This is a genomic window from Bdellovibrio bacteriovorus, assembly GCF_001592755.1.
Taxonomy (GTDB): Bacteria; Bdellovibrionota; Bdellovibrionia; order Bdellovibrionales; family Bdellovibrionaceae; genus Bdellovibrio; species Bdellovibrio bacteriovorus_E.
Genome location: NZ_LUKF01000019.1, coordinates 286,149 through 343,819 on the forward strand (window position 1 = coordinate 286,149; position 57,671 = coordinate 343,819).

Consider the following 57,671-nt stretch of genomic DNA (forward strand, 5'->3'; position numbering starts at 1 on the left):
AGAATGGTCTTTAGCGAAATTGAATTGGCACCTCGACATCACCGTACCCAAACAAAATGTTTTAGTCGGTGTTCAGGCGTTTGTTCTTATTGACGATGTTCAGACTCGTGGTGGCGCGACACTCGCGATTGCAGGCTCTCATCAGCTTCACTACTTACCGCAAGCTCAGGGAGGGAATGCCCACAAATTGCTGAGGGACGATCCGCTATTTACTCAGCTTTACAGTGGTGATTCCGTTGATGCAGAAAAGTTAGCGAAGCCACACAATATTCATGGAGTCGATGTCTTGGTCATTGAAATGGCGGGAAAAGCCGGCGACGTCTTTTTTATGGATATGAGAGTACTCCATGCTCCGTCGGTCAACGCGACAAAGAAGATCCGCATGATGGCTACGAATAGATTTATTTAAGGTGCTGAAAATAAAAAAACCAAGCCTTGTGGACTTGGTTTTCTTAATCACATTTATTGAAAAATAAATGGCTCAGAAGGAGGGACTCGAACCCCCGACCCAGCGGTTAACAGCCGCTTGCTCTACCGACTGAGCTACTTCTGAACTCGGTGAAGAACTATAATTAGGGCTTTGGGCGTTTCTTGTCAAACAGAAATCGCGGTTACGGAGCCTCCAGCCGCTCCAAAGCCTTGGTCAGCATCGGCGAACTAAAAGGCATCCCTTGGGCTCTAAAAACCGGTATTTTTTCGTTCTGTTCCAGGGTTTTCGACTCTCCAGATGAAGTTAAAGCCACTAGGCGCTTTTTATAAGCCGCTTCTTCGATACCTTCGCTAGTGAAACCGCCCAGCATAATTTCGCAAACGCTGCTGATTTCTGAAGAACTTGTAAGAGTCTTTTTTAGCTCCCCCGACAACGAATAAATCTCAACTTTAGAGGTTTCGGGCGGGCACCAGTTCATCGGGCGATAGTCGCTCCCGATCAACATACCCAAAGCACTTTGTGGGTCAGAAAGTTTTTGTTTGAACTCGCGGGTTTGCAAAGCGCGGATCGCATAAAGGACAACGCCCAAAGAAACGATCATCATGGCGATTTTAAAATAGAAAGAAATCTTCATGACGCTACGTTAACTCGGCGAGTTGAAAACGGTCTAGTTATAACGTGAAGTTTAATAAGGAAAAAAATGGTGCACTCGAGAGGATTCGAACCTCTGACCACATGATTCGTAGTCATGTACTCTATCCAGCTGAGCTACGAGTGCACTGTGAAAGAGAAGTATAGATAGACTGCGGCCAGGGAAAAATCAAGCATTCTTGCTAAATTTACAAAAAGAATAAGGCCAAATCCTTGATTAAAGGGGCTCGCTATGGCAGTTTGGTTTCTCAGTCGAATTAAAACCGACCGCGGAAAGGTGGGTGAGTGGCTGAAACCAAGCGTTTGCTAAACGCTCGTACACTCAAAAGGTGTACCGCGGGTTCAAATCCCGCCCTTTCCGCCATTTTTTATCTTTTTCGTAAATCGTACCGCACCAATATAATCGTTTCCTGGCGACTGAATCCAATCGTGTTTTTGATAAAACCGAATAGCTCTTTCGTTGCTTTCGGTAACATTCAGAGTCGCCATTTCAAGGTTATTATCTATAAAAAACTTTAAGGCTGATCTTTCCAAAATTTCAGCCCCACCCTTGCCACGATGTCCGGGAGAGAGAAAAATCGAACTTATCATGCCGAGGCCACTATCCTTAATGGTAGCTTCACAGATTCCGACAAGATCGGATCCGAACCTTAAATGGACAAGATGCATTTTTTTACCCAACCAGTTCTTCAATCTTTCATAATACTTTATCCCCCATGGGCCTACAAACGCTTCAAAATCTGCAGTGGACCGATTGCTCTCTAGAAAAATAGCTCTCATGCATTCAAGATAGAACTCGAAGTTAGAATTCAAATCGTAAGGTTCGCTGCTTAATATGGAATCAAGAGAAGAACCAGCGAGAAAATTAATAGCCTGATTTGCACTTTTAAAACGATAAAGTGCAGAGGGTTCTGTCGCGACTGAAATGAATTTTAAAAGATGAGGATCGTATCTTTTAGATTCAGGTATTTTCTCAAAGTCCCGACCTGCCATTTGATACTTTTTTAAAAAATCTATTCCAAACAGAAGCTGAAATGCTAGTACGCCTATAGAATAAATATCTAACTGAGGACTTATGGTCATATCAGGGGGAGTATGTTGTGACAGACTACTTATTCTGTGAGGAGCAAAAGTTCCCATCCGCACAGATTTTCCAAAATCTGCAAGGAATACATGCAGACCATCCTCTTCATAAACTCGCACATTTTCTAATTTTACGTCGCCGTGAATATAACCAGCATTGTGTATTGAACTTAGAGACTTCAGAAGCGGAAGTAGAATCTCTGACACTAACTTCGCTTGGGTTATCTTGCCGATATAATCAAAAAGATCCTCTTTGATAAACGGAAATACGAGAAAATTTTGTCCTAAAATATCTTTCGTGCCTAGTAGGGGCATCACATTTTTAATACCACTAAGGGCCTGGTATGCAGTTGCTTCTCGATTTATGTGCTCATTGGAAATCGGATCCGGTCGAGATGATTTCAAAAAAAACTTCCCATCAAGATTTTCTGCTATATGACCTATAGATAAGCGGTAAACATTTACCGGCGAAATCTCGGTGAACTCAAAATTCTTTTTAAGCATAAACAACTCCGGTAAAGTCGAAGATAAGATCCGAAAGAGAAGCCGTTTTTAGTTTCAAAATCAATGTTCTCGCAGCTTCAGGAGACATGGCACATGGAATATCTCGAGAGTTGTTTAAGACATTTTCTTGCGCAAAAGATCGATGCTTAATAAGGGTGTCACTTGATATTAGATCGTAGACTTCCGCATACTCTTTTTCAGCCAAAAAAACTGAGCGAAATTTATCGGCAAAACTGTTAATTGAGCCGATACTGAGGCAATACTTAATAAAGATATTAGCGTCACTCTTCTTGCTCGGAACCCGACAAAGCTCTTCAAAGCAATAGGTCATTCCAGTGCGAATTAAATCGTAAGCCAAAATTAAATCCATTGATATACAAAACCATTCAATCAAAATAATTAATTCGTGCATTTCCCTGTCTTCGATTTGAATATTTGAATACGCATCTTTGAAATAAAGGTGCGTATTCTCATGATTAAAAGTGTAAAAAGGAATTCGAATTTGCCCATCTAAGGATGAATAAAACTTCCTTCCCAATGTAACTGTACTATTCCAAGGGCAAAATTCACCAAAATCATCTTGAACAAAATGATACAACGTTTTGCCTGCGGAAGCCTCGTTGTTAATCGCTCTATAGTAAGGGGAGTTGTACATAAGACTCGCGTGCCCCGAGACCCAAAAATTTTTCTGAATTAATGTGTTTCGGCTAGCCTCCCGCAAAAAATTTAGAGCATCACATTCCTGCGTTGTCAGGGTATCTGTAGGTCTAAAAAAAGTTTCCACCGAAAGATTTTTAATTTTTTCAAGACCGTCTAGCCAAATGGAGGTGCCTATGGGATGCTTTAAAGCATTCTTGGAATCAGACATCAAATTCAGCCAATCATTAAAGATTTGAGCGTCCATAGGCACTTCCTTTCCTTAAGTATTTCCGTATGGAACAAATCGCGTAGTTAATGCATCTACGAGATTCTTGTGCTCAATACTTACTTCATCGTCTGTCTGTCCGTATGGTACGAAACGCGTTGCCGTTTTTTGAGCCTCTTTAGCAAGTGACTGTGCTTGAAAAGGATCTCTGAGCATTGAATCAAGTTTTCGAATATTTAATACCGCTTTATTGTCATGGATTCGGACGGCGCCTTGACTAACCAAAATTGAAAGTTCAGACGCAGAAATACTCTGCAAACGTCTTTCTGATACAATAACCTCATGCGCTGAGGCCATATGGCCATAAAGATTGGCTGTTAGTAAAAGTGCTAAAATTGTCTTTTTATTCATAAAGCTTCTCCTTGTATAAGCTGTTTGATGCTTGTACGAAGCACGGACCGTGCCCGTCTTCAAATCAAAGGAAATGGGTTTCTGCGGCAATGTCAGCGATTTTGTCCAACTTTAAGTACCCGGCGTCCGAAGATTAGGAATATTAGATTCGGCAGTTCATAAGTCGCTAGCTCAATGGGATAGTGGCCTTTCGTTCGCAGGACTATTGAATTCAAAGATCGTTAACTAGTTAGATTCCTAAAGAATTTTCAAAATTACCAATCCACTTCATAATAGACGGCATTCAGATTATAAATGACTCATGGACGAAACACGCTTAATCGATATCGAAACAAAATTGGCTCACCAAGAAATGATCGTGGAAGAACTGAACCAGGTTCTTTACCAACAACAAAAGACCATCGACCAACTTGAAAAGATGGTTCAGGGATTAACGGCGAAATTGAAAGAGCTGATGACGGATGAAAGCGGCCTTGAGATTCGTGGTCACGAAAAGCCGCCTCACTACTAGATTCTAATAAAGCTTTGAAAGCTCCATGGAGTACTTGCCTGGAGCGTATTCGCTCAAGCGCTTCTTATACAAATCTTGGAAGAACTTATCTTTGACGGCATAACTTGCGTAAGGATAAATGGCGATGCCTCCGCGCGGAGTGAACTCCCCAACGACTTCGATATATTTCGGCTTCATGAGCGCTACAAGATCATCACAAATTGTTTGCACACAGTCTTCGTGGAAATCACCGTGATTGCGGAAGCTGAAAAGATAAAGTTTTAACGACTTTGATTCGACCATCTTTTTGTCAGCGATATAGTTAACAAAAATTTTAGCGAAATCAGGTTGGCGAGTCTTCGGACACAAAGAAGTGAACTCGGTACAAACAAATGTTGTCCAAGCAATCTTGCCTGGATTCTTATTGTCGAAAGCTTCTAAAATCTCCGGCGCATAGGTCTCGGGATATTGAGTTTGGTTTTCGCCTAATGCGAAGTTAGCTAATTCTTTTGCGTCTCTGCCGTTTTTCTTTTTCATGGGCGCTCTTTTATTTCAATGAGTGATGAATAGCAATGCCTTACTTCTTTTTAGGCTTCTTCGAGGAGGATTTTTCAGCCTTCCGATCGCAGCTTTCCGCTTTTACGAGCTTCATTCCTGAATCCATATCCGGATGAAGAGGATCTGGGACTCTTTCTTTTATATCGTCCCTCATAAAACGGGCCGTATAAGGTTTGTCTTCTGAAGTAAGCTCTTTGATTTCTTCAGCCGTTTTTGTTGATTCAATTTTTCCACGATAATTTTTTGCAGGCTCGAACAGTTTCCCTTTAAGCGTGACGGCAGAGTCTTTGTACACACTTGCCACTTCTGCTAGGTCCGGAGCCAACGAAAATACCGTCTCACTCATGGAACCTTCATACAGCTTGAGGACGGAATTTCCATCCACTTGTTTGATGACGCCTTTGAATTCGTACTCGCCGCATTTGAATTTTTCGTCTGCGTTAGATATGCAAGACGTACTCAGAATCCACATCATCAACAGACTTTTCCACAGGTGTTTTTTCATAATTTAAAGTCCCTACAGGGATTAGGTTTTTTGTTTTCACTCGAATAAACTTTATAAAGTTCGTCGTAAACTTCACGCTCGGCCCTAGCGACGTTCATTGCCTTGTCATGCAATGTCTTGTCATTTCGAAAGTTTGAACGAAGCGACTGCCATGTTTTGAAAGCGTCGGTATTCACGTACTTTTGATACATAGAAAGTTCTGTTTGTTCTCTTACGGTCAACCCTTTCAGCTTTTTTTTCTCTGTCAGTGCGGTGACGCCCGCAATAAATTGCTCTTTCGTTCCACACATTTTCGTATCAGCAACATTGATGCATTCACTCTTATTAAGCTTTTCGGCTTGTTCGTGTGCCTTTACTATCTTGTCCCTAGCAGAATTGTAATCGTCTAAAGCTGCTTTCAGTTTATCGATGACAGGCTGATTTTTACTTTTATCAAGACCCATTTGAACGCGCGCGTACTTATAATAGCTTTGAAAGCCTGCCGCTTTATCAACCTCTTTAAGATCACTGACAAGGCGAAGATACGGAATTGAATTAGTACCGTAGCAAGACATTTTGCTTAACGGAATTTCTGCAAGTTGATCAGCAGCCATCAGCGAGTTCGTTAAGAACTTTGTGGCGCTAAAGGCTTTTTTGCCAGCGTCCGTAGAAATTTGCGGAGCCCCTAGCACCAATGCTTTCGGGTCCTTTCTACTAGCCAAGAATGCGCTTTCTAACGAGTTTCCTTTTGTAAGTAACTGACCAAATTTATCTCCGGATACATTCCAGGCGACTCCTTCGCCACCCATCGAAACGACACATGTTTTGTCAGAGCCTAGCGAAGTCACAGGGCCTGAATGGCAAGACATATCGACGATTCCAAGCTGCACACCTTTGGCTTCGGCAAGATCACGAAGCTGTTTAAGTTCATCCATGTTGAATTTGTTGTCGGTCGTGGCAACACTGTGAGTGCGTTGACCGTCTTTTTGTTTTGCTCCATGCGTGGCGACGGTAATAAGTAATTGATCTCCGGATTTAAGATCCCCGCTTTGAATGCGTTTCTTAAGAGATGCAACCTCTGCCTTCATGTTTTCGGCAGTCATCGGTTTATTTGCGCCTTTAAACATATCTTCCGCAAGGGCTTCGGAAATATGATGTCCTCCATCGAAGTACGAGCGGGCTTTCCAACCGCTGCCTTCTCTGAAAGGCGCAAAGTTTCCATAGGTGGCATCAAAGATCGTCGTTTGGCCGTCGGGCTCGCCGCCACCGCCAAAAAAGACAATTTCTTTTTTTGCCCAAGCTAAAAATGAAACCGCCGTAACAAAAATTCCCAGGGCGATTTTTTTACTGAACATCCCTCACTCCAGAGTATCGTGCTAACCAATATGCATAAAGATAATCGACACCTGCTTGTTCAACACCCCGATTGTGGGATTCTGTATAAGCAAAAGCCGAATCTTTCCAAAGAAATCCGCTGGAGAAAGCACTCAGTTCAAACACCGGATAGCTGTAAAGACCTTGATAGAAATAAGAAACAGGAGGTTCTGGTTTTTTCAAAGATTTCCAGAAGAGTCTTGGAATCGGTGACATACACCACTCGGGACGAAGTGAATGATCGATATTCACATCTAAGTTTGGACGAGGATAAGGAATTTCTCTTAAACCCCAAATTGACTCTCTGAGCGCTTCGCTGAAGCGAACCTCACTGCTTTCTTTGCGGAAGTCACCACCACGCGTTCCATGTCGGTATGCAAAGCCGTAAGCTGCAATCGTCAGCAGATGTCTGCGTGCCGGCTGATACGTGACCCAGGCATCCATCAGGCGTTCGCGCATTTTATCGCGAAGCTCTGTTTCTTTAAGCATATCTGCGACCATAATGTCAGTAACGTCGCCCACCATGCTTAAGTTAATTCCGCTCCAATCAGCAGAGCCATGCCAATAGAAAGTTGTATCGAAGTTCAAACCCACTTTGACTTTCAGTTTATTGAAAGACTTTAGATAACGCTCTTTGTACGACGCATCTCCCGTGAATAACGTCGCAAGCCCTAAGGCCGCTGGCATATTCTGCGGTTTTTCTGACATGATTCTTAAGTCGGGAAGACGACGAGATTTTTCGCGAAGTTCGTTCCAGATTTCTGTGTCTGAAGTTGGAATGACAAGACTTGCCCAAAGAAATCCATGAGTGATTCCCTTGACCATGTCGTTATTCCCGCCCTCTAACCAAATAAGATTTGCGAATTTGCCCGTCCCACGGTGCCATTTTTGAGGAACCGGATTTTGCGGATTGTATATCGCAAGAGTGCGGGCGAATTCTTTGTTATCGCCCGTAATCTCCATCAAAGTCATAAGTCCCTTAAGAGATTTACGAACATTTTGCAGGGCTTCTGATTCTTTCGTGTTCAAATAGCGCATGGCTTGGGAGGCGACATACATACCAGTCCATAATGCAGAGTCGCCATCAGGACTATAGGAAACAAATCTTCCTTGCTCATCCAAAACCGCGTGCGAAACCATACCGGCTTCGTTGATATGGAAATCTTTCGCATTCTTATCATACCCTTGAGCTTTGTCAGGCAAAGTGGGTGAGTAAGCATTACGTTTCACCACAGCCTCTGTGATGCTAATATCGTCGGTAATTTTATTTGTTACGCGAATGATGTCCTTGTTATTTCGATAAAACTCAAAGTCCGTAGGATCAAAAACGACATAAGGATGTTCGTCTTTAAACTCGAGCCGGTTTTTATACGATTTTACCAATGGATCCTTGTCGTAACCGATATCCATCTTAAATAACTTGATGACTCCACGAACAGCGACAGGAATGGACTTGCCTTTCGCATCTAGATTTTTTCGTTCATTCACCCACAATGGACGAGCTTCCAGATTTCGGCGCGTGGTAATCCACTCCGAGTATTCAGATTCTTTTTTGTCGCTAAACTTCGTCGATAGTCCCGCAGGCGATGTCACGAATCTTGATAGCACAGTGACGGGCGCACGAAACTCTGAGGGATCTCTTTTGAGAGTTCCAAGTTTTGTGATGAAATCGGCTTGCTTGATGTCATAAGAAATTGTGAGCGTATTTGCGGAAGCCACGGCTTTACCAGTCCACACTTCCTGCACTCTGAGCCCATCAAAGAAATAATTAATATAGGTGACAACACGGACGACGTTGAATGTGCCATCGTTTGATTTGCGGAGTTCTAATTCACCGTTGTAAGGCCCACGCGTGGAAGATGTTCCTTGAAGAAACCAAATGCCCTCCATACCGCCCGAGGCTTGCAAAGAAGCGATATCACGCGGAATCTGCTTTTCTTTGTGAGTGCACGATCCTAAAACAACAACGCTCAAAAATAAAAAGAGGAATGAACTCAATAATTTCATTCCTCTATTGTCTCTAAACTCATCTGTGGGCAGGAGTCCTGAAAGTCCTATTCCCCGTCTTTAGTAGGGTACTTTGTCTGCTTTTGTTTGCCACTCTTTGAATACCGCTAGGGCTTCTTGGTGAGCGCATTGTTCCATCGGGACTTTGCGGTCTGAAATGGCTTTAGGGATTTCTTCATAGATGAAGTCATCATCGAAATTGATTTCTGCCGCATCTTTTCTGGTATTGGCGTAATAAATTTTACCGATGCGCGCCCAGTAAATTGCTGAAAGGCACATAGGGCAAGGTTCACAGCTTGTGTATATTTCTGCGCCATCCAGGCTGAAGTTTTTTGCGCTTTCGCAAGCGTTACGGATGGCCACAACTTCCGCATGGGCCGTAGGGTCGTTCGAAGAGGTTACTTTATTCCAACCTTCTCCGATAACTTTACCATCTTTGACGATGACAGCTCCAAAGGGGCCCCCAGCGCCAGCCTGCATGTTTTTTCTAGAGAGCTCAATGGCTCTAAGCATGAATTCCTTTTTCATAGGGGACCCATACTGGCGGGACTCGGGGGATTAGTCAACCCTCGAGCCTGGGTTGAGTCGTCCTCAGGTTTCTGCTGTCCCCAGTTAAATTAAATTGCCTTAAATGAATGTATCTCCGTCCCGAAGTCCCTTGGGTTCCTTAAATGACCACCGCCTTGTCAGTATTGAATTAAGTACCTGTACAAAAAACTGACAGTAGAAACAAACACATAATTTGATTTATAACTCTGCTGCTAGGGGATTTCATGACATTGCGACTTCTATCATTAATTATTTCAGCGTTATTGATTCAAGCGTGTTCTTTTAAGAAGGACGATGGCGAAGCATCGCCTGCAGTTCCTGCGAATAGCGATGTTATTGAAACCATCCAGAAGGAACAGGAAAAGCAAGCCTTTGAGGGTAAGCTTACGGAGCAGAATGTTTCTGTGAAGTTCGAAGAAACTCCAGACCCTCTCGGATATAAAATGGTCATTTCATGGCCTGAGGAAGCTAAGCGAGTGCAAATTTCCATAAACGGAAAAGTTAAAAAGATCTATAACTCAACCGATCTTCAGAGTAGCCATAGTGAAGTAGTCAGTTCGGGAGAAAATTTCGAGATTACTTTGATTGCTTTCGACAGTCTTGGCATGGCTCCATATTCCGCTTTAACACTGGTTAAAACAGCCCCTACAGATTTTGTTGTAAGTAAGCCTCTAGAGCTTACCGAAAGTCGTACCATTGAAATCAATGGACGTTTTTACTTTCTGAAGAACGGTAAAATAAAAACAAATGGCCACAATCTATCGATCAAAGCTAAAAAGTTAATTATTGAAAGTGATGATAGGCCAAGCGCTCTATTCTCGTCGCACATAGTGACTCGTTTTCCTGGTGAGTCTATGGAAGAACCGCATGAAGTTTCTGGATCCACCGTCTTAATCCGAGCCTCCTTGGGAAAAGGTCATCTTCAAGTATCTATGGTCGGCGGAGCAGGCAAAGACGGTCTTCACGGCAATGACCTAGAAGCGGTTATGGGAGTTGAGTCAGCTAAAAATGGATTGGATGGATTAGCAGGTACTACGACAAAGGTTTCTAAGCCATGCCCTCGACGATTGGGCATCGACGCACCTCCATGTGAGGGTGAAACTACTTTATGCGTAAAGCCTCCAGAAAACGGACAACCTGGCAAAGATGGTACGCCTGGGCGCGATGGACAAAACGGACAAGATGGCGGTAGCACTGGCAACCTCACCATCTTCATCGAAGACCAAACAGAATTCTCTGCGTATGTATTCCAGCGCAAAGGCCTACCTGGTAAAGGCGGAAAAGGTGCTCCTGGTCATCCAGGAGGTATCGGCGGTTCGCCGGGAGCAAATCCAGCCCCATGCCCTCCTGCCGCAAAAGGTGCCGACGGCAAGCGCGGGCCAGATGGTAAAGATGGTTTAGACGGAGCACCTGGCTTGCTCGGGGAGATCTTTCACAATATTAAAAATATCTACGTTGAAAAGCAGTAGGACCTATTGGCTTTGTTCTAACCAAGAGAGACTGTTCTTTTCAAAGAACGTTCTACTCAGCAGCTCCTTTGCGTCAACCCATCCATCATTGGTGCTATCTTGCCAGCTCTGTCCCCAGGAATTGTGCACTTGAAGTGCATCGTAACATTGATTCTTGCTGTTACATACCTTGCGATAACCCTTTATGACTACAGCATGTCCTTCGCCCTCAAGTTTACCATCTTTCATCGTGCCACAGTTCTTTTGAGATTTAGCTTTTAAAGGAGTTTGTGTGCAAAATCCCAAAGCAATCGGTCGCTTTTTCGTGCCTAATACCTCTTTGATTTTACCTAAAGTTGCATCGTAGTTCGACTTACTATCAGGGAAAGTTTGTACTTTCCAAGATCCCTTCAAACTAACTTGATTGTTTAAGTCCCAACAGTTGTCAGGGATAAGAAGTTTGTCTAAGAATTTTGAATAAGTTTTTTCAGCGAAAGCTTGGAGTATCTCTTGATTGGATGGCTTTAAGTTAAATTCTTCACGCAAACTATTTGCGGTCGCTGTCGCGTACTCCAACGCACAATCAGCGCATTTTGCCTGCTTTCGTTTATACTCATTGAATACATCTTGAAAACGTTGCCACATGGCCAACTCCGTTTTTTGTGCTTGAGCTGGGTCAGAAATTCTGGCGACAACTTGGTCAAACGGCGCACATGACTCTTTAGCGACTTGATTTGATTGAATAGCATTGTGGAGCGTAAATGCCTCTGCTCCTCCTGCCGTATTAAGACCTTCATAATTAAATCTGTCGCTTATGTCCGCTTCTTGCGGCAATTCAGAAGCAAATCTAGTCATATCTAAAGGAGATGCTTTTTGATCTGGGCTCACCGACGAACAATCAGTAATTTTTTTAGCAACACAGTTCGCTTCATCATAAAGGGTACTAGCAACAAACGAATAGCAAATACCAATGCTATCTTGCGAACGAATGGATGGCATATTTTTGATAATAAGTTCAGAGCTTTTATCTGGCGAAAACTCTGAACCAAAAGGATTTAATCCTTGAGCACCATAGCTGATATTCGTCAGGAAGATTCCTATTAGTAAAACCAATCTATTCATGGTCAACCTCATTTATGATGCCCATTATAAAGAGTCCAAGCATCGATCATGGAACCATCAGGAAAAACGCAATAGTCATACTCCCTGGCCTTTTCGTCCTTCAAAATTCTGTTGTTAGCGTCAAAAACGCTGCAATACTTCGCTGCGGGATTTCCTATCAACGGACCCACTTGAGGAGTTTTCAAACTTCCCTTAGCCGCCTTCCAAGCCAAACAATCTAGCTTTCCACTTTTGAGACAGTTAGAAGAAATCTTAAATCCGTCTTTTGTTACGATTTTAATTATTTCATATTTATTAGTTTTCGGAGAAAACAGTTTTAGGGCGTCGTCTTTGCACAAGGCTGCCAAGGAAAAGAACAAACTGCTCAAAAATATCAATAACTTCATATTTATAATAATAGTGAAATTTAACGCAATCTGGGAGTGGCCCTGACGGGCTGAAAAAAAACTAGTCTTAGATACAGCAGGACTTTCGCCTTATTTAAATTATATAAATTATTCCGAGAAGTTGTCTGTGAGAATTATACTCGCTTTTGTTTTTATCTTTAATTCCTCGGCTCCGGGAAGTGCCAGCACTTCTCGGTTCACACCTATATATAATCCAGGCGGAAACATTCCTGGTAGATTTATAGTTGCCAATGAAGATTATGAAGATATTCGAATTGATTCTGATTTAGATGGCTTCGTAGACATCTGGCATCTTGAAAAAGGATCACTCACAATAAATATCAGGTATGAGCTGGGTAGAGTAAGTAGCTACGTGATTAGAAAAATCGAAAACAATACCGCTACCGAGATCCTTTATGTTGAGGACTCAAAAGCACTGACTTTACGAGAGGCCAAACTCCGACCACTTTTAGAAATGGGATTCACGGATAAAGACCTTTGCACAGAGAACGTTAAGTCTGCACAAGAAGAATTAAAAAAATTTTCAGAAAATATAAATGAAGCAGTGGCATTTGAAGCCGCAGGCAAAATGATTGATGCTAGCTGCTCATCGCTCATGGATCGCAAATCGCTAAAGCTTTTAAAAAATAATCTTGCAAAAGTTTTACTTGATGGGAATCCGTACGATAAATGCTTCAATAGTGCAGAATTCAAAAAGGCATTTCAAAAAACAAAGAATAATGAAGTTTTCTTAGAGCTTTTAAAATCTCGAGACGCCCTTCAAAGAAAAAAATTGGTGTCCTCCCCCCCAGAATCTCTAATTAGATGTGAGAATGAAAAAGAAAGTAAGTCGGTAGCTAAAACAAACGAAAAAGGCCAAATTACACTTTTCGTTCCCGAATCAAAATCCTTAGAAATTCAGCCTGTGCATTTACAGCATGAATTTCTACATAGAATAGGCGTGGTAGAGGACAAAGACGTCAATAACATTCTCAATTCATGCAAAAAAGGTGCAATTCAAAATGGTGTTCCGAAGTTTGTGGGGGCTTTGCTTCCAAACTCTACAACGGCATTTAGCCAGGTCAACGCCAAGGAATCAGCGAACGTAAAAACCGACAAGGTTGAAACGGTGAAGCGTCCTGTGGCGACTTCGACTGCGAAAGAATCGAATGTGCCGACAGCTAAGGCGGCCGCTCGAAGTGTTGCATCAGAAAACACTGCGAATGTTCCAAAATCTTTGGTGGATTCACAAACCGGCTCACCACCTCCAGCACAATTAGCGCAAGTTATTTCCAATCCGCCGCCGCAAACCGAAGCTGGTGCTCAGCAAGCATACGAGACATCCACTTCACAAAGTGGCGGTGTTTTTAGAGCGGCAAATAATTTAATGGGCTCGATGAACACTCCTGCTGAAGCGAGTACTCGCTTGGCGAAACAGGGAAGTGATTCCGAGATCGGCGAAACTACATCTTCAAGTCTAAAGAAATCATCTGTAACTTCATCAAGTGTTCCAGCCACAGCTGCGCTGCGCTCGCGTAACACAATAGGGTCCGATGAAAGAATAGTTGAAAGCATTACACTAGACGGCTCAGGCTCCACTGTCGTAACACCTACGCCCGTACAACAACGAAACCAACAGGTTTCGAGCACAAATCCAACAAACACTAGGCAAACCGTCTCAAACGAATCTAAGCAGCAGCAACGTATGCCTTCGAGCGAGCTTGGCTCTGCACCCAGTGTCTCTTCGGGAGGAAGCACGGGTGGTGCATCTAGTGCCTCCCTTGGCAACAGCTCACCAAACATCAGTGGAACACAGCAGATCCCAAGCAGGGCAAGTAACAAGTCTTCGGGTGGTTCAGCTAATAATCAAAATAGCGCATCAAAAGAAGAGGTTATTACCTTCATCAGTCGTAGTGAATATGCCTCAGCGAAAAGAAAGTTGAAAGACCCTGATTTCAGCAAGCAGCTCGAAGCACAAAGCATCTCGATCTACGATCTTTATGGAAATACGTATGGAGCGAAAAAGGGCGAAGTCATTTTCCTAGATCAAGGAGACAAGTTTGTTCGTCAAAAATAAAAAGAACAAATCTATTGTCTTCTTAATCGTTTTCACCTTCTGGGTTGGTTACATTTCGGTAGGTCTTACTGAATTCTACGCGAACATCAGTAAACTCACCGACGCACAAATGAACGAGCGAAAAAATGAACTCGTATATCTTCAGGAAAGCTTCATTCCTTTAGTGATAGAAGAAAATTACAGCCTATTAACGGATCGATTAAACAGCGCACGGCAATTGCAATTTTTAGACTTCTTCATTGTCCAAAGAAACGGAGAGGTTCTTACTTGGTATAACAACTTTGACAACCTTGATGGAATTAACGTTGATTATAAAAAGTTTAACGCTGTTGTCGAAAATGATCATCTTGCACTTCGAACCGTGAAAATCGGCGACACAAAGTTCACGGTTGGTATTTTTCAAGATAAAGCGAAATACATCCGTGCAATGGCCTGGATGATGAAAGGCCCTATCCTTCGGGAGATTTTGCTAGTTACGATACTATTGAGCGTCGTAGTTTACATCTACCTCAAAGACATCATCGACCTTTCTAAAATTCTCGCAAGTCGGTCGCGCGAAAAAATTGCTGAGATTAAAACAAACTCCAAAGAAGCCGAAACTATTCTTCAGGCCTCTATGGGTCTTGAGGGAGAGCGTGTTCGTCTAGAAAAACTAAGTGAGGTCTATAGCGAGACTGTAGGCCCCGCGATTCTTCACGAACTGAAAAGTGGCAAGGAAGCGCCATACAATTTCGAAGCAACAATGTGCCGGGTGGATCTGAACGGATACACTCAGATGTTCCTTGAAAAGGACAACACTTATTTAATTACTATACTGAACCAGTACTTCGCTCGCGCAAGGGAAGTCATTCAACGTTATGATGGTTTGATTTATCAATTCGTCGGTGACGAGATCGTATTTCATTTTAAAGACGACATGACTCCGGGGCTTTCCACTGAATCTTTGGCGGCCGCCTGCATTCGCGATTTGTTTTATGAAGCAACCGTGATTGAAAACGGCCTTCCTGAAGAAGCCAATTATTACTTCAAATTGAAGGGCTCCTTCGCGCACGGAGTAATGCGTTTCATCAAATTAGATGAAGGTCACGCTATGAGTGGCCTTCCGCTTATCGAGTCTGTAAGACTGCTTTCATTAGTAGATGACAAAAGTCATCAAGTTCTAACATTCTTTCAAGATGCCTCTCAGAATACCGAAGGCTTGCTTTTTGTTTTTGATCGCAAGGTGAATCAACTCAAAGGATTCAAAGAAGAATCTATGATCTGTCGCGCGCGCGATTTCAACTCGATTGAATGGATTTTTGAATCTGCGATGTGGGATCGTCTTTCCTATTTCCGCGCCGATGCTCACATGCTCTTCACATTAAAAAAGTTAAGATTGATGGCGATCACTCGCAGAGACGATGATTTAGTTAAGATTCTTCACGCTCTTCGCTTCCATAAGTTTGAAACGACACTTGAAGAGATCTCAAAAGAGGCTGAAACAACATTTCATTCCTTTTTTACTGCTGAACAAGAAAAGCTTCTTAGCACAAAAGTCCTTTCTGCTTACGTGAGCCTTATAGGCAGAATCATACCTAAAGAACATTGGACGAAGACCTTAGAGGACCAATTAGCTAAACTTCTTGATCACGATGACTACCGCGTTCAGGCAAACACGATCGTTGTTTTAGGAAAATACGGATATCCAGCAAGAAAGATCTGGGAAAACATGTTTTCTAAGAACAACCGCGTGGCCGCTGACACCATCGTGGAGGTCGCAAAACAACAGCTGAATGCCGATGTTTGGGACGCATTACACAGATTGCTATCAAGCACTCAGGCAAGCCACCGCAGTTCAGGAGATTTCGCGTTAGAAAGTATTCTGAAATATTATGGGGAATTGGATCCGGTCTATTTGAAAACGAATCCGTTCCTTATCAAAATGCAGGGATTAAGAAAACCGAAGGCGGCCTAGTGATTGGCGCCTTTTAGTTTTTTCAAGTAGCCATTAACCATCGGCCACACTACCGGAATCAAAGAGACGCCAATAACTCCGAAGATCACGATGTGGAAATTTCTTTTTACAACGGGAAGATTTCCAAAGAAGTGACCCGCCAGAATAAAGATAAAGACCCAAGCGATCGCACCAATAATGTTGTATGAAACGAACTTACGATAATTCATTGAACCGATGCCCGCTACAAACGGTGCAAATGTTCTTACAATCGGTGCAAAACGAGCGGCCACAATAGTGAATGCTCCCCACTTCGCGTAAAACTCTTGAGTTTGCAGTAGATATTGTTTTTTAAAGAAGCGGCTGTCTGATTCAAAAACCTTCGGTCCTAAATATTTGCCGATATGATAATTCACGGTATCGCCAAGAATTCCCGCAATAGTTAAACTCCCCAGCAAAATCCAAAGATTCAAGCCGCCCTCTACCGTCGTCAGTGCGCCAAGCGCGAACAACAAAGAGTCCCCAGGCAAGAAAGGAGTTACAACCAATCCCGTCTCACAGAAGATAATCAGGAACATGATCACATAGATCCAAGGACCAAACAAAGCCATCCATTCCACAAGATGCTGATCTAAGTGCAAAATAATATCGATGAGTGTTCCCATGTATCGCCCTTCCGTTGAGTCGCCAGTTTGTCGAACTTAGTGGCGAAACTCAATGTTTTCGCACAGCAAGAATGTAATTACTCACAAATTAGGCGCCTTAATGGCATGTAGGCGTAACTCGCATAACAATTATTTCCATCGAAAAACAGAGGAGCTCACATGGAATTCTTTAAGGCAAAAGATCAAGCCCGCATTTTTTTCCGCGACATGGGCGAAGGTGCGCCCGTGATTTTGATTCACGGATGGCCGCTGAACGCCGACATGTTCGAATATCAAACTCTAGATCTCTTAAAGAAAGGATTTAGAGTTATTACCTATGACCGCCGTGGGTTCGGTCGATCCGAACAAACCGCAAGCGGAAATGACTACAACACTTATGCGGATGATCTGGATTCTTTAATCAACCACTTAAAACTCGAAAAAGTATCCCTTGTCGGTTTTTCAATGGGCGGAGGAGAAATCGCGAGATATTTAGGTCGTTACGGCTCTTCCAAAATCTCTAGTGCCATTCTTTTAGGAGCGGTGACTCCTTATCTTTTGCAAGACGATAGCAATCCCGACGGAGTGGAGCCGAAAGTCTTCGCACAAATGATTTCGCAAATTGAAGAGGATCGCCCCGCATTCTTTGCCCAGTTTACGAAAATGTTCTTCGGCGTGAACGTGGTAAAACATCCTGTCTCGGATGAAACTCAACAATGGTGTTTTAACATGGCGACGATGGCTTCGCTGAAAGCGACTTTAGATTGCGTCACGGCATTCGGCCACACTGACTTTCGTAAAGACATGAAGGCGTTTGATATTCCAACACTTATTATTCACGGTACTGACGATAAGATCGTTCCTTTGAAAACCTCAGGTGAGGCGGCCGCTAAGCTAGTACCCCAAGCGATTTTCAAAAAGTATGATGGAGCTCCCCACGGACTATTCATCACTCACAAACAACAACTGAATTCAGAAATTTCGAAGTTTCTTGATCAGAACAAAGGATCCGTAATTTCAAAACGCATACGAACTGACGAAACGATTGATAAAACCGGTTCTGCGATCAGTAGAGGTCATTAATTTTTTGGGATTTTAAATCGGACTGGAAGCCCTAAATGGCGGAGAGTGAGGGATTCGAACCCTCGAGCCCCGCGAAGGGCTGCCAGTTTTCAAGACTGGTGTATTCAACCACTCTACCAACTCTCCGTCGACCGTTTTATGGGTTTTGACGTGAGACTTCAAGCAGTTGTTGCGCTTAACGCATTACAGTACAAAAAAGAAGCAGGCACCTTTTTAGCGGATTTCTTTGCGACCGCCCATGTAGGGCTGAAGTGCTTTCGGAATCGCGACGGAGCCATCTTCACGTTGGTTGTTTTCAAGGATTGCAACCAGTGTTCTGCCTACGGCCAAGGCAGATCCGTTCAATGTGTGAACGAATTGAGGTTTTCCACCTGCAGAACGGAAGCGGATGTTGGCGCGACGAGCTTGGAAGTCTTCGAAGTTAGAACATGAGCTGATCTCGCGGTACGTGTTTTGACCAGGCAACCAAACTTCAAGGTCGTGAGTCTTCGCGGATCCAAAACCCATGTCGCCGGTACAAAGAAGCATACGGCGGAATGGAAGCTCAAGATCCATCAACACTTGTTCCGCGTGAGACGTTAAAGCCTCGTGCACTTCGTAAGACTTATCAGGATGACAGAACGTCATCAGTTCCACTTTGTCGAACTGATGCTGACGAATCAAACCCTTCGTATCACGGCCAGCACTGCCTGCCTCGGAACGGAAGCAAGGAGAGTAAGCACAGAAGCTAGAAGGAAGATCTTTTTCATCCAGAATTTCGTTATTAAAGTAATTCGTCACTGGAACTTCCGCCGTCGGAATCAAATAAAGATCAGAGCCTTCCAAGTGGAAAACGTCTTCTTTAAATTTCGGGAAGTTCCCAGTACCGAGCAAACTGTTACTGTTCACCATGAACGGCGGAATCATCTCGGTATAACCATGCCGAGTTGAGTGCATATCCATCATGAATTGAATCAAAGCACGTTCCATTTGTGCTGCCGCCCCTTTAAGGAAGGCAAAGCGAGTTCCGGTAGTTTTACCTGCGCGCTCAAAATCAATGATGTTTAAAGATTCGCCCAATTCCCAGTGTTCTTTAGCTTTAAAAGAAAATTTCGGAGGCTCACCCCAAGTTTTTAAAACTTTGTTTTCTTTTTCAGAAGAGCCCACTGGCACAGAGGCATTAGGTTTATTAGGAATAATCAAAGCCAAGTTATAAACTTGTTGGTCCGCCTCGGCCGCTTTTGCCTCAAGCTCTTTCACTTGAGTTTTCAAAGTATCAACTTCCGCAAGAACCGCAGAAGCATCTTTACCTTCACGCTTTAGCTTACCAATCTCACCACTCAATTTATTCTGATTCGCTTTCGCTGTTTCAGCCTGAGTGATCATCTCTTTACGTTTTTTATTAAGCTCCATGATCTGCTCAAGCACATCCGTCGAAGCCCCACGATTGATCAACCCCTGCTTATACTCATCAAAATAAGAAGTCCCATTTTCAGCTTTTTTCTCAAGAAGTTTAATATCAATCATCGTCAACGTCCTTCACTTAACAATCACAAAAACAAAATTAAAATATTATAGAATACAGTGATTCGAATTTTAGATGGAACGAATCACGATTCAGAGCTCGTCAGATTAGTTTCTAAAGAAACTCTTCTCAGACTTATGCTCTCTCGGAAACCCAAAATAAATTTCCCAAGTTCCCAATACCCAGAACCAAGGCTGTTCAAAAAGGTCCAAGCGCAAGGCGGAGGGTCTTTTGAGCAGCGGAGGCGTACTCCAAGTACGTCGGAGCGGAACAAAAGGCCCGACAACGCAGTCGATGGGGCCTTTTTCAACAGCCGCTACGGAGCCACTAATATATACATTCTTAGTAGCATCCCTACAAGAACGCATATCAAGTCAAAGATCAAAATCTGCCCAAAGCTCCAACTCGATTGGAGTTTAAGAATCACTGCGGTGACCACAACCATTACGAAAATAAGGGCAAAAGTTCCGTAGCCCATCAATTCTTGGCCGATTAAGCCCAAGACAAGGCCTAAAAGAATCCCTGTGATAAAACGCAAAGTGAAGTGGAAGAAAGAAAGAGTGCTGGATTTGACTCCCTCTTGAGCGCTGCTTGCCAGCCCTCTCATTTTGTCGCCGATTCCCATGGCTGAATTTCTCCTGACGTCCGTCCTTAGTTGCCGAGCCGTGAAAGTTTGTTTTCTATTTCAACACGATCTGGGGCATTTGGCGAGAGGCCTAAATATTTATTATAAGCCTGCGCCGCAGAGCGAGCATCCCCTTTAAGTTCGTAGATCGCCCCTTGCTCACGATAAATTTCTGCAAATCCGCTTTCGCGGCTAGAAGCCAAAGCCAACATGTCTTCAGCAACTTCCAATGAGCCCGACTGACGATAGCAGGTCGCGGACTTCACATAAATATCCGCACCTTGAGGACGAAGCTTCATGGCTTGAGAGTATTCTGCCGCACATTCCGCAAACTGTTTGCGAGCTGTATAAACTTCCGCCGCCAGGATATATGAATCAGCGACGTTAGGATTTAGTTTCTTTTCAGATTTCGAAGCCTCAAGTGCCGTCGTAAAATCACCTGAAGAAAAGGCTGCTTTACCAATATAATAGTGCGTTCTTGGATAGTTCGGATTTAAACGTTGAACCCGCTTAAACTGCTGAATGGCTTCTTCAAAACGACTTGTTTCCAAATAAAGTTTCCCGGCTTGGAACAAGGCTTCACCATCCGTTGGATCAAGAACGGCCGCGCTTAAAAAAGCTTTCAAAGCTTTGTCATTAAGACCCAAAGCCTTTTCACTTTCGCCAAGCCCTAGCCATGCTTTTTTATTCTTAGGATCGGCTTCAACCACACGCTCATAAATCTCTTTGGACTGACTGTAGCGGTCTTCCGATTTATAAACTTCGGCTAAGGCCACGCGATAATCCAAAGTATAAGAGAATCGTTTGATCAACTCATTCAGGTAATTAATCCCTGAATCCACACCGTTGGTTTGCGCCAGCATTTTAGCATAAGTGATCTGCGCCTCAGGGTTGGTCGCATCGATCTCAACCGCTTTCGTGGCATAGCGAATGGCATCTTTGGCAGCATTTTCTTTTCGTTCAATTTCTTTTTTGTTCAAAGGAATAATCGAACGAGCTAGCAAAGCATTCGCTTTAGATAACAAGATGTGCGTTTCGATATCGCCGTCGTAAGCTTTCACGGCGCGAAGGGCATAGTTCACGGTGCCAACCATATTGTTTTTTCTAAACTCTAAAAGAGCTAAACCACGCAAAACTTCATAGTTATTAGGGGCGATTCGAATGGCATTTGTTAGAATCTGAGTGGCGCCAACGAAATCAAATCTTTGCGACATATAGTCCGCCTGTAAAACGTAAGCGGACACAAGCTTCGGCTCTGCTTTGATGGCTTTATTCAGCCACTCAATCGCCTCGAAGCTTTGATTTAATTGCCACAAACATTTTGCCGCTTTCATTGCCGCAGTTCCATTCTTAGGATCTACTTCAAAAGCCGCTTTGAACTCGGCTTGAGCCGCTAAGAAGTCCCCTTGACGCACGTATTGGTCACCTAAATAAAGAAGCTCATTGTTACGGCCTTTATCGCCCTTCACTTTATCAGATCCACCTAGGCGGATTACGAGTTGACGAAGTTCCGTATTATTAGGATTTAGCGCAAAACCTTTTTGAGCCGCTTCTAGGGCTTTTTTCTTTTCTCCGCGAAGAACGAAGATTTCTGAAAGAACGGAATAACCATCAGCTTCGACAAGCTGAGAAACTTTCCCCTTCGCATCTAATGCCGTACTTAAATAGCTGTACGCTGTATCTGATTTTTTAAAACCGCGATACTCAACAATCCCTAACAGGATTTTAGCTTCACGATGTTTAGGATTTTTCTTAATTACGTTAGTTAAGATCGCTGACGACGAAGTGAAGTCGCCTTGCTCAAAGAAAACTTTGCCCAACGCCACTTGGGGACCTAACCATTTATCCCAAAGTTGGGCGGCTTTTTCATAGTAGGGCATGGCATTGTTAAAGTCTCGTTCGCCATCAAGCAGCTCCGCTTTGAACGCATACAATACAGGAAGCAAAGAGAACGGCTCGCTGCTTTCAAGGGTCGCTTCGACAACACCTTTGGCTTCTTTGTATCTTCCAGAAGTCATCAGCTTTACGGCTTCACAGACTTGTCCAAACGGACTGACAACATTTAAAGCACGTGTTGATTGAGTCGCTGTGGCCACTGTCTTAATGTCTTGCGCATCTTGAACGGCAAAAGGCCAAAGCTCTTTATAAACGACGCAAAGAAGAGCGCGCACTTCGATATTCATCGGCGCACCTTCAACAAGGCTGACAAGTTTATTTTGAGCCGACACGTAAGAATCAAAAGTGTCTTGCTCCATTGCGAAAAGAGCTTCGTTTAATTTTTCTTTCACAGCTTGATCAGACAACGTATTTGCCGACTTACCCGGAGCTAACAAATGAATTTTAGATCCATCATCGGGACCGGCATCCCAGAATAATAAAGCCCCACCAATCACAACGACTGCGATAAGAATAATAAATGGCAGCTTTAAGTTTTTACGAAGCTCGCCGCCTTCCATGTTATCGACATTGGACAATTCAATAACAGAATCAGATTTTCCAGAGCCTGCGTTTGAAACCGAAGAGATTTTCGCTGCCGGTGGCACATAAGCCGGAGTTTCATAGATATCCACCTGCTGCTTTGGCTTATCGATTTTAATATTCGCAAAACTATCCGGAGTCGGAGTTGGAATTTGTGTATTCGTTTTCGCTGAAGGACGGGGAGGCTGCACAATGACAGTTTCAGCTTCCATCTTCTGAGCTTTTTTTGGATCGACATCAACGATGCCTTCCAGAGCTTCAAGAAGTTTGTCGTAAAATGCAGGCTCTTTCGAAATCAAAGTCCACTGGCCATCAGGCAACTTCGAGATCATCTCTTGACCCGAAAAAACACCCTCACCAATCATGCGAAGAATGGCTTCAGTAGAATACGGTCCCTTAACCTGACCATTCCGTGTTTTTACGACCCAAGTGACTTGTATACGCGACATAGACACCTGATTATACTGAGGTTTTTGACAAAGGACTATGGCCCTGCGGACCAGGCCCCAAGGTCTGTGCTTTAGTCGCGGAAATGCCCTTAAAATGGTTCCAGAATAGAACCCCCGTTCCAGAATGGAATTACCTTTGGTTCCGATTTGAGTTGAGCTCTTACAACCACCGGATTCCAAATCGAAATTAAGGCACTTTTAGACCTGTCTCAGTTTGGCACACGACTTGCTTTATAGACTTTCGTTAGTTGTTACTTTTGGGGAGTACGTAAGTGATTCGTAACGCATTGATTGCTGTCTACATCTTGGTTGTTCTTGCGATTTCAGCAGTAGCTCGCGCAGGAGTTCTTCCAAATAATGCTCTTGGTGAAGACATCACTTCTACGGAACTTCAAAACTACAACTTCAAAACACACGTTGGTGAGATCGTGGCTTTGGCTGATGGATCGCTTGTGTTGGCGATGGAAGATCAGCAAACATTCTTCGTATTGAAGTCACAAATCGAACTTACACCTTTTGTTGGTTCTAAAGTTATGGTTAGCGGTATTGAACTTGAACATCAACTTGCTCCCAACTTCGAGCTTGAAACTGTGGACCCCCTCCCTAGTTTCGGTTCTGGGAACAAAGCAGTCGTCTTCTTTGTGTTCGGTATCAGCGAGGTTAGATAATAACCTCTGATCATAGGGTCTCAGCCCCATCCCCTCCGCGGGCTGAGACTAGTTTTTTTCTCTAAAAAAGGCCTACGGATCCCCCTCCTTGTAGGCCTTTTTCTTTTTTGCCCTCACATCATTCCTGTTTTAGTCTTTGATGCATGCAACAATTGTTATTTGTTTTCCTTTTAGTTTTTTCGTCTTCTTCTTTTGCCGCAAAGATCAGTATCACTATGGACGACTTCAATGTTCATGAAGAAACTTTGCTCACGGCACCTGAAAGAAATAAGAAGCTGCTATCGGTTTTAAAAAAGCATCGCGCGAAGGCCGCGATGTTCGTGGCCTGCAAACACTTAAAAACAGATCGAGATCAAAATCTTCTTCGAGATTGGGCGACCGCAGGCCATATGGTTGGCAGCCACACGGTAAATCATAAAAAATTTGACGCCAAAGTTTTGGTCGAAGATGAAATCAACGATATTCAGGCTTGTCATGAGCGACTTAAAGGCGAAGCTGGTTACGTTAAAATATTCCGCTTCCCGATGCTTGCCGAAGGAGACACCGTCGAAAAGCGCGATGCGGTTCGAGAGTGGCTTAAGAAAAACGACTATCGCTTCGGTCACGTCACGATTGATGCTTCCGACTGGTACATCGATCAGCGCTTGCGTCAGAAGCTTCAAGCAGACCCGAAATTTGACCTTAATAAATTTAAAGACTTTTATCTTCAACACATGTGGGAGCGGGCACAGTACTACAACGACCTTTCAAAGAAGGTCATGGGTCGAGAGGTTACACATACTCTTCTTGTTCACTACAATCTTTTGAATGCGCTTTTTTTGGATGACTTGATAACTATGTTTAAGCGTCAGGGCTGGAAAGTCGTCGATGCTAAAAAAGCCTTTCAAGATCCTGTGTTTGGGATTCTTCCCAACAGCATGCCTTCAGGGCAAAGTGTATTGTGGGGATTAGCTAAGGAAAGCGGCAAGTTTGAAAACATCCTTCGTTATCCTGGCGAAAACGATACATATGAAAAAGAAAAGATGGATGCTTTAGGATTATAGCTCCAGAAACTAAAAAGCCCTGATGTTACTCAGGGCTTTTTGTTTTTTTTAGTCGATACGGCGGATCTTAGCGCCGAGAGAAGAAAGCTTGTCTTCCAGTTTTTCGTAACCGCGATCCAAGTGATAGATACGGTTTACCACAGTTTCTCCGCTAGCCACTAGGCCCGCAAGAACCAAAGAAGCACTTGCACGAAGATCTGTCGCCATCACTGGTGCGCCTGTCAGTTGACCTGGTTTACCACGAACAACGGCAACACGTGTCTTAGGAGTGATATCAGCACCCAAACGAATTAACTCTTGAACGTGCATGAAACGGTTTTCAAAAACAGTTTCAGTGATAACACTTGTTCCACGCGCCACAGTCATCAAAGCCATGAATTGAGCTTGAAGGTCTGTCGCAAAAAGTGGGTGTGGAGCCGTTGTGATATCAACAGCATTCCAAGAATCTGTTTTAAAGACTGTCATGGAATCTTTTGTCGTGTCGACTTTGAAACCCGCCTCACGCATTTTTAGAATCAAAGTTTCCAAATGCGCAGGAACACACTTTTCAACAGTCACTTGACCATGAGTGATAGCACCCGCGATCAAAAGTGTTCCAGCCTCAATACGGTCAGGCATGATGGAGTGCTCGGCAGGATGCAATTTATCTACACCATCAATAACGATAACACTTGTTCCGTGGCCCGTGATCTTTGCGCCCATCTTAATAAGATATTCCGCAAGATCTACGATCTCGGGCTCTTTCGCAGCATTTTCAAGAACCGTGCGCCCTTGAGCTAAAGCAGCGGCCATCATCACGTTTTCAGTTCCGCCCACAGTCACTGTTTCAAATAAGAAGTTAGCACCTTGTAAGCGCTTTGAAGCGGCGTGAACGTAACCTTCTTTTTGCGTGATCTCTGCACCCAAGGCTTTGAAACCTTCTAAGTGAAGATCGATAGGACGGCTTCCGATCGCACAACCACCAGGTTGAGAAACCACGGCTTCACCGTACTTCGCAAGAAGTGGACCCATACATAGGAAGCTTGCGCGCATCTTACGAACAAGATCATAACTCGCTTCATAAGACTGGATGCGGCTCACTTTGACGATGAACTTATCGCCATCCCAACGAGTTTCACAGCCCAAGCTTTCAAGCAAAGCTGCTGTCGACTCGATATCCTTAAGCTTTGGCATGTTCGAAAATACGTGTTCGCCTTCAGCTAGAAGAGTTGAGAAAAGAATTGGAAGTGCCGCATTTTTTGCGCCACTCGCAGATACTGTACCTTGAAGAGGGCCATTGCCCACGACGACCATTTTATCCATGTGTTACTCCACGAATGACTCTATCATGACTTGCGAGGTCTTTGACGACATTGATTTCGTTAAATATTTTTAAGCTATCGAAGTGCTCTTTCATCGCCGCACCTTGTGACATTCCCATTTCCATCAACATCAGTCCGGAAGGACTTAAGTGATTTCCATAGATTCGCGACCAGTTTTTCAAAAGAGCTAAACCATTATCATCCGCATAAAGAGCCGAATTAGGTTCAAACTTTTTAACGTTTTCTTCCACCTGATTATCTTGATGCGCAATGTATGGAGGGTTTGAGACCAACGCGTCGACTTTGTTTTTTCCAACAAAGCCCATGTAAGTCGACATAAGCATATCTTCTTGTGCGGCATCTGCGTGCAGAAACTTCACGCGATCAGCAACGCCTAGAGCTTCCGCATTTCTTGAAGCGACTTCCAAAGCTTTTTCGGAAAGATCCACAGCTAGAAGTTTGGCTTGAGGATATTCTTTTAACAAAGTCAGGCCAATGCAACCTGAACCGCAACCCAAATCCATAAAGCCCAGTGCGGCCTCTTTATCAGAATTCCAAGAAAGAACTTCTTCAATGATGTGCTCGGTTTCGGGGCGAGGAATTAAAACCGCTGGTGAAACTTCAAAACGATATTTAAAGAAATCGCGATAACCAAGAATGTACGCCACCGGTTCGCCCGAAGCGCGACGACGAACAAGCTCTCGCAAGATCACAAGCTCATCATCTTTCATGGGTTGATCGAATTTAAGGTAAAGCTGAATGCGCTCAAGTTTCAAACCGTGCGCAAGTAAAAGCTCGGCATCAAGACGGGCGGTCTCGATTTTCTTGTCCTTAAAAAAGGCGGTGGTTTTATCAAGAATCTCTTTGAGCTTCATATATGCCCCCACATCTTACTCTCTTTTTAGAAGAAGTGTTGGGGAAAATGAAGGCCATCGAAAATATCTATAAGGATTTCAATAACTAAGAAAGAAGGCGATTCAAAAAGGTTTCAGCGCAAGGCGGAGGGAGCGAACAAAGGCCCGAACGAAGTCGATGGGCCTTTTTCAATCGCTTATTGAGCGGAGGTTTGTTTCTTGAGGGCTTCTGCTTGGAAGTTCGCTACCAATGGATCAATCAGATACTCGAAAGAACCATTCATAACCTGGTCCAATTGATGGATGGTTAGGCCGATACGGTGATCAGTGATACGCGTTTGCGGGAAGTTGTAAGTGCGAATACGCTCTGAACGGTCGCCTGTCCCAATTTGCTCCAAACGAGTGTCCGAAGCCTCTTTACGAGCCTTTTCATCTTCGATTTGTTGAAGTTTCGCGTAAAGAATCTGGAAGGCGCGCTCACGGTTGGAAGACTGTGATTTACCCTCTTGGCACTTTACATCGATGCCCGTTGGAAGATGCACGATACGAACCGCAGACTCAGTTCTATTGACTGACTGACCGCCGGCACCTTGAGAACGCATGGTCTCAATACGCACGTCTGTCATTGGGATCTTGATCTCGTTCACTTCTACCTCAGGGATGACCGCCACGGTGACTGTCGACGTATGAATACGACCCGCAGCTTCTGTTTTAGGAACACGTTGAACGCGGTGAACGCCTGATTCGTATTTCAACTTACTGAAAACAGACTCGCCCGTGATGGAAGCGATGATCTCTTTGGCTCCCCCGGCGTTCCCTTCAGAATAAGAAAGCATTTCGACTTTCCAGCCTTGAGTAGAAGCATAGTGAGCGTAACCACGGAAAAGTTCGTCAGCAAAAAGAGCGGCTTCGTCACCACCGGCACCGGCACGGATCTCAAGGATGATATTCTTATCATCGTTAGGATCTTTCGGAATCAGAAGAATTTTAAGCTGGTGCTCAAGTTCTGGCAAAGCGGCTTCAAGCTCTTTCACTTCTTCACGGATCATTTCGCGCATTTCGGCGTCTTGTTCCGCAGTCAAAAGCTCTTTGCTGGCCTTTAAGTTTTCCGTTTTCTTTTTGAAGTCTCGGTAAACAAGAACAATCTTCTCTAGATTGCCAAGTTCTTTCATCAGTGCGCGATATTGAGTTTGATTGGAAGCAATATCGGGTCTTTGAAGAGCCATATTGACTTCTTCATAACGAGATTCCACCTCATTCAACTTCGAGAACATGCGAACCGCCTCTAGATCTATTGGTACATCAAGATGATTTTTTAAATTGCCAGAACCGAAAAATAAAATGCGGTTCGAAGAGTGAACCGCATTTCATACAAGAACGTCCTCCGAACGGAGGGCCGTAATTTATTTCTTGCCGTAACGTTTTTTGAAACGATCGATACGACCTTCAGTATCCATCACACGTTGTTTTCCAGTGAAGAATGGGTGAGATGCAGAAGAGATCTCAACTTTGATCAATGGATATTCTTTGCCGTCTTCCCATTTAACTGTTTCGTTAGAGTGAAGAGTAGATGTTCCCAAGAACGAGAAGTCGCAAGAGATATCTTTAAATACAACTGTATTTACTTTTGGATGTAGGTTTTGTTTCATGACCTGATTCCTTCTAAATAATTTAACCTATGGGTCTGTAAGATTGATTGGTTTAACACAGTGGGTCCCTAGTGTCGAGTACTAATCGCTGCTTTTTTCGGCAGGGATTCGATACTCGGTAGCCCCCGAATTAACCAAAATTAACCCGTCATATCAATACCTTATAATATTCCGTTTTTCTTAAATTCTTCCGCTTTCCCCTGAATCTTCCGCAAAATTCCGGACCTTTCAATAAACAAAATGAGGCCTAAGGGTCTATTCCGAGGACGGCTCTGCCCATTCTGAGCAGACTCAATATATTCGTCACATTAACAAGGTGAAAGTTGCTAAGTGGGCGCAGTACTTTTAAACCTAGGCCCATAACGGAGGACTTATGAAGTCGGTTATCTTAAGCGCGGCTCTTTTACTTTCAGTCACGTCGGCTCAGGCCGAGAGCATCTATTGCACTTTCACTGAACCCTTTTTGTCGGTGAGCTATAACAGTGACACGAACAAAGTTAAAATCACATCCCCAGACAATGGCGGTGCGGAACTCAACGGGATCGTGAAATACAAACAGGGCGGAGTCATCCGTTTTGAAGTCGAAGGTCTTACCCAATATCTTGATTTGTATTTGAATAAAGAAGGCTCTGACGGAATGAGCGATTTCATTTATCCGTTCGAGGGCGTTATCAGCGAACAGCTTTATGGTGGTTGTGAAACGGACTCTTTGAAAAAGAGACTGCCTTAGATGCTCCCTATGGTTTGAGAGGGAACAGAAGTATTATCCGTTATCAGCTCAAACCGGGAATATTCATGACAGCTCTGTAAGGTACGTCAGGAGCTCGTTCTGGCGTACCGATAAGAATGTCATGCACAACTATTTTGTACATTTTGGAATAGCATTTGGATTGCTTCTCAATATGGGATGCACCATCGAGGCAAAGCTTCACCAGCTCTCGTTAAAGACCACCACATCTCCATCAACCGATATTTTAAATCCCGCGAGTTTTCATAAATTCGGTTGGATAAAGTACCGCGAAGATTTCATAAACACTGATCACGCTGACGGGCAAATCACCGACACCGCTAGAACCACAGATGGAAAAATAGTGGCAGTAGGCTTTTCTCCCTCTGTGGCTTTTATTGTCCGTTATCAGGATGACGGCACAATTGATACCAGTTTTGGCGAGAAAAACGGAGTCACCACCTTCGACATTCCTGAAAGCACCCAGATTTTTGTGAATGTAAAACCTGACGGAAAAATCGTCGTGATCACGGCGAAAGAAAGCAATTCCCAAAACACCTTGCACCAGTTCACAGAATCCGGATTGCCAGATCTTACGTTTGGATACAATGGCACTGCATTTATTGATAACTCTGATGATAAACAAATTAAAAGCACCGTGATTCAATCCGACGGCCGTGTTGTTGTCGCGGGAACAATTAATTCTGAGTACATTATCCAACGTATCAATCTCGACGGCACTTATGATTCGAGTTTTAATAATGGCACCGGAAAGTTGATCCTAAGCTACGCCACTGCCGGCAATTCGCCCCTACGAATAAAGCAGCGCAACGACTCACTCTATTTAGCTGGCTATCAATGGACTGGCGGAGAGTTTTCAGCCTGCATCGCAAAAATTTCTTCTGACGGTGTTTCAGACACGAGCTTTGGTGGAGGCGACGGAGCCATCACTTTCCAAACACCAGGAATTTTATCCACCGCTTATGATGTTGAAATAGATAACAACGGTAAAATTATCATGGCTGGAATTTTTGACGAATACGCCAGTGATATTCCTTTCCTTTATCGCTTCAATAGCGACGGCACTCCTGACACCTCATTTTCGGGAGATGGCTATGCGCCTTTAACTACAGGGGCGGTAGTCAAAGGTCATCGGATACATATTCTTTCTAACGGAAAGATTGATTTGATAGGTACGATGTCCGGAGATGTTTTTCGAGCTCGTTTTAATTCGGACGGCTCGATTGATTCTGGATATCATGTCTCTGGTTACAAGCTTCAATCCGTCGGCTTAGCTGTTTCTGACAGTATTGCCAGCACGTATCTTTTACCAGATGACAGTGTCATCATTATTGGTGGAGGAACAGACACCAACAGCATCTGGGTTTCCTTCAATCTGAAGTCGACGGTGACGGCAGGATTTGATGTCGCTTACGGAAGTACAGGCACATTGAAAACATATTTTGCTAATATCCGAGAGTACATTTTTTCTACGTTAGTGTCTTCCGACGGAAAAATAGTTTCTCTTCTGTCCGTAAGAAACGACGACGATACAACCTACAAAATAGTTCAACATAATCCCGACGGCTCTTTAGATTCGTCCTTTGGCGTTGGCGGCACAGCCGTGCTCACAACGGACAATGAAATCATGGACATCATTAAAATATATCAAACCGAAGATAAAAAGCTGCTCGTTCATTTTCATAGCAATGACGGTGTGAGCGACTATCCAGTTCTTCAAAGGTATCTTCCCTCAGGCAGCGTTGATACTAGCTTTGGCGTTAATGGTGAATTGAAGCTCGACGCTCTCTCTGCTCTCTATTTTGATCAAATGCGACTTCTTGCTGACGGCGGTTTTTATATCGCCGGAGAAATGACCGTAGCTTCTGACGTCCATGTCGTCGTCGCGAAATTCCTTCCGTCGGGAAGTTTAGATCTTTCTTTCGGTGGCGGAGATGGATATTGGCTCAGCAACATGGCCGACAATCTAAGTTATGTTAAGGGCTTGCATATAACGGAAGATTCTATCTATGTTTCATTGAACGCCGACGTCTCTGGCAACATGGCAATCGCCGCCATCAAATTGGACCTTCAGGGAGTGCCCGATCCAAGTTTCGGGAGCAGTGGTATTTTGAAGTTCAATCCCGTTGCCGGTAAAAGTTATAATTCAAAGGCGAATCTTGTCGATGAAAGCAATAGATTGGTAGTTCTCGCCGAAACAGATGCCTTTGGACCTTCCCAATACGCCGCGTTCCGTTTCGATGAGGCAGGGAACCTTGATTCGTCGTTTGGAACTGCTGGCGTCACTTTGATCGACAATTTGCCTGCAGGTTATGATGCATTTCTGGCTAACAAAATCACTCTGACTTCCGATGGAAAAATCCTCATGGTAGGAAGACTGAAAAAAGAAACCTGGCTTTCTGAGTTGGTATTCTTGCGACTGAATGCGGATGGAACAAGAGACACTAGTTTCGGAAACTCAAACAACGTCGTATCTCATCCTTATTTTGAATTAAGTAACTACGGAACTTTGTTAATGAAGAACGACGGAAGTTTTTTATACACGACCGACTTGGGCGAAGACGGATTGATCATGTCATTCAAAGCCGACGGTTGCTTTAACAAATAAAAAAAGGGAGTCTTTCGACTCCCTTTTCAATATTCAAATTTCCAATTTCTATCTAGCCTGGGCCCGACATCGCTTTAAGGAAATCTGTATTCGTTTTTGTACCTTGAACTTTGTCGATTAAGAATTCCATCGCGTCGACAACGTTCATCGGAGCAAGAACTTTACGAAGAACCCATAGACGGTTCAAGTCACCTCTATCAACCAACAAGTCCTCTTTACGAGTGCCTGATTTGTTGATGTCCATGCATGGGAAGATACGTTTTTCCATAAGCTTACGATCCAAGTGGATCTCGGCATTACCAGTACCTTTAAATTCCTCGAAGATAACCTCATCCATACGAGAACCTGTGTCGATCAACGCCGTAGCGATGATTGTCAAAGATCCGCCTTCTTCAATGTTACGAGCCGCACCGAAGAAACGTTTTGGTTTGTGAAGAGCGTTGGAATCCACACCACCTGACAAGATTTTCCCCGAAGGAGGAACAACCGTGTTGTAAGCGCGAGCCAGACGAGTGATGGAATCAAGTAAGATAACGACGTCGTGCTTATGCTCAACCAGACGTTTTGCTTTTTCGATAACCATCTCTGCCACTTGAACGTGACGAGTTGGTGGTTCATCGAATGTCGACGATACAACTTCACCTTTTACAGTACGTTGCATGTCAGTCACCTCTTCCGGACGTTCATCGATCAATAGAACGATCAACTTCACTTCGGGGTGATTGTGCGTGATAGCGTTAGCAATTTGTTGCATCAAAACTGTTTTACCAGTTCTTGGAGGTGCCACGATCAAAGCACGCTGACCTTTACCAAGCGGAGCCATCAGGTCCACAACGCGTGTTGTGTACTCGCCAGGGCTGTGCTCAAGTTTCAGTCTTTCATTCGGATAAAGCGGAGTTAAGTTGTCGAAAAGGATTTTATCTTTACCCTTTTCCGTCGTCTCAAAGTTCAAAGAATCAACTTTAAGAAGAGCGAAGTAACGCTCACCCTCTTTAGGAGGACGAACTGTTCCCGTAACAGTATCACCGGTTCTTAAACCGAAACGACGAATTTGTGATGGACTGACGTAAATATCATCCGGACCTGGAAGATAGTTGTAATCCGGAGAACGCAAGAAACCGTAACCATCAGGCAAGATTTCAAGAACGCCAGAACCGTAAATGTCCTGACCCAATTTCGCCGCGCGCTTCAAGATTTCAAAAATCATATCCTGACGGCGAAGACCGGCAGCATTTTCAATTTTCAATTTTGTCGCAAGCTCAGTTAATTGAGTGATGTTTTTTGATTTCAAGTCTTTCGATGAAAGCCATGATTTTTCTTCGTCAGTAAGCTGGATATCCGCCAAATCAACTTCTTGAGTTTGTGCTGGTGGAGTTGATGCGTGTGAATCATCGCCTACAGGCTGACCTTCATCACGGTTTCTGTCGCCACGGAAGTCACGGCGTGGTCCATTGTTTCTGTCGTGGCGATGGCCTCCGCGGTCGTTGCGGTCTCCACGATTGTCACGATCGCGATTATCACGGTTATCTCTGTTAGGTCTGAATTCGCGACGCTGTTGGTTTTGGTGACGTTCTTGTCTTGGAGCTTGAGAAGGGGTTTCTGCGGGGGCTGAGGAAGCAGTGGCTTCAGGGGCTGGAGTTGCTGCAGGTGGTTCAGAAGGTGCCGGCGCAGGGGCCGCTACAGCTTCCGGAGCAGACTCTGCCGGAGTTTCTTCCACAGGTTTTGTGCGTGTGCGCTTTTTAACGACTTCAACGCCTTGTGAATCTTTAGGGTCAGACAAACAAATTCTCCTTGTAGGATTAAAAAAGAAAACGAGGATCTTAAGATAAGAAGTTTGATCCGATTGGAACTAAACTGTTGTGCTTGAGCTAACTTTCGCCAAGGGTCCAGATCTTGTCAACTCAAAACCAAACGACAGGAAGGGCTTTCAAATCAAATTTAAAGCGTTTTAAAGTGAGATTAAGTCAGGGTTTGAACCAGACTTAACAGGCAATTGGGTCCCTTTGCGAATTAAAGTTAGCTTATTAAAGCACAGATTAAGTTGTAAAAAAAGAAAGTATTTTCAAGTGTTTAACTTTGATCCAACAGGGTCGGGTTTCACGAACATTTGCGCGCTTTTAATAAAAATTGGCCAGACCCCCTATTAATTTTTCGTAAGTAATACCGAAAGGATAGTATCCAATTAGTTAAGCACAAGGAGTCTAACGTGGAGGACACAGTTAATGTTCCGGCACCAAGAACCCCTCTAAATCTTGAGGTCTCTTTCAAACGCAATTATGCGCGCGAAGAAACCAGAGGCACGCTTAAGAATATCAGCATCACAGGAGCCTTTTTGGAGTTTATGGGTGGCGAGGTCCGCGCCAACGAGAAGTTACATCTAGTGTTTGTCGTCGCAGGTCGCGAGCGCAAAGTTGCGGCTCACGTGATCTGGACAAACTCTGCAGGCTGTGGAGTAAAATTCATGCCTGTAAATAACCGCGACGTGCAGATCGTCGACGATTTGATTTATTTCGTCGAGAACAGTCGCGAAGATCGCCGTTCCGTGATGGACACGATCTTTAAAAAGGTGGGCTAATCGTAGAATACCGGCTGTGTTGGGGCAGCTAGGTATTTAAATTTTGGCTTTTAAAAATAAGAAGAGCGAGTTTTGAACTCGCTCTTTTTTATTTTGGGTTGGTGCTGCTTCAGCTTCGGGCCCTCAGGCCCTCCGCTTTGCGGCCTGCCGGCCGTTACGTACCAACGTGAGTGTTGTCCATAGCTTGTTGTTCAAGCTCTTTTTGTTTTCTTTTCTTTCTTAGCACGATCAAGATTGCAAGACCCGCTGCTGCCAAACCGACAACGCCTAAAGCCACTGTCGTGTCGTTATCCATTCCAGTTGGAGCTTCGTCAGCTGCTGCTTGTTGTGGAGCAGGTGGGTTGACAGCTTCCATTGGAGGAGGCGGTGGAGGTGGAGCTTGCTCTGCAAAGTCTTGTGGTGGTGGAGGTGGCGGAGCCATTTCCATTTGTTGTTGCTCTGGCATTGGTGGAGGAGGAATTTCTCCTTGAGCAAAATCTTGTGGAGGCGGAGCCATATCACCTTGTGGTGGAGGTGGTGGGAAATCTTGCGGCGGTTGCTGCATAGATCCCGCAACTTCTTGATGTTGCGCAGGAGCTTGTTGTTGTTGTTGGGGAGCGGATGGAGCTTGCGCCATTTGGCCGCCTCTCCAATAACGAAGTTCCGTACCTTCAGCAATCGCGCCTTTAGAATCTACAGAGTTGCTTGACCAAACTTCTTTCCAAGCATTGTCATAACCAAGAAGATCTTTTGAAACGCTACGGATATTATCCCCAGCCTTAGCCACATAAACTTCGGGAGCCATGCCGTTATCTTCATAATAAGTTACGATTTTAGATGAATCGTCAGGACGGTTTGGAGAATTGTAATAAACTTTGTCGCCCGCACGAACATCGCGAGAGTTGAAAGTAGGATTTCCCTTTTTTAATTCTTTTGTTTTATCAGCACCATAAATCATTTGGCTGATGCTTGCTAAAGAATCACCCGGTCTTGCGAAATAAACTGTGTTGTACCAAGTTTTTCCGACTTGCCAAGGAGCTGTCGCTACTTTTTGCAAAGGAACATTCGCTTTTTTCGGAGCTTCTTCAGAAGAAGAATCAACCACTGTCGTTGAAGTCTCTGTTCTTGTAGAGCTTTCAACCATTGTCGTGTTGTCTTCTGTTGTTGCTGGAGGAGCAGTATCTACAATTGTCGTTGAGGCCGCGGGAGGAGCATCCATTGTTGTTGTTTCAGCAAATGGATCTGCCGGCAAAGTTTCTGAAGAAGTTGCGACATCTGTTTGTTCTGTCGTCGCTTGATCTTCGCCCAGCGTAGTTTCAGTTGTAGTTGTTGTAGTTTCGGTAGTCGTTGTTGTTTCAGCAGCTGCTGTTTCACCCAACGCGTCTTCAGGAAGTTGGTCGCTAGCTAAAGAATCGTCACCTGCGATTTCAAGGGCTTCGTCGCCTTCTAGTTTCTCTAGATCCGCAGAATCATAATCGGCAGTGACTTCTGTATCAGCTTGGTTGTCTTTAGACGTACAGCTTGTGACCTGAGATGCCAGACCTAAGCACGCTAATAAGATAACGAGTTTCTTCATCATGTGTTCATCCTTGAGTGATGCTATGAAACATACTGTTTCAATAAAGCCTTATTAACAATTTATGCCCAAGACTGGAGTGAGGCAAACACTAATACAGTCACTAGACTATGGTTTAAGCAGCTGTAATTTTGCGCCAATTTTGATTTTGTTCTTTTCAAACCAACCTTTTTGCATCTCTAGAGCGTACTTCGCCGGTTTCGCGCTGGGGTAAGAAGGAAGTTGAGCATCCGGAATTCCTTTACCAGACTTCATTTCCTGCACATCGACCAAGGTCCCGCTTCCATCAAAGTATCCAATAGAGAGATCTATCAAAGTATTTTTCATCCAGAAAAAACGCGTTTCTACGTTTTTAAAAATGAAGAGCATGCCTTCGTTTTCGCCCAGTTTTTCACGAAACATCAGGCCTCGCTCGTGTTGGTCGGCAGTCTCTGCAACCTCCACGACCAAGGTTTTGGTTCCAACCTTGATGTTTCTTGTCTTAAAAGGAGTCGCCGCAAACAGCGACACAGGTATATATATAGTTAAAAGAAAAAGAAGCGTTTTAATTTTTAAGCATTTCAAGAGCAACGCCATAACGAACTCCTTTTGTGGAAACAATCATTCCCGGAAGCTTCAATGCTTCTATCACGGCTAATAAAATGGAAGCTCCGGCAAAAATAATATCGGCGCGTCCTCCAAGTTGATACTTTTCCTTTTTTTCTTCAACGGTCGTCGCCCCGAACTCACGCACCCAGTACGCCAAGCGCTCTTTCCCTAAAAAGAAACCATCTACTTTCTTTTCGTCATAACCCCCAACCTCAATTGCAACAAGCGAGGTCGGTGTTCCGGCAACCGCAATGATTTGATCGATCTTTTCTTTTTGTAGTTCAGGTAAAACTGTTTTGATTTGTTCTTGGATATATTCTTCAACCGCTTTTTGTTCCGAAGCAGGAACAGGTTGGGTCGTGATGAATTTTTCAGTCAAACGAACGCCGCCGATATTCAGGCTTTCACCAAAAAGAATTTTACTGCCTCGGCCCGAAATAAGTTCGGTAGAGCCGCCACCCACATCGACGATCAATGATGTTTTTTGATCGTCGTTCATTCCTGCGGTCGCACCCTGATACGTAATGCGAGCTTCATCTTCACCTGGGATAATTTCTATAGGGATTCCCAGTTCTTCGCCGATTTTAAAAAGCTCTTTTCCATTTTTTGCATCTCGAGCTGCCGACGTCGCCATGGCCAAAATGCGATCCACTTTATGCAGATCAATTTCTTTTTTAAATTCGGCAAGGCAGGCCTTGGCGCGCTGAAGGGCCTCAGGATGAAACTCACCGGTTTTATCAACGCCTTGACCTAAGCGCACTGTCGTTGCGAGGTCTTTATGTACTTTAGTAATTCCGTCTTTCGTGCCTTCAGCAATCAGACAAAGAAAAGTATTTGTTCCAAGATCAAGGGCTGCAACTTTCATTTACTTTAATTTCTCCTGCAGAATCTTATTCACTAATTCTGGATTTGCTTGGCCCTTTGAGGCCTTCATCACCGCGCCGACGAAGAATCCAAAGACCGCTTTTTTACCTAACTTATATTCTTCCACGTTTTTCGTATTGGCGGCTAATACTTCTTCCACAATTTTTTCAATTGCGCCGGGGTCGGAAATCTGAACCAAGCCTTTTTCTTTAACGATCACTGCAGGTTCTTTTCCGGTTTGCCACATTTCTTGAAAAACAGTCTTTGCTATTTTTCCCGAAATAGCCCCTTTATCAATCATGGCGATCATTTGACCCAGCTGTTTTGGTCGAACCGGCGAATCCTTAATGCTTTTATTGGCTTCTTTAAGTTCGCGTAAAATTTCCGTCATCACCCAGTTTGATGAGGCCTTAAAATTATTCGATTCCTTCGCGGTTTCTTCGTAATAATCGGCCAAATCTTTTTCCGTCGTCAGAACTGTAGCGTCGTATTCAGGCAAAGCATGTTCTTCTTGGAAGCGTTTGGCTCGCGCAATAGGAAGCTCGGGCAGTTCTTTACGATATTGTTCAATCATAGCCTCGCTGACCGTCAATGGCAGCAGATCTGGATCGGGAAAGTAGCGATAGTCCTGCGCGTCTTCTTTTGTGCGCATAGAAAACGTACGATTTTTATCTGGATCCCACAAGCGCGTTTCCTGGATAATTTTTTCGCCACGTTCTACCGCATCAATCTGTCGCTCAATTTCAAATTCAATGGCTTTTTCCACGAAACGGAAAGAGTTGATGTTTTTAATTTCCACTTTCGTTCCAAAGTTAGGGTCACCCATTTTACGCACTGAAACGTTACAGTCGCAGCGCAAGGAACCTTCTTCCAAGTTGCCGTCGCAAACATCAAGATAGCGAACAATTTGGCGGATCGTACGAGCGTATTCAGCCGCTTCGGCAGGGCTGCGAATGTCCGGACCCGAAACCACTTCCAGCAAAGGAATTCCGGCGCGATTGTAATTGATAAGTGTGTAGTCTCCGTGATGGTTCGACTTACCTGCGTCTTCTTCCATGTGCGCTCGCGTGATAGACACCGTTTTTTCGACCCCATCGACCTTAAACGTCACTGATCCATTTTCACACAGCGGCTGATCGTATTGAGAGATTTGGTAACCCTTGGGTAGATCCGGATAAAAATAATTTTTACGTGCAAAAACAGATTTGCGACGAATATCACAACCCAGGGCCAAGCCTGTTTTAATCGAATATTCCACGGCCTTTTTATTTACTACAGGCAATGATCCCGGCATCCCCACACTGATCGGAGACGTGTTTTCATTATCACCTGCTTCAAAGCTTGTAGAATCCGCGCTAAAAATTTTCGACTGTGTGCTGAGTTGTACGTGAATTTCAATACCGATGACGGCTTCATATCCTCTATATGACATGGGGATTTTTTCCTTTCACCGGAGAAGCACTTTCCAGTGCAAATGCCACGTCCAACATTTTTTGCTCTTCAAAGTGACTTGCCGTCAGTTGAATGCCAATAGGAAGATTTTCTTGCGAAAGTCCGAAAGGCACACTCATTCCGGGAAGACCGGCTAAGTTGGTTGACGTAGTAAAAATATCGTTTAAATACATCGTCAACGGATCAGAAATACGCTCGCCAATTTTAAACGCGGGCGCCGTTGTCACCGGACTTAGAATCACGTCGCATTTTTTAAAAGCTTCTAAGTATTCATTCATGATCAAGCGACGAACCTGACCTGCTTTATTATAGTAGGCATCGTAATAGCCGCTCGAAAGACAATAGGTCCCTAACATAATACGACGTTTGACTTCTTTTCCGAATCCTTCGCCGCGGGTTTTTCCATAAAAAGTTTCTAACTCCACTGCGGATAGATTTTTAAATTCAGCACGATGTCCATATTTCACTCCATCATAACGAGCAAGATTGGATGAGGCTTCACTAGCCGCAATCAAGTAATAAACAGGCACCGCGAATTCGGACATAGGCACTGAGACTTCAACAATTTCCGCACCCATTTTTTTGAGCGTCTCAATCGAGTTTTCCACGGTCTTTTGCACATCGGGATGCAAGCTGCCGCTCATGTACTCTTTCATCAAGCCAATCTTCATGCCTTTAACATCCGACTTCAGATTTTTACTCCACGCGGGGACGGGTCTTTGCGTAGTGGTGGAATCAAAGCTATCAAAACCAGAGATGACTTCCATAGTTAAGGCAGCATCTTTCACGGAGCTGACCATAGGGCCCGCTTGATCCAGTGAAGATGCATAAGCGATTATTCCATAGCGACTGACACGACCATACGTAGGCTTTACCCCCACGATCCCACAGAAACTTGCGGGTTGGCGAATGGACCCCCCCGTGTCTGTACCTAGAGTTCCTGCAACCAAACGTGCGGCTTGGGCCGCCGCCGATCCTCCGGAAGAACCCCCGGGAACACAATCAAGTTTCCAAGGATTTTTTGTCGGACCATGGAAAGAAGTTTCATTAGACGAACCCATCGCAAACTCATCTTGATTCAGCTTACCCATCACAACAATGCCAGCCGCTTTAAGGCGAGCTACAACGGTCGCGTCGTAGGGAGGAACAAAGTTTTCAAGAATCTTAGATCCCGCCGTCGTCTTAAGACCTTTTGTACAAAACATTTCCTTTATTCCAAAGGGAACGCCCGCCAAGGGACCGACATTTTCGCCTTTAGCAATGCGGGTATCTAAGGCTTCTGCGTCTTTGATGGCTTGATCATTCTTAGTCGTAAAAGAATTTAATTTTTCATCGAGCGTGGCAATGCGTTTGGCAAAGTGCTCAGCTACTTCTTTGGCACTGACTTTTTTATTTTGAACGGCCTCGGCAATATCTGAGATTGAAGCAAAAGTTAAATCCATCTTAAACCACCGGAGGAACTTTAAAAAGGTTTCCAGCTTTTGCCGGAGCATTAGCGGTCATTTCTTCAGCGGTAAATTCCTGCTTAACCACATCTTCGCGCCAAAAAGATTCGATTTCCGTTGGTGTTACCAAAGGTTCAATCCCGGCTGTATTGACTTTTGAGATCTGCTCGAAATGACCCAGGGCTTTGGCCAATTGGGTGCTGTACTCTTGGGCTTCTTCGTCACTGACTTGCAAACGAGCAAGCTTTGCGATGTGTTCAATAGTTTTCTTGTCGATCACCGAGAGTCTCCTTCGCGGGGATGTGATATTTAAAAATAATCAAAAAACAAAGTTCAGTCACCCTTTGCGCAGTCTTTCCTTTTTTAGACTAGACCTTTTCCCTCAGAGTGATAAATTCATTTCCATGTCTAAAAAGCGCCACGAAGAGCTCAAGAAAATCATCTCGCACCACGACTATCTTTATCACGTCATGGATAGCCCAAAAATCTCGGACTACGAGTACGACCAGCTGTTCACCGAGCTTTTAGCCCTGGAAAAAAGCGAAAAGAACTTAGACCTTTCCGATTCACCGTCTCAACGTGTGGGCGGAAGTCCTCTTAGCGCTTTTGAAAAAGCGCCGCACCGTCTTCCCATGCTTTCATTGGCTAATAGTTATTCTCCCGAAGACATCTTCGACTTCGATGAGCGCGTAAAAAAATTCCTTAATACCGATAAAGCCGTCGAATATCTTGTCGAACCCAAGTTCGACGGTCTTTCGATGGAGCTTATCTATGAAAACGGTCAGTTCGTACGCGCGCTTACTCGTGGCGATGGAACGGTGGGCGAGGATGTCACTCAAGGCGTTCGTACCATTCGCAGCGTTCCTCTTAAGCTGAGTACGAAAAATCCGCCAGCGCTTTTGGAGGTCCGTGGCGAAGTTTTAATGTTCAAACAGGACTTTGCAAAACTGAACGAGACCCAACAAGAAAACGGTCAGCAAACTTTTGCGAATCCTCGTAATGCAGCGGCTGGCTCGGTACGCCAATTAGATTCAAAAATCACGGCGTCTCGTCCTTTGCGTTTTTATGCTTATGCCTTGGGTGCTGTTGATGGCGTTGAATTTAAAACCCAATTAGAGATCGAAGAGTATTTTCACGAAGTAGGCGTTCCCTCATTACAAAATAAAGAGGGATTAAACCTAGTTCGAGTTTGCAAAGGGCCCGAGGAAGTCGTTGAGTATTACCATCACGTAGAAAAAGTCCGTCCGCAGCTTCCGTTTGATATTGATGGTGTAGTAATTAAGGTGAACTCTCTTCGTCTGCAAGATGACTTGGGTTTGGTCGCGCGAAGTCCACGATGGGCCACGGCTGCAAAGTTCAAACCTGAACAGGCGCAAACGGTTATTGAAGATATTATAGTCCAAGTGGGAAGGACGGGGGCCTTAACCCCGGTCGCGATCATGAAACCCGTTAAAGTGGGTGGCGTGACGGTGACCAATTCTACTTTGCACAATCAAGATGAAATCAATCGCAAAGACGTGCGCGTTGGTGACACAGTTATCATTCAGCGCGCGGGTGATGTGATTCCGGAAGTTGTTTCGGTGGTGGCAGAAAAGCGTCCTAAGAATAGCAAGCCCTTCTTAATTCCTTCTGAATGCCCGGCCTGTGGATCAGAAACCGTAAAAACTGAAGGCGAAGTAGTCACTCGTTGTGTGAATCCACTTTGTATTGCCGTGGTTAAAGAGTCGCTGAAACATTTCGTCGCTCGTCGCGCGATGAATATTGATAAAGTCGGCGATCGTCTGATTGAAACCATGGTGGATCACAAACTCCTAGCGAAGTTTTCAGATTTCTATCGCCTTTCAAAAGAAGATGTTCTGTCTTTAGAGCGACAAGGTGATAAGTCTGCAGAGAACATTATCAAAAGTATTGAGAACAGCAAAAACCCCACTTTGGCGAGATTTATTTTTGCTCTGGGCATTCGCTTCGTCGGAGAACAAACCGCGAAACATCTTGCCGATCATTTTGTGAATATAGAAAACTTCTTAAAGGCGACGGAAGAAGAGCTTTTACAAGTTCCTGAAATCGGTCCGAAGGTGGCAAAAGCTATCGGCGATTGGACCGCCAATAAAAAACTCGTCAACGAAGTTCATGACATGCTCAAGCTAGGCGTGACGATTGCAAATCCTGTTCGCTCGGCAGAAGGCGCTCTTTCGGGAATGAGTTTTCTAATTACGGGAACTTTGCCTATTAAGCGCGACGATGCCAAAGATATCATTGAAAAGAACGGCGGAAAAATTCTTGGCTCGGTCTCTTCAAAATTAAACTATCTTGTTGTGGGTGATGATCCCGGCTCAAAAGTTGAAAAAGCACAAAGCCTGGGAGTTAAAATCATTTCCTGGGAAGACTTGCAAAAGATGCTTTAATTAGCGCTGGCCCGCTCGCGGCGCCGTCGCTTTATTGGCATCAACAAGCTCTGCCATACGGCCGCGCAGGTGAACGCACGTTGCGCTTAAATCCTTAATTGCATAATCGACTTGGGATTTGCTGCGGCCTCTTTTTTCAAAGTGCTTACGTAAAACAGTTTCATCTTGCTGACAAAGAACGTCTACGCGACGAACTAGCGCACGATACTCCGAAGGGTTGGCTTTCGCGAAAGCCAGGGTTTCACTGGCTTTATTCGACGCCTTCACACATTCTTCCGTGGCATTTTTAGAGCGACGAATGCAAATGGGTTTTTCGTCTTTCAAGCCAAAAAGAACGGGATTACAAAGCACGACGGATTTTCCGTCTTCGTTATCGCCATAAATTGCCGAACCTTCTTGATTTGCCTTACACGAATAAGTGACCGACTTCCCAGAGGCATCACGAATTTCTTTTTCGCTAATCGGAGAACACTGCGGACCTTCAACCGCCCAACCGGCGTAAACGCAAGCAAGGCGTTCGGTTTTACTGACCTCTTCCACATCCAGATTGTCGTTCCCTTTCGAGTTACCAACATCTTCCAAAGCTCTAAGATGATAGTCGGCCACGTGGGGGTTATTACCCACGCGATCTAAAACAGCACCGCTTTCGTCGCGTCTTTCTGTCACCGTCATCGGACCTGCTTTAGATGCTTTTTTGATTTGAGCATCCGGGCCTAAATCAATCACCACTTCTTCAGACGAGGACGGCGTCACGATTCTTTTCACGACTGTATTTTTACGAAGAATAGGGGCCTCAAAAGGAGAAGATCCTTCATCCAGTGTCACTTCAACGTGTTTTGCCAACTGATCAGCACTGATTTGAACTTTCGAGCCTTCGTAATCTTTTTTATCCAGCTCTTTAAGTAGGTTTCTGGAAATTGTCGAAGCATCGTCATTCGCGCTCGTACATACATAGACACCACTGAGGCGATCCCCTGGGCAGCGCATACAAACTAATGAAGCCGCCGCTTTCACACTTCTTTGCACCTGACAGCGCTCGTCGGCCGCTTCGGCAGGATTCCCAACTAGAATAGAAGATGTTGCACAAAAAGAAGCGGAGTTAGAAAGTGCCTGAAACAAAAACTCGGGTAAGAAACTGTATTTGCGTTTTGGATTAATTCTTTCGCCCGCATCGACAGCATCGACTTTCGCATAGAAGGCCTGGATCTCTTTCAACCATGCTTTTTGATTTTCGTCAGAAAGTGCGCGGAACTCTTCATAAGACAATGTGATCTTGTCCGTAGATTTATAGAATTTGCCTTGCGCAAATGCGCTTGAAGTCAGCGCAATAAGTAATGAAAAAAGCATCGCTGTCATTTTCATCGCCGCATCCTTTGTCCATCAAAGTTTCAATATTTGTTTATCGGCGAATTAACGACTTGTCTTGAGATGTCTCAGAATAAGACAGCTCTTTAAACGGAAAAACCCGTGGCTTGCACCACGGGTTCTTTGCAATAACTAAATCAGCACCAAATTAAAGGTGATCGATCACGATATCGCGTGCCATAACAGTCTTACGACCATCAGCTTTAGCACTTTCGATACCTTTTAAGCAAAGTTGCTCAATAGCTTTGCTAAGAACATCAATAGTCTCAGCAGAGGTGTTCATTTGACCTTTTTCTTTGATAAGTTTTTTTACTTTGCTTGTTACAACAAGTACTTCTGCCATGATTAAACCTCTCTCCATCCGTGTGTTTACCTGTAAAAGGTTTGCATAGGGTCCAGAAATTGACAATATGAAATCTTCTTGCGGCGCACTAATTATTTGCCGAGGTCGTTTTGCCTGGGTTCGCGATCAGTTCCGATTTCCCATCCACAAATTTCAGAAGCTCGGCCTGACGGCTTCCCCCTTCGGTTGGAGAAATCCAAACGAAAGTTTTTTGATCCAAAGGTTTCGTACACTCCACGTCCAAAAACGCCGGCGACCAGCATCCCGAATTCAAATGTTCCACCGACCCAATAATTTCGTGACGTGTATGATGAGTGTGTCCAAAGACGATGCGCTGCGCTTTGGTGATTGCACTCGCCATGGAAAGGACTCGATCATCTGGCTCTTTATACCCCGAAACTAAGGAGGTGATCGACTTGCTGTAAAAAAGGAAGAAGGGCAGCAATAAAAAGAGCGGAATAAAGGCCCAGAAGAAAGAAATTTCATAAACCGAGCGCACAAACACCATCAGTTGGAAAATTAAAAAGAACGCGACAAAGACGATGAACGCGCGGTCCAACCAAAGTTCACGGGCCAACAACGTCGGCTGACTGGCGGCTGGGGCGACAAAAAGTTCCTTAAGCTCCCTTACCATACGCGGCTCTGCGTTCGCTTTTTCTGCAATTCGAGACACACGGTCCTCAATCTTTAAAGGATTGCGAATCGGCGCTGAAAGTCGGTCAAAGAAGGCATAAAGCAAAGTTACAACCGAGCCCCAGAACCAAGTGATAACCAAACCCGGCTGAGCGCGCAGCATATATTTAAAAAAGAAGCGGATGTATTCCGGCAAAGTCATAATGTAGTTCGTGTCGACGTGAGGATTAAAAAATCCCATGCCGTTGGAAATGTAACGACACGCCAAGTTTCCAAAAGGCAGCTTCAAAGAGATGTAATTGTATCCGCGCACAAAGGGGTTGATCGGGTCTTCACACATACAGTACGGATCGTACTGATTGCCGTGCTCAATCAGAGTGTCTTGGTTGCTGATGTAAAACCATTCAACGAAGCGAACCTGATCGCGTTTGTGATCTGGCAAAGCTAAATGCTTATGAATCTCTTCCTGCACTTCTGGAAAATGAAGTTCAAGGTCATGATTACCAATAACAAAGATCGCGCGATGTCCACGCAGAATGAACTCACGCAGTGCCCGTACGAATTCCGCATGATCCTTTAAAATAACTTCAATCTTATAACGAGATCGTTCCTCGCGAGGATAAAGACCGCGATGACGTTCTAACCAATCAACTTTGTAAGTCGGTTCATCAGGCAATCGTAAAACACTGTCAAAATCGAAAATGTCGCCGTTAAGAATCAACTCGATGGGCTGACCATTTGCCTTTTCTTCAATGTGCTTCAAGAAGTTTTCAAAAACATCATCGAAAAAGAATTGCCGCGTTTTAAACTTCTTCCATAACGGAAACTTAATGTTAACCGGCTCTGCCTCGCAAAGATGCAAGTCACTGATGATAGCAGTGAATGAAGCGGATCTGAAATCAGGAACTGGTTGCGAAAAAGAAGTGGGCAAATCTTCCTCCCAAGAATATGATCGTGCAGATGAAAGAATTTATCAAGAACCTCAAGACTCCAATTGCTATTGTCGGGATGGGTAAAAGTGGCGAGGCGGCTCGCCGACTTCTTTTAGATCTCGGATTTTCTGCTCAGTCCGTACTCACATTTGACGGAAAATTGCCGACAGCGGATTTTAACGATCCTGAAGCTTTGATGTCTAAAGCAGCACCGAAAACTTTGGTGGTCTCGCCGGGGGTTCCCCTTACTTCAGCCTGGATTCAAAAAGCGCAAAGTGAGGGAGTTAAGATCACCAGCGAAATTTCTTTGGCCTGCGCTTGTTTAGAGCAAGAAAAACTCATGGGCATCACGGGATCCGTAGGAAAAAGCACGACGGTATCACTTTTGGGTGCAGGTCTTGAGGCTTTTTCTAAAACCGGATTTGTTGGTGGGAACCTGGGAATTCCATTTTCTCAATATGCCGCGGAAGTCATCGAAGGACAAAGGCCTCGCGCAGACTGGATTGTCTTAGAGCTCTCTAGCTATCAGCTGGAAAATTGTGAAAACTTATCTTTGGATTTGTCGGCAATTACGTACTTTACCTCCAATCATCTAGAGCGTTACGACAATCTTGAACACTACTATCATACAAAGTGGAACATTCATTCCATCACAAAAAAAGCCATGCTCTTAAACAACGAAGGTGGCGACCTTGTCGAGTATTCGAAGAAAAAGGGTCGCGATGAAAGTGTGAAAGTCATTTCAAAGAATGATCCTGCGTTTAAAGATCTTCATTTGGAAAAAGCTCAGCTTATTGGACAACACAATCAAGATAACTTGGCTTTAGCCTCTGCATTGGCTCTTGAGGCCGGTTGGCCACGCGAAGCCATTGAAGGCATGAAAAACTTCAAAGGCCTTGTTCATCGTTTAGAAAACGTCGGAACATTTAAAGGCGTTCGTTTTATCAACGACAGCAAAGCCACGGCGATGGACAGTGTTCTGATCGCCAGTACAGCGGCGCATGACACTTTAGCAAATGGTGGGAAGTTATTTTTACTTTTGGGTGGAAGAGATAAAAACCTTCCGTGGCAAGATTTAATGCCGCTAAAACACTTTCAGTCCGTCGAGTTCGTGTTTTTTGGAGAATGCCGTGAGATCGCTCAGAAGAAATCTCTTTTACCCGGTTCGTCCTATCCGCAGTTGGGTGAAGCCTTAGAGCATTGTTTCAAAAAGGCAAAAAGTTCAGACACGGTTTTACTTAGCCCGGGTGGAACAAGTTTAGACGAATTTAAGTCTTTTGAAGATCGAGGAAATTTCTTTAAGTCGAAAGTCGCTGAGTTCGCTAAAACCAGTCAGTTAGCGGAAAGTTAAAACGGAAAGCGAATTGGCATCTACCGGAAGAACGCGCGAATACATTTTGCGTGTTCTAGCTCCTAAGACAACCACTTCGTGAGTATCCTCAGGAACATTGAAAAGAATAAAGCCGCCGCCCGCAATGCCTTTGCGATTTTGCAGGATGCGTCCTTGCATATCAAAGTAAACGATCTGTCTTGGGTCAAAATTATCGTACGCCGCAAGATAGACCTCAAAGTCTTCATCTGGAACAAAGCCAACAACAAATCCCGTGCTCGGCATATCATCAAGTCTTAAGAAGGATTTGATCGAAGTCAGCCATGACCAGTGAACAAGCGGCGCATGGATGAATTCATCCGTATCATTATATATATAACGTGCGGATACATAGTCAGCACCTTCGGGTTGAACACGCATTAATCCCAACCGACTGACATGAGGTAACGTCACTGTCGTTAAACCAGTATTTACCTCTAAATCTTCCTGCAAGCTTTGCATTGTAACTAAGCCAGGGCGAGCTTCACCGGTAAAGGCATCATAAATTCGCAAGGGCACAGCTTCCGTTTTAATCGTAGATTCTACATCACCTTGGGCAACGGATCCTTCTTCAACGACTACGTTTTGATAACCCAAGATCGCAGAAGAGCGCGTCGCTAAAATAGAATGAAAGCCTGGTTCCACATCCACGAAAGCAAAAAGACCGTTATCACTTGTCGACTTCAGCTGCGGATCAGGAATCATGAAGGAGTTAAAGTAAACCGGGATCAAGGCTTCGTCAGATTCGACAACAACCTCTGCTCCCGCCAAGGCTTTTCCATCCAATGTGACTTTGCCCCAGATGATAGTTGGTGAGCCATCAATAGACTGGGCACGCTGTTGGGCCACGATATCCTGAAGCGCCTTGATCATAGATTCTGGATAAAGTTGAGATTTAAATTCTTTTCCTGAAATGACGATCGCCGCAGTTTGCAGATGCTTAGGAGCAGCCGCTCTCATAACTGTCATTGAACCTTTGGTGACATTATCCATGGCGACTAGACCGTCATCCTTTTTAACTGCAATTTCGCTGGCACCTTTTACGAAAGTGGCGCGCGTTTGTGCTGGAGCCACGTCATTAGGTTTTGGATTGTAGGCGCTTGTTACAATACCGGCAAAATCAGGATGAGGTTCAATCTTAAGTTTCGGACCTTGAAGAGTTCCGGCATTTGCCGCAGCCACGCGATTCAGACGGAATGAGCCTTCGCCCAAAGTTTTTCCTTCTTTATCCACAAGGCGAGCCACCACGGTTCCGTTTTTATCTTCGACTTCTATATTATAAAGACCTTGGCGCAAATCTACGCGGCCTAGTTCTTTTAAGACACCTTCATCATTGCGACGAATTTCAATATGGTGCTCGTTAGTGACGGCAAGGCCTCCGGTGATTTCAAGAGGACCTTGGATATAATGACGAAGATTTTTTTCTTCAACAAAGGACTGAGAACCCTCCGCACGCTCGTCCATAACGCCTTGAGGAGTTCTGTCCGGAACAGACACCGAAGCTTGAGAGGGACGCGTGCTCACTTGGCCCGAAGCCGATGTTCCCGCGACATACACATTAGAAGACGAAGAAGGACTTGTCGCTAAGGCTCCTGATTTTTCAAGAACCTCGCGAGCCATGTCACTCCAAGTGGGAACAGTCCAATCTTGATTTAAGATCTCGCTACGCCTCTGCGCTTCTTGCAAACGCTTCGCTTGGGCGACCGGTAAATGCTCAACCCAAGCGCCTTCAGAGGCTTCTTCAACGGGAGCAGAAGTAATCAGGGTCTCTGGCCTCTTTGTTAAGACCATTTCTGGAACTTCAATTTTTTTCGCAAAAAGAGGCGTCGAAGAAGTTTTTTCAACCGCTAAAGTTGCCGGTTTTATTTTCGCAAGTCGTGCCCATTCTTCAGAGATGCGCTCTGATTCCACGACTTCTTCAAAGGCAATATGTGGAGGAGAATTTTTCTGCGCCTTAATCGTCAGCGCTTCATAAATAGGAATGAACTTCAAACCACTTAATTGGCTTGACCAGCATAAGCATCCCGCTAGTACTGCGAACGGAAGAATCCGTTTAAGCTGCATTCCTTGCAACGTAACCTCTTCAAATGAAAAGACTAGTCATATTGACTAGTCTATATCGTATTTAGAAGGAGCGGAAGTCGTCAATCACGTTGCGATTGTCGCGACTTTGGTTAAGCGCGCGGCGGATCTTTTCTGCGATCACGCCCGCACGATCGTCATCTCGATCTAGCAGCTCAAAGCCACCATCTTCGTCACGACCTTCGACTAGGACCTCGACCTGAACATCATAAGGACGCTGATCTCCCAGAACCGTGACGTGCGTATAATAGCGCTCACGGGCCATGTCCATTTTCTCGATGGGTTTATTTTTCTTATCGTAAAACTGAGAGACCAACTCTCTTCCATTCTGGCTGACCGAGCGAGGCTCGCCAATCACACTCATAACGGCGCGACGGGTTTCACTCACATTCAAAGGCGTTTCACGAAGAATAACACCGCCGGTACGACACCCAGACAAAAGAAGAGTTCCCGCTAGAATTAGAAAAGAAATGTATTTCATCATTATTTCTTTTGAGCCTTATTCCAGTCATCCATGAAAAGCTTAATGCCTTTATCAGTTAACGGATGGTGAGTCATTTGCTGCATAACCTTGTATGGAATGGTTGCGATATCAGCACCCATCTCCGCCGCAAGTTGGATATGCATCGGGCTGCGAACGCTAGCAACTAAGACTTCAGTCGCGAAGTCATAGTTTTGATAAATTTGAATAACCTGATTAACCATCGCCAAGCCCTCTTGGCCAATGTCGTCCAAACGACCAACAAAAGGAGAAACCATTGTCGCGCCGGCTTTAGCGGCCAACAAAGCTTGCATTGGCGAGAACACCAACGTGACGTTTGTCTTGATACCTTCAGCTGTTAATTTTTTAACTGCGATCATTCCATCTTCAGTCATCGGAATTTTAACAACGATGTTTGAAGCAAGCTTCGCAAGTTCTTTACCTTCACGGAACATTTCTTCAGCCTGAAGGCTGATGACTTCTGCAGAAACAGGACCTGAAACTTCCTTGCAGATTTCTTTGATCACGTCATGAAACGGTTTTCCAGATTTAGCAATCAACGAAGGATTCGTTGTGACACCGTCAACCCAACCACGCAAGTTGGCCTGTTTGATTTCTTCAATTTCAGCTGTATCGATGAAAAACTTCATGGGATCTCCCGCAAGAAAAATGGATTAAATGTAACACCCAAATTTGTACGTTGGCGCAGGCTAAAAATCAACCAGGCTTTTACCCTGAATATAAAACTCGGCCTGTCTTGCAGGCGCTGCCGCACGTGCAATTTCACTTAAGTTCTTCTGATAAATAGGATGCTCATATTGACCCCATGCTTCCGCCGAGCAGCGAATAATCAGTGGGTCCTGATGAAGTTGAGGATAGGGAAGAGTTAAGCGTGGAGACATCAGGATCAAATCGTCATAAGTAAGAAGCGTCAGCTCTTTGTGACTTTTCTGGCTTAAACCCGGGGTTCCCTCTTCACACAGAGACAAAATCAAGTGCAACAAGGCATCCACGTTCAGCGGCGTCTCAAAGCGTATGACGAATTCTAGATAGGCACTTAAGTCTAAGCGCTCTGCCGTTAAATACCGCTTATAGACCGACGAGATCGCGGTGACTTCGCCACATTCATTTAATTTTCTAAGAAGGTCCTTGGCTTTCTCAGCGCCCCCGACAAGATCAAGGGCCGCGTGAATCAAAGCAGAATGCCGAATTGGCGTCATGCTTTTTTCCCGAACAGAACGTCACGAATTTGATAAAGACCTGGTTTCTGTTTCACCAACCACTCCGCAGCCATCACCGCCCCTTTAGCAAAAACAGTGCGGTTTAAGGCGGAATGCTCAAAAACTAAAACTTCTTCATCACTCATAGAGTAAACCTTGTGAACGCCGAAAACGCCTCCGCCTCGAATAGCCAAAGCTTCAGGAAGTTTTTTTCCGACAGCTTTTTCTAAATTCTCTTGCAGAGTGATCGCGGTGCCGGAAGGTTTGTCTTTCTTTCGATTGTGATGAATTTCTTCGATCTGAAAATCAAAATGTGAAATCGCAGAAAGATTCTTCAGCGCTTCATTTAAAACAGCAACACCTAAACTCATATTAGAAGACCACAGAACGGGAATCTTCTTAGCATATTGAGTTAGAAGATCTTTTTCTTTTTTTGAAAAGCCCGTCGTGCCGCAAACTACCGGCGTTTTGTTTTCGGCGGCTCTTTTAAGAACATCCTTTAAGGCTTCTGGTGAAGAAAAATCAATCCACACGTCGACTTGTTTCGCTTTTTTTACATCGAACTTATCGTCGCGATTCAGTGGATAAAACAGCTCACAGCGGGGATTAGAGTCAATAACTCCGACAATCTCTTTTCCCATGCGGCCCGCAGGGCCGATCACGCCGACTTTGATTTTTTTCACAAAAGACCTACTTTTTTCATTTCCGCTTTCAAGCTTTCCGTGTGCTCAGGCGTAAGTTCGACTAAAGGCAAACGCAAAGAGGCCGAATCAATCACACCCATTAACTGCAATGCCTTTTTTACTGGAATCGGATTTGCTTCCACAAAAAGAAGATTAATAAGATTCATGTACTTGTTAATATCCGCACGAGCTTTTTCGATTTGTCCTTCAGAAACCCATTTTTTCCACTGCACCATTTGCGCAGGAATCACATGAGTGGCTACAGAGATCACGCCATGCCCACCAGCACCTAAGAAATCAACATAAGTGCCGTCATCTCCTGAAAGCATCACAAAGTCTTTACCACAAGCTTTGATGATGTCTTGGGCTAAATCAATTTTTCCGGTCGCTTCTTTAATTCCAATCACACCTGGAACTTTCGCCAAGTCGCGAATGGTTTCGGTAGCTAGGGATGTGATGGTACGGCCAGGAACATTGTAAAGAAGAGTCGGAATTTTTACCGAACTCGCCACCGCTTTGAAGTGTTCAAAAAGACCACGCTGAGGTGGCTTATTGTAGTAGGGAACCACAACCAGAATTGCATCCGCACCCATTTCTTCAGCTTTGCGAGATGTTTCAATAGACTTTGCGGTGTCGTTTGAACCCGTTCCCATAATCAAAGGAACTTTGTCGCCCACAAACTTGCGGATGTGTTTAAACAGCTCGGCCACTTCTTGAGTTGAAAGAGTCGGGCTTTCAGCAGTGGTCCCGTTAACCACAAATCCATCAACACCGCCATCCAGCTGTTGTTTTAAAAGACGGTCTAAAGACGCGTAGTCGACTTTGTCATTTTTAAACGGAGTAATTAAAGCTGTGAAGGTCCCTTTAAAGTTTTTCATCCTACCACCTCTAGATTGTATTTGAATTCTCCGACGAACACCGCTCCGCCGGTCATCAGTGGGTGAGTGTCTTTGCCATCAAAGACAACACTTAAAAGCCCACCTGGCATTTGCACTTTGATCTGTTTTTCAGAAGTCAGTTGCGAGTAAACCAATGCCGCCGCGACCGCACCGGTGCCGCAAGCCAGCGTGTAATCTTCAACGCCTCTTTCAAAAGTCACCGCATTGATATGACCTTTTTCATTTTCCGCATAGAAAGTAACGTTTGCACCCGCAGGTTTTAGATCCGCATGAGATCTGGCTTCGCGAGCCATTTCTTTTAAGGCTGATGCCTCAGAAAGATTTGAAATTTTTTGTACTAAATGCGGAACACCCGTATTTACAAGCGCAAATTTTTGAACGCCTTTGGAGTTTGTTTTTAATTCTATGGATTCTTTCACAAACCGCGCTTCAGGCATTTGCACACGCACTTCGTCGTCGCCCAGAATTTGCGCCGTCACAAGGCCGGCCCCAGTTTTAAACTTCAAGGACGCTTTGTTTTCAGAACTACCGAGATATTCATAACAGAAACGAGCAGCGCAACGAGCGGCATTTCCGCACATCTCTGCCGTAGATCCATCAGAGTTATAAAAATCCCAGTCGTAATCAAAACCCTCGCTGCCATTTTCAATCAGCAGGAATCCATCCGTGCTTAAGCCCAACACGCGATCACAAACAAGCTTTGCAAAATCAGCTCGCGACTTACCCAACGAGTTTTCCACATCTCTCCAGTCGGATTTTTCGCGGGCATCGATAAGAGCAAATGTATTTCCCGCTCCGGACATTTTCATGATGGAGATCGGAAGAAGCTTTTTCATCGCTCCTCCGGCTCGTTCACGGATGTGTCTTCTTGATCTTGTTGCAAAACTTTAGGTAAAGGTTTTTTCTGCGACTCTTTGTACGTGGGTTCTCCACGACCTAAGGGTGCGGGATTGAGTGGTGGCAACGGACGACCTTTCACGCCGCAACCTGCGAACGTCAAAAGCACTCCACAAACGAGAAGGATTTTATTCAGGTGTTCCATTCATCCCCTTTAGCTCTCCTTCCACCTCGACAAGGCGGCGGCAAAGCATGGGGTCTATCATATACTGTCTATACTGATTCGCTGAAATGTTTTTGCAGCTCATCACGTATTTCTGAGCCTCATCTGGGTTGTTTTTCTTAAGGGTTTGGCCGTATTTCCAATTCCAGTAGTATAATTCGGGATATTTTTCGTCAGACTTCTTAAGATTTGCTAAGGCATCTTGCGCTTTTGTAAGACTTTTCTGACCCAAGGACTTTTCAACCTCTAGGGCCTGCCAGAATTTTTGCTGCGGGGACCGTTTGATCACGACAGTGTCGGCCACTTTCTGATAGTCCAACCAACGATTCTGACAGATCAACGCTTGTGCCAGGCTGAGCTTTAATTCCTCATCAAAGCTCACAACCTTTAACTGCTTTTGCACGTTTTCTTGCGCGTTTTTGCAGTCGCCTTTAGCGATAAGCAGACGCGCTTGTTCATTGATGATTGAAAAGTTGTCGGGCTCAATACGAGCGGCTTCGGTGACCTTATCCAACGCTTGGTTCAAATCGGTCTTTCTTAAAGAGACACCGTTTTCAAACAACTGTTGGGCTTTATCACTAAAAAAGACATTGGCAACCTCAGAGGTCGTTTTTTTAAGATCCGAGACGGCCTGAGGACGTGTTTCGCGCTGAATGGCGGTAACAAGAATATTCAAAGCCTGCTGACGATCGCGCTGCAAACTGAGGTTATACGCTTTTTCGATAATATCTTTGTAGGTCTCAGACTTTCCATTCTTCGTCTGAGCAAAAGCGGGCAGTGCTAAAAAGGAAAGAGCCGCAATCGCTGCGGCTCTTTTCATGATCAATTGCATTGATTAGTTCTTTTTGAAGTTTTTCAAAACAACAGTCACGTTACCGAATTGGCTTGGAGCCACTTGTTTCAACATACCAGAAAGTGGAACTTGTTGTGGGTTGATCCATGCGTTGATTTCAGCATTTTGTTCTTTGTCCTTAAGACGAGCGTGGATGCAATCGAAAGTACCAGCAGGAACAGTGATTCTGTCTTCTTTAACTTCGATAACTTCTACGTCTTGTTTAGGTACTTGTTGTTCTTTACCGTTCACTAGCATTTTTTTGATTTCGCCAGTGTTTGGATCAAGAAGAGTTTCAACTTTTTGTTTTCCAGCGAAACCAAGATCCATGTTTTGATCCATCCAGATGCCATCAGCACCGATAGAACGAACTGACATAGACATTGAACCTTTGATGAAGCCCATGTCGATGTTGTAGTTAGCGTTGTCGCCAACTTTCCAGTCCAAACCCATTGTTTGAGCTTGATCCATGATCGCTGCGTTTTGGATGTTAGCCAAAACTTCAACTGCAGTTGGAGCAGCAACAGCGTTAACTGAGAACGCAAGACCTAGAGCGGCGATAAGAGCCTTAACCATAAATTCCTCCTTGAATGGTTTTTATTGTGGTGTCTTAATCACACCGACCTAAGGAGGTAGAGTCAAGGCTCAAATTATTGTTCTCTAAAACTACTGACGAGAACTTGACGCGGCTTGCTGCCGTTCGCAGGCCCCACGACACCTTCTTTTTCGAAGATTTCAATCAGTCGCGCAGCACGTGGATAACCGAGTCTAAACTTTCTTTGAATCAAAGACGCAGAAATTTCTTTCTGTTCAGAAGCCCACGATAGAATTTCGTCGTAACGTTCATCGTATTCTTCTTCACCAAATCCGCCGCCGCCAGAATCACCAGCCTCAGCACCATCGCCACCTGAAAATCCATCCAAAGCTTTCATCGCTAATGGATCGTATTCGGGTTCGGCTTGTGCAGCCCAATGTTTCACGACGTTGCCAATTTCTTTATCTGAAAGATAAGGACCATGATGGCGAGTCGGTTTTCCCACGCCAGGAGCCTGGAACAGCATATCTCCATTCGGAAGAAGGCGTTCTGCACCTGAATCATCGATGATGATACGAGAGTCCATTTTCGATGCCACTTTCAAAGCCACGCGTCCCGGAATATTTGTTTTAATCAAACCGGTGACAACATCTTTACGAGGCGATTGAGTTGCCACGATCAAGTGGATACCGCAGGCACGCGCTTTTTGTGTCAAACGTTGAATCGGCTCTTCGATGTTCTGCTTTTCAACGATCATCAAATCCGCAAGCTCATCCACCACGATCACGATAAACGGAAGTGGTTGATAGTAGTATTGCTCAAGCTTGGCTTTTCCTTCTTCCAGCTCCAAATTGATTTTTTCATGCTCTTCAATTTCAGCTTTTGAAAGTCCACCCGTTTTTTCGTTAAAGGCTTCAATTTTACCGACACCGAATTTCGATAAAGATTTATAACGCTTTTCCATTTCGCGCACAGCCCACTTCAAAGCTGTCGCAGCCTTCTTAGGTTCCGTTACGTGAGGAAGAACCAAGTGTGGCACCGTAGAAAAAGGCGCCAAGTCGACCATCTTAGGGTCAATCAAAACCAAGCGCAGTGTTTTTGGAGAATGGCGGAACAAAAGGCCCGTGATAATAGAGCCGACAAACACCGACTTACCAGAACCCGTTGTACCCGCGATCAAAAGATGCGGCATCTTACGAAGATCCACTACCTTAGGTTCACCATCCACAGCGCGACCGACAGCCATCGGTAACGCAAGATCTTCACTCCAGAACTGATCTTCGGCGATCAAGTCTTTGTAATAAACCGTCTCGCGCTTTAAGTTCGCTGTTTCAATACCGACAACATCTGTTCCAGGGATATGACCCACCACACGTACAGATTCAGATGAAAGAGCCAAAGACAAATCATCTTCAAGCTCAGAGATCTTACTGATTTTTACATCGGCATTTGGTTTAAATTCATACATCGTAACAAGCGGTCCCGGCTTCGCATCCTGGATAGAACCTTCGATAGAGAAGTTCTTAAGCTTTTCTACCAATGAATCCGCTTTTCTTTGAATCTCGGCCTTATCAATTTTAATACGCGAAGCTGGAGGATCTTCCAAAAGCGCAAGCTTTGGCATATCCCAGTTTTCAATACGACGAGGAGGTTTTGCCTTCATGACGACTTTGCGTTTTTGCGCAAGCCTCAAGGCCGGTGTCTCCTCTTCTTCTTCTTCGATCTCTTCTTCATCTTCTTCTTCCGCAGCTTCGGCGTCGGCTTCAAGAAGTGCGTTGAGATCTTCATCTTCTTCCTCTTCATCTTTACCAACAAATTTTTTGTCAGAAAGCGGGAAGACTGTTTTAGGCTTGTCCTCTTTTGCTTCTAATTTTTTTGCTTTGGCTTTTTTCTCTTTCACGAACATGCCGGCAAAAAAGCCCGCAAGTTTATCCATGATTTTCTTTTTCTTTAAGAAAGCCATAAAGCCGCGTGGAGTTTCTGAAAGCTCCTGCAAAGATTTTTCGAAATAGAAAACAATAAGGACGGCCATCAATGAGAGCAGGATGACTTGAACGCCGATAGAATTAAAAGCGCGCATCAAAGCCTGGGAAACACCCAAGCCCAAAAGACCACCCAAATATATCTGCTCTTTGAAAACTTTTGTTGTTGGCAAGTAAAGCGACAAAAGAGCTGCGATATTCACGATCAAAAGAAGCGCCCATACAAAGCGAATGTTCTTAAGATTTAGCGATTCCCCTTGGAAACTTGCGTACGCAATACGTAGAAAGCTCGCAACAACGACCCATGCCGCCAGTCCAAACGCTTGATAAAGGCCGTCTGCAAGG

At 44.5% G+C, this 57,671-nt stretch carries 53 protein-coding genes and 4 tRNA genes (2 of these 57 cut by a window edge); 14 read left to right on the forward strand and 43 right to left on the reverse strand.

Features of this window, described 5'->3' with window-relative positions:
• Window positions 1-409: the 3' portion of a phytanoyl-CoA dioxygenase family protein gene (locus AZI85_RS16065; protein ID WP_063244997.1), read on the forward strand. Its footprint begins 344 nt before the window's first position; only the last 409 of its 753 coding nucleotides appear in the window; its start codon lies beyond the left edge, outside the window; the stop codon is at window positions 407-409.
• A gap of 68 nt (window positions 410-477) precedes the next feature.
• On the opposite strand, the gene AZI85_RS16070 is transcribed toward AZI85_RS16065, so the two are convergent.
• The 3 genes from AZI85_RS16070 to AZI85_RS16080 form a co-directional block, all read right to left on the reverse strand.
• Window positions 478-553, reverse strand: a tRNA-Asn gene (locus AZI85_RS16070).
• A 58-nt stretch (window positions 554-611) separates the two neighbouring features.
• Entirely contained in the window at window positions 612-1,064 is a 453-nt protein-coding gene (locus tag AZI85_RS16075; protein ID WP_063244998.1) for a hypothetical protein, read from the reverse strand.
• Between the two features lie 67 nt (window positions 1,065-1,131).
• Window positions 1,132-1,208, reverse strand: a tRNA-Arg gene (locus tag AZI85_RS16080).
• 144 nt (window positions 1,209-1,352) lie between these two features.
• Between AZI85_RS16080 and AZI85_RS16085 the strand changes: the two genes are divergently transcribed.
• A tRNA-Ser gene (locus AZI85_RS16085) sits at window positions 1,353-1,445 on the forward strand.
• Here AZI85_RS16085 and AZI85_RS17570 read toward each other — a convergent pair.
• The 3 genes from AZI85_RS17570 to AZI85_RS16095 are packed head-to-tail and all read right to left on the reverse strand — an operon-like array spanning window position 1,424 to window position 3,944.
• Window positions 1,424-2,668 (reverse strand): N-acetyltransferase, encoded by a 1,245-nt coding sequence (locus AZI85_RS17570; RefSeq protein ID WP_081111047.1) that lies wholly within the window; start codon window positions 2,666-2,668, stop codon window positions 1,424-1,426. The genes AZI85_RS16085 and AZI85_RS17570 overlap by 22 nt on opposite strands.
• Window positions 2,661-3,572, reverse strand: a complete 912-nt coding sequence (locus tag AZI85_RS16090; protein WP_063244999.1) for a hypothetical protein — start codon at window positions 3,570-3,572, stop codon at window positions 2,661-2,663. Before AZI85_RS16090 ends, AZI85_RS17570 begins: the two co-directional genes overlap by 8 nt.
• Window positions 3,573-3,587: 15 nt before the next feature.
• Window positions 3,588-3,944, reverse strand: a complete 357-nt coding sequence (locus AZI85_RS16095) for a hypothetical protein (RefSeq protein ID WP_063245000.1) — start codon at window positions 3,942-3,944, stop codon at window positions 3,588-3,590.
• Between the two features lie 301 nt (window positions 3,945-4,245).
• Between AZI85_RS16095 and AZI85_RS16100 the strand changes: the two genes are divergently transcribed.
• Window positions 4,246-4,455 carry a SlyX family protein gene (locus AZI85_RS16100; RefSeq protein WP_063245001.1) on the forward strand — a complete coding sequence of 70 codons (210 nt, stop codon included), beginning with the start codon at window positions 4,246-4,248 and terminating at the stop codon, window positions 4,453-4,455.
• Between the two features lie 3 nt (window positions 4,456-4,458).
• Here the strand turns inward: AZI85_RS16100 and queF are convergent, their stop codons facing one another.
• The 5 genes from queF to AZI85_RS16125 are packed head-to-tail and all read right to left on the reverse strand — an operon-like array spanning window position 4,459 to window position 9,385.
• The gene (gene queF, locus AZI85_RS16105; protein WP_063245002.1) at window positions 4,459-4,971 is read right to left on the reverse strand and encodes a preQ(1) synthase; all 513 of its coding nucleotides are present in this window, start codon (window positions 4,969-4,971) and stop codon (window positions 4,459-4,461) included.
• 40 nt (window positions 4,972-5,011) lie between these two features.
• On the reverse strand, window positions 5,012-5,497 hold the full coding sequence (locus AZI85_RS16110; protein ID WP_063245003.1) for a hypothetical protein: 486 nt from the start codon (window positions 5,495-5,497) through the stop codon (window positions 5,012-5,014).
• Window positions 5,494-6,831: a hypothetical protein gene (locus tag AZI85_RS16115; RefSeq protein ID WP_063245004.1), complete on the reverse strand. Its 1,338-nt coding sequence runs from the start codon at window positions 6,829-6,831 to the stop codon at window positions 5,494-5,496. Before AZI85_RS16115 ends, AZI85_RS16110 begins: the two co-directional genes overlap by 4 nt.
• Window positions 6,821-8,857: a hypothetical protein gene (locus tag AZI85_RS16120; RefSeq protein WP_063245005.1), complete on the reverse strand. Its 2,037-nt coding sequence runs from the start codon at window positions 8,855-8,857 to the stop codon at window positions 6,821-6,823. Before AZI85_RS16120 ends, AZI85_RS16115 begins: the two co-directional genes overlap by 11 nt.
• Window positions 8,858-8,917: 60 nt before the next feature.
• Window positions 8,918-9,385, reverse strand: a complete 468-nt coding sequence (locus AZI85_RS16125) for a nucleoside deaminase (protein WP_063205892.1) — start codon at window positions 9,383-9,385, stop codon at window positions 8,918-8,920.
• Between the two features lie 245 nt (window positions 9,386-9,630).
• Here AZI85_RS16125 and AZI85_RS16130 point away from each other — a divergent pair, with 245 nt between their 5' ends.
• Window positions 9,631-10,875 (forward strand): hypothetical protein, encoded by a 1,245-nt coding sequence (locus AZI85_RS16130; protein ID WP_063245006.1) that lies wholly within the window; start codon window positions 9,631-9,633, stop codon window positions 10,873-10,875.
• A 3-nt stretch (window positions 10,876-10,878) separates the two neighbouring features.
• On the opposite strand, the gene AZI85_RS16135 is transcribed toward AZI85_RS16130, so the two are convergent.
• Together AZI85_RS16135 and AZI85_RS17755 are read right to left on the reverse strand one after the other, a co-directional pair.
• On the reverse strand, window positions 10,879-11,976 hold the full coding sequence (locus AZI85_RS16135; protein ID WP_063245007.1) for a hypothetical protein: 1,098 nt from the start codon (window positions 11,974-11,976) through the stop codon (window positions 10,879-10,881).
• 8 nt (window positions 11,977-11,984) lie between these two features.
• Window positions 11,985-12,161 carry a DUF333 domain-containing protein gene (locus AZI85_RS17755; RefSeq protein WP_172795348.1) on the reverse strand — a complete coding sequence of 59 codons (177 nt, stop codon included), beginning with the start codon at window positions 12,159-12,161 and terminating at the stop codon, window positions 11,985-11,987.
• A 328-nt stretch (window positions 12,162-12,489) separates the two neighbouring features.
• Between AZI85_RS17755 and AZI85_RS16145 the strand changes: the two genes are divergently transcribed.
• Both AZI85_RS16145 and AZI85_RS16150 read left to right on the forward strand, forming a co-directional pair.
• On the forward strand, window positions 12,490-14,439 hold the full coding sequence (locus AZI85_RS16145; protein WP_155724062.1) for a hypothetical protein: 1,950 nt from the start codon (window positions 12,490-12,492) through the stop codon (window positions 14,437-14,439).
• Complete coding sequence (locus AZI85_RS16150) at window positions 14,423-16,393, forward strand: hypothetical protein (protein WP_063245010.1); 1,971 nt, start codon at window positions 14,423-14,425, stop codon at window positions 16,391-16,393. Before AZI85_RS16145 ends, AZI85_RS16150 begins: the two co-directional genes overlap by 17 nt.
• Here the strand turns inward: AZI85_RS16150 and AZI85_RS16155 are convergent.
• Window positions 16,390-17,037 carry a DedA family protein gene (locus AZI85_RS16155; RefSeq protein WP_063245011.1) on the reverse strand — a complete coding sequence of 216 codons (648 nt, stop codon included), beginning with the start codon at window positions 17,035-17,037 and terminating at the stop codon, window positions 16,390-16,392. The two genes, AZI85_RS16150 and AZI85_RS16155, sit on opposite strands and share 4 nt — an antisense overlap.
• Window positions 17,038-17,196: 159 nt before the next feature.
• Between AZI85_RS16155 and AZI85_RS16160 the strand changes: the two genes are divergently transcribed.
• The gene (locus AZI85_RS16160; RefSeq protein ID WP_081111049.1) at window positions 17,197-18,099 is read left to right on the forward strand and encodes an alpha/beta fold hydrolase; all 903 of its coding nucleotides are present in this window, start codon (window positions 17,197-17,199) and stop codon (window positions 18,097-18,099) included.
• 36 nt (window positions 18,100-18,135) lie between these two features.
• Here AZI85_RS16160 and AZI85_RS16165 read toward each other — a convergent pair.
• From AZI85_RS16165 to AZI85_RS16180, 4 genes are all read right to left on the reverse strand, one after another.
• A tRNA-Ser gene (locus tag AZI85_RS16165) sits at window positions 18,136-18,225 on the reverse strand.
• An 87-nt stretch (window positions 18,226-18,312) separates the two neighbouring features.
• On the reverse strand, window positions 18,313-19,605 hold the full coding sequence (gene serS, locus AZI85_RS16170; protein ID WP_063245012.1) for a serine--tRNA ligase: 1,293 nt from the start codon (window positions 19,603-19,605) through the stop codon (window positions 18,313-18,315).
• 314 nt (window positions 19,606-19,919) lie between these two features.
• Window positions 19,920-20,228, reverse strand: a complete 309-nt coding sequence (locus AZI85_RS16175; protein ID WP_063245013.1) for a hypothetical protein — start codon at window positions 20,226-20,228, stop codon at window positions 19,920-19,922.
• Between the two features lie 26 nt (window positions 20,229-20,254).
• Window positions 20,255-23,155, reverse strand: a complete 2,901-nt coding sequence (locus AZI85_RS16180) for a tetratricopeptide repeat protein (RefSeq protein ID WP_063245014.1) — start codon at window positions 23,153-23,155, stop codon at window positions 20,255-20,257.
• A gap of 272 nt (window positions 23,156-23,427) precedes the next feature.
• Here AZI85_RS16180 and AZI85_RS16185 point away from each other — a divergent pair, with 272 nt between their 5' ends.
• Together AZI85_RS16185 and AZI85_RS16190 are read left to right on the forward strand one after the other, a co-directional pair.
• On the forward strand, window positions 23,428-23,823 hold the full coding sequence (locus AZI85_RS16185) for a hypothetical protein (RefSeq protein WP_063205873.1): 396 nt from the start codon (window positions 23,428-23,430) through the stop codon (window positions 23,821-23,823).
• A gap of 143 nt (window positions 23,824-23,966) precedes the next feature.
• A complete protein-coding gene (locus AZI85_RS16190; protein WP_063245015.1) occupies window positions 23,967-24,866 on the forward strand; it encodes a polysaccharide deacetylase family protein in 900 nt (299 codons plus the stop codon).
• A gap of 48 nt (window positions 24,867-24,914) precedes the next feature.
• Here the strand turns inward: AZI85_RS16190 and murA are convergent, their stop codons facing one another.
• The 4 genes from murA to AZI85_RS16210 all read right to left on the reverse strand — a co-directional run bounded on the left by murA (window position 24,915) and on the right by AZI85_RS16210 (window position 28,670).
• Window positions 24,915-26,168, reverse strand: a complete 1,254-nt coding sequence (murA, locus tag AZI85_RS16195) for a UDP-N-acetylglucosamine 1-carboxyvinyltransferase (protein WP_063245016.1) — start codon at window positions 26,166-26,168, stop codon at window positions 24,915-24,917.
• The gene (gene prmC / locus AZI85_RS16200; RefSeq protein WP_063245017.1) at window positions 26,161-27,042 is read right to left on the reverse strand and encodes a peptide chain release factor N(5)-glutamine methyltransferase; all 882 of its coding nucleotides are present in this window, start codon (window positions 27,040-27,042) and stop codon (window positions 26,161-26,163) included. The genes murA and prmC overlap by 8 nt, the downstream gene beginning before the upstream one ends.
• Window positions 27,043-27,218: 176 nt before the next feature.
• A complete protein-coding gene (gene prfA, locus AZI85_RS16205) occupies window positions 27,219-28,295 on the reverse strand; it encodes a peptide chain release factor 1 (RefSeq protein WP_063205868.1) in 1,077 nt (358 codons plus the stop codon).
• A 129-nt stretch (window positions 28,296-28,424) separates the two neighbouring features.
• On the reverse strand, window positions 28,425-28,670 hold the full coding sequence (locus AZI85_RS16210; protein WP_063205867.1) for a type B 50S ribosomal protein L31: 246 nt from the start codon (window positions 28,668-28,670) through the stop codon (window positions 28,425-28,427).
• A 373-nt stretch (window positions 28,671-29,043) separates the two neighbouring features.
• Between AZI85_RS16210 and AZI85_RS16215 the strand changes: the two genes are divergently transcribed.
• Window positions 29,044-29,400, forward strand: coding sequence for a hypothetical protein (locus AZI85_RS16215; RefSeq protein WP_063245018.1), 357 nt, complete (start codon window positions 29,044-29,046; stop codon window positions 29,398-29,400).
• 172 nt (window positions 29,401-29,572) lie between these two features.
• Window positions 29,573-32,026, forward strand: coding sequence for a hypothetical protein (locus tag AZI85_RS16220; protein ID WP_063245019.1), 2,454 nt, complete (start codon window positions 29,573-29,575; stop codon window positions 32,024-32,026).
• 52 nt (window positions 32,027-32,078) lie between these two features.
• Here the strand turns inward: AZI85_RS16220 and rho are convergent, their stop codons facing one another.
• Window positions 32,079-33,806: a transcription termination factor Rho gene (rho, locus tag AZI85_RS16225; RefSeq protein WP_155724063.1), complete on the reverse strand. Its 1,728-nt coding sequence runs from the start codon at window positions 33,804-33,806 to the stop codon at window positions 32,079-32,081.
• 426 nt (window positions 33,807-34,232) lie between these two features.
• Between rho and AZI85_RS16230 the strand changes: the two genes are divergently transcribed.
• Complete coding sequence (locus AZI85_RS16230; RefSeq protein ID WP_063245020.1) at window positions 34,233-34,601, forward strand: PilZ domain-containing protein; 369 nt, start codon at window positions 34,233-34,235, stop codon at window positions 34,599-34,601.
• Window positions 34,602-34,755: 154 nt separating this feature from the next.
• Here AZI85_RS16230 and AZI85_RS16235 read toward each other — a convergent pair whose 3' ends face one another.
• From AZI85_RS16235 to gatC, 6 genes are all read right to left on the reverse strand, one after another.
• Window positions 34,756-36,159 carry an LPXTG cell wall anchor domain-containing protein gene (locus AZI85_RS16235; RefSeq protein WP_253721040.1) on the reverse strand — a complete coding sequence of 468 codons (1,404 nt, stop codon included), beginning with the start codon at window positions 36,157-36,159 and terminating at the stop codon, window positions 34,756-34,758.
• Window positions 36,160-36,264: 105 nt separating this feature from the next.
• Window positions 36,265-36,732 carry a DUF192 domain-containing protein gene (locus AZI85_RS16240; RefSeq protein WP_063245022.1) on the reverse strand — a complete coding sequence of 156 codons (468 nt, stop codon included), beginning with the start codon at window positions 36,730-36,732 and terminating at the stop codon, window positions 36,265-36,267.
• Window positions 36,701-37,609, reverse strand: coding sequence for a Ppx/GppA phosphatase family protein (locus tag AZI85_RS16245; RefSeq protein WP_063245023.1), 909 nt, complete (start codon window positions 37,607-37,609; stop codon window positions 36,701-36,703). The genes AZI85_RS16240 and AZI85_RS16245 overlap by 32 nt, the downstream gene beginning before the upstream one ends.
• Window positions 37,610-39,040, reverse strand: coding sequence for an Asp-tRNA(Asn)/Glu-tRNA(Gln) amidotransferase subunit GatB (gene gatB / locus AZI85_RS16250; protein WP_063245024.1), 1,431 nt, complete (start codon window positions 39,038-39,040; stop codon window positions 37,610-37,612). It abuts the gene before it with no gap.
• Window positions 39,030-40,502 carry an Asp-tRNA(Asn)/Glu-tRNA(Gln) amidotransferase subunit GatA gene (gene gatA, locus AZI85_RS16255; protein ID WP_063245025.1) on the reverse strand — a complete coding sequence of 491 codons (1,473 nt, stop codon included), beginning with the start codon at window positions 40,500-40,502 and terminating at the stop codon, window positions 39,030-39,032. Before gatA ends, gatB begins: the two co-directional genes overlap by 11 nt.
• Window position 40,503: 1 nt before the next feature.
• A complete protein-coding gene (gene gatC / locus AZI85_RS16260) occupies window positions 40,504-40,785 on the reverse strand; it encodes an Asp-tRNA(Asn)/Glu-tRNA(Gln) amidotransferase subunit GatC (RefSeq protein WP_063245026.1) in 282 nt (93 codons plus the stop codon).
• 124 nt (window positions 40,786-40,909) lie between these two features.
• Here gatC and ligA point away from each other — a divergent pair, with 124 nt between their 5' ends.
• Complete coding sequence (ligA, locus tag AZI85_RS16265; RefSeq protein WP_063245077.1) at window positions 40,910-42,910, forward strand: NAD-dependent DNA ligase LigA; 2,001 nt, start codon at window positions 40,910-40,912, stop codon at window positions 42,908-42,910.
• On the opposite strand, the gene AZI85_RS16270 is transcribed toward ligA, so the two are convergent.
• The 3 genes from AZI85_RS16270 to AZI85_RS16280 all read right to left on the reverse strand — a co-directional run bounded on the left by AZI85_RS16270 (window position 42,911) and on the right by AZI85_RS16280 (window position 46,182).
• Window positions 42,911-44,272, reverse strand: coding sequence for a hypothetical protein (locus tag AZI85_RS16270; protein ID WP_063245027.1), 1,362 nt, complete (start codon window positions 44,270-44,272; stop codon window positions 42,911-42,913).
• A gap of 151 nt (window positions 44,273-44,423) precedes the next feature.
• Window positions 44,424-44,618 carry a histone-like protein gene (locus AZI85_RS16275; RefSeq protein WP_041872690.1) on the reverse strand — a complete coding sequence of 65 codons (195 nt, stop codon included), beginning with the start codon at window positions 44,616-44,618 and terminating at the stop codon, window positions 44,424-44,426.
• 88 nt (window positions 44,619-44,706) lie between these two features.
• Window positions 44,707-46,182: a metallophosphoesterase gene (locus AZI85_RS16280; RefSeq protein WP_063245028.1), complete on the reverse strand. Its 1,476-nt coding sequence runs from the start codon at window positions 46,180-46,182 to the stop codon at window positions 44,707-44,709.
• Between the two features lie 29 nt (window positions 46,183-46,211).
• On the opposite strand from AZI85_RS16280, the gene murD reads away from it, so the two are divergent.
• Entirely contained in the window at window positions 46,212-47,534 is a 1,323-nt protein-coding gene (murD, locus tag AZI85_RS16285; RefSeq protein WP_253721036.1) for a UDP-N-acetylmuramoyl-L-alanine--D-glutamate ligase, read from the forward strand.
• Here the strand turns inward: murD and AZI85_RS16290 are convergent.
• The 11 genes from AZI85_RS16290 to AZI85_RS16340 form a co-directional block, all read right to left on the reverse strand.
• On the reverse strand, window positions 47,520-49,616 hold the full coding sequence (locus AZI85_RS16290) for a hypothetical protein (RefSeq protein WP_253721037.1): 2,097 nt from the start codon (window positions 49,614-49,616) through the stop codon (window positions 47,520-47,522). The genes murD and AZI85_RS16290 overlap by 15 nt on opposite strands.
• A gap of 61 nt (window positions 49,617-49,677) precedes the next feature.
• A complete protein-coding gene (locus AZI85_RS16295; RefSeq protein ID WP_155724064.1) occupies window positions 49,678-50,118 on the reverse strand; it encodes a hypothetical protein in 441 nt (146 codons plus the stop codon).
• On the reverse strand, window positions 50,118-50,765 hold the full coding sequence (gene fsa, locus AZI85_RS16300; protein ID WP_063245032.1) for a fructose-6-phosphate aldolase: 648 nt from the start codon (window positions 50,763-50,765) through the stop codon (window positions 50,118-50,120). Before fsa ends, AZI85_RS16295 begins: the two co-directional genes overlap by 1 nt.
• Window positions 50,766-50,825: 60 nt before the next feature.
• On the reverse strand, window positions 50,826-51,335 hold the full coding sequence (locus AZI85_RS16305; protein ID WP_063245033.1) for a hypothetical protein: 510 nt from the start codon (window positions 51,333-51,335) through the stop codon (window positions 50,826-50,828).
• A complete protein-coding gene (locus AZI85_RS16310; RefSeq protein WP_063245034.1) occupies window positions 51,332-52,018 on the reverse strand; it encodes a 4-hydroxy-tetrahydrodipicolinate reductase in 687 nt (228 codons plus the stop codon). The genes AZI85_RS16305 and AZI85_RS16310 overlap by 4 nt, the downstream gene beginning before the upstream one ends.
• Window positions 52,015-52,896 (reverse strand): 4-hydroxy-tetrahydrodipicolinate synthase, encoded by an 882-nt coding sequence (dapA, locus tag AZI85_RS16315; protein ID WP_063245035.1) that lies wholly within the window; start codon window positions 52,894-52,896, stop codon window positions 52,015-52,017. Before dapA ends, AZI85_RS16310 begins: the two co-directional genes overlap by 4 nt.
• Window positions 52,893-53,753, reverse strand: coding sequence for a diaminopimelate epimerase (gene dapF, locus AZI85_RS16320; RefSeq protein ID WP_063245036.1), 861 nt, complete (start codon window positions 53,751-53,753; stop codon window positions 52,893-52,895). The genes dapA and dapF overlap by 4 nt, the downstream gene beginning before the upstream one ends.
• Window positions 53,750-53,959 (reverse strand): hypothetical protein, encoded by a 210-nt coding sequence (locus AZI85_RS16325; RefSeq protein WP_063245037.1) that lies wholly within the window; start codon window positions 53,957-53,959, stop codon window positions 53,750-53,752. The genes dapF and AZI85_RS16325 overlap by 4 nt, the downstream gene beginning before the upstream one ends.
• A complete protein-coding gene (locus AZI85_RS16330) occupies window positions 53,943-54,809 on the reverse strand; it encodes a tetratricopeptide repeat protein (protein ID WP_063245038.1) in 867 nt (288 codons plus the stop codon). The genes AZI85_RS16325 and AZI85_RS16330 overlap by 17 nt, the downstream gene beginning before the upstream one ends.
• A gap of 3 nt (window positions 54,810-54,812) precedes the next feature.
• Entirely contained in the window at window positions 54,813-55,385 is a 573-nt protein-coding gene (locus tag AZI85_RS16335; protein ID WP_041872717.1) for a hypothetical protein, read from the reverse strand.
• Between the two features lie 74 nt (window positions 55,386-55,459).
• Window positions 55,460-57,671 carry the 3' portion of a DNA translocase FtsK gene (locus AZI85_RS16340; protein ID WP_063245039.1) on the reverse strand. It continues 170 nt past the right edge of the window, so only the last 2,212 of its 2,382 coding nucleotides appear in the window; its start codon lies beyond the right edge, outside the window; it ends in the stop codon at window positions 55,460-55,462.

Excerpts from the sequence above, each read along its gene's own strand:
- fsa (WP_063245032.1), bottom strand. The coding sequence starts at position 50,765 with ATGAAGTTTTTCATCGATACAGCTGAAATTGAAGAAATCAAACAGGCC.
- AZI85_RS16155 (WP_063245011.1), bottom strand. The coding sequence starts at position 17,037 with ATGGGAACACTCATCGATATTATTTTGCACTTAGATCAGCATCTTGTG.
- AZI85_RS16100 (WP_063245001.1), top strand. The coding sequence starts at position 4,246 with ATGGACGAAACACGCTTAATCGATATCGAAACAAAATTGGCTCACCAA.
- prfA (WP_063205868.1), bottom strand. The coding sequence starts at position 28,295 with ATGTTCTCGAAGTTGAATGAGGTGGAATCTCGTTATGAAGAAGTCAAT.
- murD (WP_253721036.1), top strand. The coding sequence starts at position 46,212 with ATGAAAGAATTTATCAAGAACCTCAAGACTCCAATTGCTATTGTCGGG.
- AZI85_RS16180 (WP_063245014.1), bottom strand. The coding sequence starts at position 23,155 with ATGTCGCGTATACAAGTCACTTGGGTCGTAAAAACACGGAATGGTCAG.
- AZI85_RS16220 (WP_063245019.1), top strand. The coding sequence starts at position 29,573 with ATGGGATGCACCATCGAGGCAAAGCTTCACCAGCTCTCGTTAAAGACC.
- AZI85_RS16215 (WP_063245018.1), top strand. The coding sequence starts at position 29,044 with ATGAAGTCGGTTATCTTAAGCGCGGCTCTTTTACTTTCAGTCACGTCG.
- gatA (WP_063245025.1), bottom strand. The coding sequence starts at position 40,502 with ATGGATTTAACTTTTGCTTCAATCTCAGATATTGCCGAGGCCGTTCAA.
- AZI85_RS16090 (WP_063244999.1), bottom strand. The coding sequence starts at position 3,572 with ATGGACGCTCAAATCTTTAATGATTGGCTGAATTTGATGTCTGATTCC.
- AZI85_RS16210 (WP_063205867.1), bottom strand. The coding sequence starts at position 28,670 with ATGAAACAAAACCTACATCCAAAAGTAAATACAGTTGTATTTAAAGAT.
- AZI85_RS16275 (WP_041872690.1), bottom strand. The coding sequence starts at position 44,618 with ATGGCAGAAGTACTTGTTGTAACAAGCAAAGTAAAAAAACTTATCAAA.
- AZI85_RS16125 (WP_063205892.1), bottom strand. The coding sequence starts at position 9,385 with ATGAAAAAGGAATTCATGCTTAGAGCCATTGAGCTCTCTAGAAAAAAC.
- serS (WP_063245012.1), bottom strand. The coding sequence starts at position 19,605 with ATGATTGATATTAAACTTCTTGAGAAAAAAGCTGAAAATGGGACTTCT.
- AZI85_RS16095 (WP_063245000.1), bottom strand. The coding sequence starts at position 3,944 with ATGAATAAAAAGACAATTTTAGCACTTTTACTAACAGCCAATCTTTAT.
- AZI85_RS16295 (WP_155724064.1), bottom strand. The coding sequence starts at position 50,118 with ATGATGAAATACATTTCTTTTCTAATTCTAGCGGGAACTCTTCTTTTG.
- AZI85_RS16235 (WP_253721040.1), bottom strand. The coding sequence starts at position 36,159 with ATGATGAAGAAACTCGTTATCTTATTAGCGTGCTTAGGTCTGGCATCT.
- murA (WP_063245016.1), bottom strand. The coding sequence starts at position 26,168 with ATGGATAAAATGGTCGTCGTGGGCAATGGCCCTCTTCAAGGTACAGTA.
- AZI85_RS16240 (WP_063245022.1), bottom strand. The coding sequence starts at position 36,732 with ATGGCGTTGCTCTTGAAATGCTTAAAAATTAAAACGCTTCTTTTTCTT.
- AZI85_RS17570 (WP_081111047.1), bottom strand. The coding sequence starts at position 2,668 with ATGCTTAAAAAGAATTTTGAGTTCACCGAGATTTCGCCGGTAAATGTT.
- ligA (WP_063245077.1), top strand. The coding sequence starts at position 40,910 with ATGTCTAAAAAGCGCCACGAAGAGCTCAAGAAAATCATCTCGCACCAC.
- AZI85_RS16120 (WP_063245005.1), bottom strand. The coding sequence starts at position 8,857 with ATGAAATTATTGAGTTCATTCCTCTTTTTATTTTTGAGCGTTGTTGTT.
- dapF (WP_063245036.1), bottom strand. The coding sequence starts at position 53,753 with ATGAAAAAGCTTCTTCCGATCTCCATCATGAAAATGTCCGGAGCGGGA.
- AZI85_RS16270 (WP_063245027.1), bottom strand. The coding sequence starts at position 44,272 with ATGAAAATGACAGCGATGCTTTTTTCATTACTTATTGCGCTGACTTCA.
- AZI85_RS16290 (WP_253721037.1), bottom strand. The coding sequence starts at position 49,616 with ATGCAGCTTAAACGGATTCTTCCGTTCGCAGTACTAGCGGGATGCTTA.
- AZI85_RS16160 (WP_081111049.1), top strand. The coding sequence starts at position 17,197 with ATGGAATTCTTTAAGGCAAAAGATCAAGCCCGCATTTTTTTCCGCGAC.
- AZI85_RS16305 (WP_063245033.1), bottom strand. The coding sequence starts at position 51,335 with ATGACGCCAATTCGGCATTCTGCTTTGATTCACGCGGCCCTTGATCTT.
- AZI85_RS16245 (WP_063245023.1), bottom strand. The coding sequence starts at position 37,609 with ATGAAAGTTGCAGCCCTTGATCTTGGAACAAATACTTTTCTTTGTCTG.
- AZI85_RS16175 (WP_063245013.1), bottom strand. The coding sequence starts at position 20,228 with ATGGGAATCGGCGACAAAATGAGAGGGCTGGCAAGCAGCGCTCAAGAG.
- AZI85_RS16110 (WP_063245003.1), bottom strand. The coding sequence starts at position 5,497 with ATGAAAAAACACCTGTGGAAAAGTCTGTTGATGATGTGGATTCTGAGT.
- AZI85_RS16325 (WP_063245037.1), bottom strand. The coding sequence starts at position 53,959 with ATGGAACACCTGAATAAAATCCTTCTCGTTTGTGGAGTGCTTTTGACG.
- AZI85_RS16335 (WP_041872717.1), bottom strand. The coding sequence starts at position 55,385 with ATGGTTAAGGCTCTTATCGCCGCTCTAGGTCTTGCGTTCTCAGTTAAC.
- AZI85_RS16330 (WP_063245038.1), bottom strand. The coding sequence starts at position 54,809 with ATGCAATTGATCATGAAAAGAGCCGCAGCGATTGCGGCTCTTTCCTTT.
- AZI85_RS16115 (WP_063245004.1), bottom strand. The coding sequence starts at position 6,831 with ATGTTCAGTAAAAAAATCGCCCTGGGAATTTTTGTTACGGCGGTTTCA.
- AZI85_RS16130 (WP_063245006.1), top strand. The coding sequence starts at position 9,631 with ATGACATTGCGACTTCTATCATTAATTATTTCAGCGTTATTGATTCAA.
- AZI85_RS16190 (WP_063245015.1), top strand. The coding sequence starts at position 23,967 with ATGCAACAATTGTTATTTGTTTTCCTTTTAGTTTTTTCGTCTTCTTCT.
- AZI85_RS16075 (WP_063244998.1), bottom strand. The coding sequence starts at position 1,064 with ATGAAGATTTCTTTCTATTTTAAAATCGCCATGATGATCGTTTCTTTG.
- prmC (WP_063245017.1), bottom strand. The coding sequence starts at position 27,042 with ATGAAGCTCAAAGAGATTCTTGATAAAACCACCGCCTTTTTTAAGGAC.
- gatB (WP_063245024.1), bottom strand. The coding sequence starts at position 39,040 with ATGTCATATAGAGGATATGAAGCCGTCATCGGTATTGAAATTCACGTA.
- AZI85_RS16135 (WP_063245007.1), bottom strand. The coding sequence starts at position 11,976 with ATGAATAGATTGGTTTTACTAATAGGAATCTTCCTGACGAATATCAGC.
- dapA (WP_063245035.1), bottom strand. The coding sequence starts at position 52,896 with ATGAAAAACTTTAAAGGGACCTTCACAGCTTTAATTACTCCGTTTAAA.
- queF (WP_063245002.1), bottom strand. The coding sequence starts at position 4,971 with ATGAAAAAGAAAAACGGCAGAGACGCAAAAGAATTAGCTAACTTCGCA.